The following is a 57,671-nucleotide window of genomic DNA, read 5'->3' on the forward strand; positions in this document are numbered from 1 at the left end:
GTTATTATAATCATCACAGATATCAGTGGGGACTAAAAAAGATGACTCCTGTTCAGTACAGGAATCATCTCTTATGTGTGGCCTAGCACTCTTTTTTTAAAGTGTCCTTGACTAAGGGTCTAGTTTAATCTTCAGCATCCTCTTTTCCGGGAAGCAAAAAAGTTTATGTGGAGGGCTCGCGAGCTGATATAAGGGTCCCTATGCGTGAAATCAAATTGAGTCCTACTACAGGATCTTATGGAGAGCAGGAAAACGCCCCTATTCGTGTGTACGATACGAGTGGCGCTTATACAGACGAAGAGATCCAAACGGATATTCGCGCAGGTATTCTACCTAATCGATTGAATTGGATTTTGGAACGCGGCGATGTAGAAATGTATGAAGGAAGAACGATTAAACCGGAAGACAACGGATATCAAAAGGGAGAGAGCGTAGCAGAAGTTTTTCCCGGCTTACACCGTCATCCTATGAGAGCGAAAAAAGGTCGTAATGTGAGCCAGATGCATTATGCACGCCAGGGTATCATCACTTCCGAAATGGAATATATCGCAATTCGGGAAAATGTGTCTCCGGAATTTGTGAGAGACGAGGTTGCTCGTGGCCGAGCGATTATCCCAGTAAACATTAACCATCCGGAGAGTGAGCCGATGATAATTGGACGAAACTTTCTGGTGAAGATTAATGCGAATATAGGAAATTCCGCTGTATCGTCTTCCATTGAGGAAGAAGTGGAAAAAATGAGATGGGCAACGCGCTGGGGCGCGGATAATATTATGGATCTCTCTACGGGTAAAAACATTCATACAACTCGAGAGTGGATTATTCGTAATTCCCCTGTTCCTATTGGTACGGTACCTATTTATCAAGCTTTAGAGAAGGTGAATGGAAAAGCGGAGGATTTAACGTGGGCAGTGTACCGCGATACGCTTATTGAACAAGCCGAGCAGGGCGTGGATTACTTTACGATTCACGCTGGTGTTCTGCTGCGTTATGTTCCTCTTACGGCCAAACGGATGACAGGCATTGTTTCACGGGGAGGCTCGATTATGGCAGCCTGGTGTCTCGCCCACCATCAAGAAAATTTTCTTTATACGCATTTTGAGGATATCTGTGAGATCATGAAAACATACGACGTATCCTTTTCACTAGGTGACGGTTTGCGTCCGGGATCCATCGCAGATGCGAATGATGAGGCCCAATTTGCAGAACTAGAAACATTAGGTGAACTAACGAAAATCGCTTGGCAGCATGACGTACAAGTGATGGTAGAAGGTCCTGGCCACGTACCTATGCATTTAATCAAAGAAAATATGGATAAACAACTTGAAATCTGTAACGAAGCTCCCTTTTACACATTAGGACCACTTACAACGGATATTGCGCCTGGCTATGACCATATCACTTCAGCTATTGGAGCAGCGATGATTGGCTGGTTCGGTACTGCGATGCTCTGCTATGTAACTCCCAAAGAACATTTGGGCTTGCCGAACAAAAATGACGTTCGTGAAGGGGTGATTACCTACAAAATTGCTGCTCATGCTGCTGATTTAGCGAAAGGTCATAAAGGGGCTCAAGACCGAGACAATGCGTTGTCAAAAGCACGCTTTGAATTCCGATGGCATGACCAATTCAACCTATCCTTGGATCCCGAAAGAGCTATTGAGTACCATGATGAGACCCTACCTGCAGTGGGTGCCAAGATAGCTCATTTTTGTTCGATGTGCGGTCCAAAGTTTTGCAGTATGCGGATTTCCCAAGATATCCGAGACTATGCAAAACAACAAGGGCTTGAAGAGCAGGAAGCCATTCAAGAAGGTTTTAAGGAAAAATCTAATGAATTTAAAGAAGCTGGAAGCGTAATTTATAAATAGTTAAAAACCAGCGGGGGTGCTTTCGCATCCTTGCTGGTTTTTAATGTTCAATTAAGTTTGTTACAGAGACCACTTGCTCATTATCTGGTTTACCGAGTGGGTAGATTCTAGCGGTTTCATTTTTTTCGTCCACGTGTTGAATGTAAACTGGAATTCCATCGCAGGTTACATTAGCCATTACGACTATGCATTGAATATTACCTCCATTATTTGGTTTAACGAATATAATGTTCTCTCAATATGAATTGATTATTCATATTTTGATGAGAAGCAGAGCAGCTCAAGATGTGTATTACCTGACTACGAAAAAATGGATGGTACAACGTAAAAACGTCGTCTATATTACACCGATCCGCGTTTTTTCAGGATGACTCGTGATTAGCAACGCATTACGGTCGAATTAATAACAGTTTTTATACAAATGTAGCTAGAATAAATCCAATTTATGATAATATAAATTCGCGATAAGGTGTATTTCTGACCCATGTTCTTAATAAAAACCGTTAACCGGTTTGAATCCAAGTCGGTTTTTTGATTGCCGAGAATATGTATTCCCGGCAATTCCTTATTTGTTACTATTAAAACAACAAGGAATGAGAAAGCCATGCCTAAAAGCATATATAAAACAACTCGTCATCAATAGTCCCGCGGGTTGTATTTGATTGATTCTGATTTCCCTTTAACTTTAATAACCGCCTGATGTTTTTTTGTCGGGAATGGGATAAAGTTCTGTGGATGAGTAGGAGAGTAAGAAAAACAGGCAGTGTCAAGCGGAAAACACTGAGGTAGAAAAGGCTAGCGTTGTAAATTTAGTGCCCTCAAGTCGTTTAGGCCCATATATGAATCGTAATACGTGTAGCCTTCCTGTATAGTTTCTCTGGTTGTGGTGCAAAGCTCTATTTCATGATAACGTAACTGATAATGAAATCATAGGATGGAGCAACTTATTTTGGAAACGAAAATGGAAATGGAAGCAATATGAATCGCCGATCATTTTACTAAAGGTGAGGTGGTATTTGAAATATAGTTTAAGCTATCGAGGCCATGCATATGATTAGGAAAGGGCAGGTCGAAAATAATTCGTCTGTCCTCTCTGCAGTTGAATGGCTTAATAAAATATTTGGTATTTTAGCATAGTTAATTACAATTTAATGGGAAATTGCTATTTTTCAATTCTTGCACCACAACCTTGCGTTATGTATCAGCTGCTATAAAAGGAAACAACGAAAAGAACAGCTTCAAAAGCAAATCGTGCTGTAATACCACTTTAGATGGAGAGTCGGTTGCATCGAAAGGTGCAAGTCCGGTTCGGAGAAGGGCGTTACCGTCAAACTATTAATCGTTCGATCAATGGGTCGGGTGACGCCTTCTACCGTACATCAAACTCTAAGGTCAATGGAAGTATTTATATAGGGCTGTTGATTCTATGGGAAAAACCATTGATTTTATGTTATTTGAAAATCGAGATATGGCGGCAGCCAAGCGCTTTTTCACAAAGGCTTTGTCCTCTCTCCATAATCAAAACCCGCGTGTAATCACTTTGGATAAAAACCCAGCGTACCCACCAGCCATACAAGAATTAAAGAGTGAGAAATCCATGCCAAAAGAAACCACAATTAGACAGACTAAGTATCTGAACAATATTGTAGAACAAGATCATCGGTTCATAAAGAAAATCACAAAGCCAATGCTTGGTTTCAAAAAGTTGCAAACCGCAGAACAGACGTTAAAGGGAAACGAGGCTATGCATATGATTAGGAAAGGGCAGGTCGAAACTTCGTCTGTCTTTACTGCAGTTGAATGGTTGTAATTGCTTTTTTATATCCGTTGCCAACGGTTGCCCAAGCACCCTTCGGAGGGGAGAAAGAAAGCGGCATGGGCAAAGAAGGTGGAAAGTCTGGATTAAAGGACTATTTGATGAAATTCATATCCCTGAACATAAGCTGACCGAAGACCGAGCAACAACTAGGATAACTGTAGACTCGATTAAATAGGCGTAGGTGATCTTCATGGAACGTTCTATAAAGAAGCAACTCATTATTTTTCTTGTCTTTCTTCGATGTTGTCTTTCATATTCAGCGGTCATATTACTACTTTTGTTGAGAAACTAGAGATCCAAATATGCCAATACGATTAAACGGTAGGGAATACTATAAATATCCATATACCAGCAATCGTGACCACTATTACGGGAAAGTAACTTTACCCAGATATTCACCCCATGGATAAAATAGTGAAATCACAATCGTCTGATTCCCGCGCGTTGATGTTTTGGACTGATTATATTAGAATAGGTCTACATATTAGAGATCATGGACGGAGGGTGTTTCATGTGGAGAATAGTCATTATTGACGACGATCGAAAGGTACTGCGGGGAATGAAAAAAATCATACCATGGGTCGAACTGAAGGCTGAGCTCGCAGGTGAAGCGGAGAACGGCAGTGACGGATTGGAGTTGATTCGCTCAATCCGTCCCGATATTGTGATTACAGACATTTACATGCCTGTGATGAACGGATTGGAAATGCTGCAGCAGCTTCGTAAAGAAGATATAAAAAGTAAAATGATTATCCTAAGCGGGTATACCGATTTTGAATATGCCCGTCAGTCACTCAGCCTCAATGTATCTGACTATTTAGTAAAGCCCGTCAGTGTTCCCACGCTGCTAGAGGTTTTGCGAAAAGTAATTCAGGAGTTGGAGAAGGAAGAAAAAGAACAGCAAGAGCTGCAAGGTCTGCTGCAAACTTCGGATAGCTATCGCCCAACCATGGAAAAGGAATACTTGAAGTCGCTTGTTACAGGTGCATTTGAGCCGCATTTTAGAAGAATGCAGGAAACCAATGCTAATTATTTCGCGGAAAACAAGTTCCAAATACTTGCTGTTGAAATAGAAGATACCAAAAGGTCGTCCGAGGTCTCCTCTTCAGATATTCATTTATTCCGGTATGCTGTAGCCAATATAGTTGAAGAACTGCTGCAAACGAAGTGGCCTGAATCGAGTGTACTTGAGCTATATAGCCGTCACGTAGCGATTTTATTGCGTTATCCTCCCAATAAGGATACCATGGAGCTGTCCGAGCTGTGTCAGCTGCTAATCGATAATGTCCTCCGCTTCTTGGACGTATCGATCCGCATCGGCATAGGTAGCGTCCAGCATGGAATCAAAAATATCGCGAACTCTACCGAAGAAGCATTGTCCGCGCTTGTATCCATGCGATCCTTCATACTGGAGGAAACCGGTGTCAAGGTCTGGGAGAACGCGAAGTACAATTCACAGACTTCCAGTGTGAAATTTCCCCGTGTTAAATATTATCAAGAGGTTGCCGACGCCATCCGACAGCTCCAGGAAGAACGGGCTATTCAACTAGTCAAAGAATTTGCTGTACAATGGATGCATTCCAAAGAAACAGGCTCGGAAGACGTTCAAAGAGTTGCTGCTGAATTATGGGCTATTTTTGCTTTTGCACTTAATGAAGCAGGCTATTCGCTGGATGAGCTTTATTTGGATGCAGCTGTAAAGATGGAAATAGGCACACTCCAGACGCCAAACCATTTTGTGGAATGGATAGACGAGAAAATTCGCGGCATCTGTGAACGGCTCGACAGTAACGGCCAGAATGTGAAGCACAAACAGGCAATCGATTTCATCATCCAGTATATTCATGAGCATTATTTTGAAGAAATCAGGTTAGGCGATATGGCGGATAAAGTTTATTTGTCCCGAAACTACTTAAGCAACCTGTTTCGAACGGCTGTAGGGGAAACCTTTCAGGATTATATAACTAAGGTCCGGATGGACAAAGCAAAGCGGTTGATCATGGAAGGAAAACACCGGATATATGAGGTGGCAGAGAAGGTGGGCTACCGCAATGTTCCTTATTTTACCTCGATGTTCAAGAGGCAAACAGGCCGCAATCCGACTGATCTATTAAAAGAGCCGATTCCAACGAAGAAACAGGAATGATCGGATTTAAATAGTGAAATCGCAGGACTGTAGCAGACAAGTTGGAGGAGAGCAGCATGTGGCATCCCTTTAAGCGTTTACGGATCGACATTTTATTATTCGGATGTTTTGCTTTGGTCATTTCTTTATTACTGGCTGTGGGCGGGTGGGGTGCGTATTATCTCTCTTCCCAGCAGCTAGTAAAAAACACAACGGTGTACCAGCAGCAAATTCTCACAGAATTAAATAACCAGTTGGAGATCCTTTGCCGTTCTATTGAGCAGGCCTCTTTATCGATTTCACGAGACTCGAATTTACAGGATTATTTGACAATCCGCAATGATAACTTCACCAAATACTCCCAGCAAAATATAGTCGTACAAAAATTAAGGGAATTGATCAATAGCTACCCTAACATTTACTCCATCCAAATTTATGAAGCCAATCCGCTCGTAACGAATGAGAGCAATGATGTAGCGATGCTCAAGGAAAGCCAAATGCAGAAGGAACCGTGGTTTGAATCTGTGAAGAATTCAGATTCCGTATGGATATCCGAGCGTCAGGTGGAAACCGTAAGTGGGCGTACACCTGTTATCAGTTTTTTCAGGAGAGTATACTCGACAGACATGTCATCGATAGGAATTGTGGTCTTGAATGTTAGATTGGAAGCATTCGAATCGGTATTGCAAAGGAGTGAATCCAGGGAGCTTTTATTGCTCGATGGTGGCAACCGTCCCATGACGAAAAAAAGCATTGAGCGTTTGACGGCTGAGCTAGAGGATTTGATTCCTTCACTTGAGGGAGACAAAGGGTTTATACCCATTACGCGTGTGAAGAATAAGGATAGGGTGAGTCCTCTTAAGGAAAAATCCCTGATTGTTTGGTCGCGTTCCTTTAAAGATAGCTGGATGCTGGTTGAGGTCACTCCTTGGCAGACGATTACTGCGAATAGCTTAAGGCTTGCCCTTACACTGTTTACGCTTGGTTTGTTTACATTGCTGCCTGCGCTGCTCATTGCGTTATACTTTTCCCGCCATTTCACCAAACCGATTCGTTATGTCGTTAATTCGATGGTTAACTTTAATTTGCAAACACCGAAACATCCGTTGCTGGAATTACCTAGCGGCTATACGAATGAATTTGGGAGCCTGCTTCGCGGATACCATAAATTAGAAGAGCGGATTAACGAACTGTATACGCAGCAGCAGCAGGAGCTTACCAAACAAAAAGAGGTTGAGCTGAAGGCGCTTCAGGCTAATATTAATCCCCACTTTTTGTATAATACATTAGATCAGTTGAACTGGATGGCCATAGATGCTGATCAAGCGAAAATGAGCAGAGTCATTGAATTAATGGGTAAAATGTTCAGAGTGACGCTTTCCAATGGAGAAAGCTGGATCTCCCTTGAGGCAGAACTGGAGCATATGAACAGTTATTTAGAAATTCAACAGCAGGTTCGCTTGGATGAACGATTGAAAGTTGAATGGGCAATCGATCCGGAATGCTTGGCACTTTATGTGCCAAAGCTGACTTTGCAGCCGTTGGTCGAGAATGCGATTATTCATGGATTTCATGGCCGCAACGATGGCTTGTTGCGTTTGTCCGCTGTAAAAGATACAGATACGCTTGTATTATCAGTGACGGATAATGGTGTCGGGCTGTCTAATGATTGGAAGGAAAGGCGCAAGCGTAAAACGGGAGGCTACGGAATTCGCAATATTGAGGAACGGTTGGAAGCCTATTTTGGTAGTGATTACGGGCTACAAGCAGAAAAACTGCTTACTGGCGGCACCCAGGTGACCATAAAACTTCCAGTTCTTCAGGAGAAGCCTGTCTGATTCCGGCTTTTTCGTAAAATAGTGAAACAAATCGGATATTCCTCTGCTACAAAACAACGGTATGACTTGATAGGATAAAGCTGTAACCAATACAAATCATTTATAAGGAAAAAAGGGGATGTACCATGGCTAAAAAAGCACGAAACTCCAGTATTGCAGTCGTTATGATGTTGTCCTTGTTGCTTTCCGCTTGCAGTGGGAATAATGAGGCAGTAAAACCAAGTCCAACTACAGTCCCAAAGACAGAAGCGGTTGGGAAACCGGTTAAGCTGCGTATTATGTGGTGGGGAGGACAAGCCCGGCACGATGCAACCCTAAAGGCGCTTGACTTTTACTCGAAAAAAAATCCAAACGTTACGTTCGAACCGACATATCAAACCTTTGATGGTTATCTGGAAAAACTGAGAACCCAGTCGGCGGGCAACAATGAGCCGGATATTGTCCAAATCCTTACAGCATGGTACAGCGACTATTCGACTCAACTTGCTGATGTATCGTCTGTTAACGTTAGCGACATTGATGCTGCTCTTGTTGGTCCAGCGAAGAAAAATGAAAAGCTGTACGCCGTACCGTTCGGGAAAAATGCGATTGGTATGGTTTTCAACAAACCGGCTTTTGAAAAGGCAGGCATTCCAATTCCATCCGAGAACTGGAAATGGGATGAATTCTTCAAGCTCACTGAGGAAGCTAAACCGAAGCTTGGTAAAAACCAATACCTGATTAAGGATTTAACGGGTGACGTATACTCTTATTACGCTTACCAACTAGGGCAAGGTAAAGGGATTGCGCGCGATGCGGAAGGTAGATTTAAATTCGATAAAGACACATGGATCACATGGATGAAGAAATTTGCCGAGCTGCGTAAAGCAGGCCTCGTGACACCACCCGATGTAACCGTTGGCGACAAGCTGTTGGACGCAAAGGATGATCTTCTGGCTAATAATACAATCCTGATGAAAACCGCCAACGCTTCGGAGGTTTCGGCTTATGATTCCTTGAAGCCCGGGCAAATTGGTGTTATTCCCGAGCCTCAGGGCGTTCAAGGATCAAGCTGGTTATCCACTTCAGCTTATTGGGCGGTAAGTCCGGAAAGCAAAAACCAGGAAGAAGCGAAGAAGTTCATTGACTGGTTCATTAACAGCCCGGAAGCTTCCGATATTTTGACTACAACTCGCGGCATTCCCGCTTCTAAGAAAATGATCGATTATTTGCAGCCTAAATTCACACCTGTGGATAAATTAAGTATCGAATTGATTGATAAGGTTTCCAAAAACCCGCAGCAGTGGATCCTCGACCCGGATGCTGTACCGGGCTGGGCGAAGTTTTTCAAGGAATATATCAATACTTGCCAGATGCTGATGTTCGACAAGCTGACCCCGGAACAAGCATGGGAGCAAATCGTGCAATCATCCAAGGATCTTCCGAAGTAATATTTCAGGAAAATTTCCAACAACCTGTTATGGGATCAATCAACCATAGGAAATGACAAGCGCAAAGACCGGTCGAAGTTTGACCGGTCTTTGCCTGTTATGAACAGAAACGAACGGGGGAATTGATGTGAAACTGCGTAGTTATTCAATAATTGGCTGCCATCATTGGCATATTACTGATTTCATTGAGCAAATGAGCATGCTGGGGTTTGAGTGCGCAGGTATTTATGAGGAGAAGCCTGACGATTTAGCGCGATCAATCGCTGCGAAATATGGCATTCCGATGGTCAGCGACCGACAAGCGCTGCTCGCGGATGATATTGAAATTGTCGGCAGCTCGGCGATCCATAGTGATAAAATCGCACTTATCGAGCTGTGCGAGCAGTACGGAAAGCCGATTATGCTCACCAAGCCGGCCGTAATCAACCGTTCGGGCTACGAACGACTGAAGCAGGTGGTGGATCGCGGGATTATCCAAATCGGGATGATGCTGATGGAACGAATGGGACCAGCCGAGTATACGTTGAAGCGCCGATTGGAGGCAGGCGTCCTCGGGGATATCGTGAGTATAGCAACGAGAAAGCCACACCGGCTTACTCCAAAAACGCGACCACCGTGGTTTTTCGATAAGCAGCAGAATGGTGCGATTATTAATGACCTATCCGTTCACGAATTCGATTTGCTCCGTTGGCTGACGGGTAAGGAAATCGTTGCTTCGCAAGGCTATATGCTGAAGCATATATTGCCGGAGCATCCCACGTTCTATGACTCGGCCAGCCTGCAGGTAAAAATGGAGAGCGGCATTGTCGCCCAGTTGTACTTGGATTGGTATACGCCTGAGCAAAGCTGGACATGGGGAGATTGCCGCATCTTTATAACAGGAACGAAGGGAACAGCGGAGCTGAGATTGTCCGGTGATCCGCTTGTTGCAATCAGCCCGCTTTTCTTGATTACTACGTACCAGGAAGGTCTTGTGTCTGTAGAACTCGATACTGTCCCGTATACGCTATGCTCCGATTTTATCGACCGGATCGAAGGACGAAGCGATTGGGTAATTGGTCATGCCGACATTTTGGCTGCCTCGCTTGCTGCCATACAGGCGGATGAGAGTGTTACGATCATCGACCGTACCAAGTGAAATTACAAAATTGCTGTTTCATCCACTTCAAATCCGAGATAATATTGAAAGTTTTTGGACAATCCCCGCATTTCCATCCGATAGTATGAACCCTATACTTAAGATAACGATGGAAGGGGAGATACTAACGATGAATTCAAGCAAGAAACCTATACGGGCAGCAATCGTCGGTACGGGCTTTATCGCCCATGAACACATTCAAGCAATACTAAAAGCAAATGATCGGATCGAGCTTATTGCCGCTATGGAAATTAATGAAACGGCCTTGCATGCTTTCTGCGAAACGTACGGTATTTCCAACCGATATACGGATCTGGAAACGATGCTGGAGGAAACACGTCCCCAATTGGTTCATATCTGCACACCACCGGCTATTCATTATGAGATAGGTGTCAAATGTATGCGCGCTGGAGCTTGGGTCTGGGGGGAGAAACCGGCGTTAGGATCGTTAAAGGAGGTTGACCAGATTCGCAAAGTTGAAGAAGAGACGGGTACTTATTTCAGCAGTGTGTATCAATGGAGATTTGGATCAGCAGGCGGCCATATAAAACGGCTCATTCAGGAAGAGGCGATGGGTAAACCGTTAACCGGCGTCAGTCAAACCTTCTGGTATCGCGATGCTGATTATTATGCTGTTCCCTGGAGAGGGAAATGGAAAACGGAGCTGGGCGGTGCGTCGGTCAGTCAAGGAATTCATGCCAATGACTTTTTCTTCTGGTTAATGGGCGATTGGAATGAAGTGAGTGCGGCAGTTGAAACACTCGATCGAAAAATCGAGGTCGAGGATGTACTGATGGCGATGGTTAAATTCGAGAATGGCGCTCTAGGACAGATTCTTAACTCGGTTCTCGCGCCTAATAGGAATGAAAGCTATTTGCGTCTTGATCTGCAAAAGTGCACGGTGGAATGTAAACACATGTACCAATACAAAAATGAGGATTGGATATTCAGTCCGAAAAATGATGTATCAGAGGAAGAAGTAAGCCGTTGGAGGGCGATTGACGGTGACCAGGTTGGAGACCATTATGCCCAGCTCTCCTACTTATTGGATTGTATGGAGCAGGGAACTCGACCATCGTCGAGTGGCGACGGCCTACGTTCTTCAATTGAATTTGTTACTAGCCTATACAAGTCCGCTGTAACCAAAAGCTGGGTGAAACGTGGATCTGTCGTAGAGGGTGATCCGTTCTATGAGTCGTTCTCGGGCGCACATTGATTATTAATTTAACAGCCTATATCCAAGAAAGGGTGTCATAACTTTGAACAAACAACTTATCAGTAATCCTACCGTCGCCCGTAAAAATTGGGTAAGCCGCATGAAGGGGCGCTGGGATGCTCCGTTTGCCGGATATCTGTTTATTTTACCGTGGCTGCTTGGTTTCTTGCTACTAACCTTGTGGCCAATGCTGCAATCCTTATATTTTTCATTTACTGATTACTCTCTATTAACCGCCCCGAAATGGGTGGGGCTCAAAAATTTCGAAGCAATATTTAAGGATCGATTTTTTTATAATTCGTTAAAAGTCACCTTTCTATACGTAATTACTTCAGTTCCGCTTCGTCTCATTTTTGCGCTGTTCGTTGCTATGCTGCTGGCCAAAAATATTAAGTTCGTTGCATTTTATCGCACAGCGGTTTACTTGCCCTCCTTACTAGGTGCAAGTATAGCGGTAGCTCTACTCTGGAAACACATATTCAGCAGGGACGGATTCGTCAATGATTTGTTGGCTCTGGTCGGCGTGCTGCCCAAAAACTGGGTCGGGCTTCCGGAAACTGCGCTCGGTACGCTAGTGTTGTTGGGTGTATGGCAGTTCGGCTCAGCGATGATTATTTTTTTGGCCGGACTTAAACAAATCCCCAAGGAAATGTATGAGGCATCTTCGATTGATGGTGCGGGAAAAAGCCGCCAGTTTCTAAGTATCACGCTGCCGATGCTGTCACCCGTTATTTTGTTCAACCTGATCATGGGGATGATCGGCGCCTTTCAAATGTTTACAAAAGCGTATGTAGTTACCGAGGGTGGACCGATGAATACAACGGAGGTTTATGGCTTGTATTTGTATGATAAAGCATTTACGGACATGGAAATGGGCTATGCATCAGCATTAGCTTGGATTTTATTGGGGCTGATCGCGGTGGCAACGATCATTAATTTCGTCGCCTCCAAGTATTGGGTGTTTTACGAAACGGAAGGGGGGGGCTCGCGATGACAATGGCAAGAACACGAAATCCTTTACCCAGACTGATGCTGCATGCCTTTTTAATCGTGTTGTGCTTCATTATGATTTTTCCAGTGCTATGGTGGTTCGGTGCATCGCTGAAGACGATGTCTGAGCTCAGCCTGCCTACCCTCTTTCCGGAAAAAGCGATGTGGAGCAATTACAGCGATGGCTGGAAGGCGCTGTCACAATACACCTTTACCCATTTTTACTTAAATAGCTTTAAGCTTGTCATTACTATGACCGTACTAACGACGATCTCAAGCAGCTTGGTGGCATTCAGCTTCGCCCGGCTCAACTTCCCATTAAAAGGATTTTGGTTTTCGATGATGATGATGACGATTATGCTGCCTGCTCAGGTTACGCTCATACCGCAGTATTCGATGTTCCATCAACTAGACTGGATTAATACGTATTTGCCTTTTATCGTGCCAAGCGCTTTGGGGTCAGGGATCGGAGGAACCTTCTTTGTTTTCCTGCTTGTGCAATTTTTTCGTGGACTGCCTCGGGAGCTGGATGAATCGGCTAAAATAGACGGATGTAGCTGGTGGGGAATTTACTTTCGGATCGTTCTTCCGCTGGCAAGTCCTGCCCTCGTCACGGTGATGATTTTCTCATTCCTGTGGGGCTGGGAGGATTACTTTGGTCCGTTGATTTATATTAACTCGGTCGAATTGTACACCGTACCGCTAGCGCTTGGCATGTTTGTCGATACACAGTCGGCAATGGCGTGGGGACAGCTTCTGGCGATGTCATTAACCTCCATACTACCCGTATTCCTGCTGTTCTTTTTTGCACAGCGCTATTTTGTGGAAGGTATTGCCACTACTGGTTTAAAGGGTTAAAAGTTAATGAGTTACTTCCATACACACAAACTAAAATGCGATAGGATGATGATAAATGCAAACTTTCGAGTTAAGAGGGCTGGAAATCCATAATGCCCGTATGTGGCGGTGGTCTGCTGTGGAGCGGGCGCTTGAGTTCATGGCAGAAACCGATTTGAACGCACTCATCTTTCACCAAAACGATATTATTGACAATCTGGTCTTTCCTAAGGCATATTTCACTCAGGAATTGATGTATACCCGCTGGCCTCTCCGCAGATCGACGATCGTTTCCAGCCAGCTGTATATCCGGCAGGTTATTAAGAAAGCGAAAAGCATGGGCATTGGTTTCTATTTTGAAGTCAAGGAACTATGGTATCCGGATAACCTGCTGGAGATTTTCCCGCATCTGAGGACTCCAGAAGGCAAGGTTTGTCCGACCGACCCGTTCTGGTTTGAATTTCTGGAGGTTAAAATTCGCGAGCTTATCGAGGTGCTGCCCGATTTCGCTGGAATTATTATGAGCCCGGCCACACGGGAAAGCAAAGTCTCGATTGCTGCTAACTCCTGCAGCTGCGAACGCTGCCAGACAACGGATAATGGGGAATGGTACAAGCAGTTGCTTCAGGCCATGCACAAGCCACTTTCCGAAGCCGACAAAACGCTCGTTGTGCGCGACTTCACCTATACCGTTGAGGAACAAGGCTCCGTGGTGGATGCAGCCTCGGCGGTATCCAAGGACATTGTAGTTGCACTGAAAAATGTTCCGCATGATTTCTGGCCTACGTTTCCAAATAATGCGAGAATTGGTCACACCGGTGGACTACGCCAGTGGGTAGAATTTGATGTGTGGGGACAGTACTGCGGACTTGGTGTGTTTCCGTGCAGCCTAGTAGAGGATTTACAGCAGCGAATTCAGTTCTGCCGGGATCAGGGCGTCTCCGGGGTATGGTTCCGTACCGACTGGGAATTAATGAACGAAACGAGTGCTTTCAACAGCCTGAATATGGTGAATTTATATGGGGGGGCGCTGCTTGCCGGCAACCCGCTGATCGATGTAGACCATATCTATGAAGCATGGGCACAGAAGGGGCTTTACACGTCGATGAGTCCGGAATCAAGCTGGCGGGAGGCTGTTATTCCAGCTTCACCCGACGCTGTCGATAAGCTAAAAGCATTTATGAAAGCTTCATGGTCCGTTATAGAGAAGACGTTATACACACGTGGCCATGTTTTCCAATACAGCAGCAAAATATCACCAACGCTGAATGATTTTTTTTATGTCATATACTCGTACCACAGCCGGGATCAATGGGAACCGGGTGCTTCCGAGAATGTTAGACTGACCGATGAAAATCTGCGGGCGATTATCGCCGAGAAGCAGGCGGCAGTCGATGAGGTAGGCCAATTGAGATCCATTTTGCAGCCGGAATCGTTGGGTATACCGCAGTCGTTCATTGAGGAGATCGATACAACGCTGGATCTTTTTCAATTCTATGTGAAGACCTTTTATTTTGCTGTAAAAGCCAGCTTTCTGGCTAGAAAAGCATTGGAAACGAAGCAGTCGGATGATATCCTAGCCGCACACGCTTCCACGGAAGAGCTCACGACTTTCCGCAAAGAGCTCACTATTAGAATGGCCGACACGCTTTATCCTTTTTATATGTATTGGATGCTGGATGAAAATTTGTTGCTCTCATTAGAGACAGACATTTATAAACAGTTGAATGCCGTTGAACAAAAATGTAAGCTTTAATCTCACAATACCCACTTATCAAATCAATTAAGTTGAAGGCGTATTGTTTTTAAAAAGGTGGGTGGGGCTAATCCTCCTTCTACTCGTATACCATATAGGACTCTATATAAAAAATGCAGGAGTTGCCTCGGCAGCTCTTTTTCAATTATTCACAAAATTATAAAATTTAGAACCTATCTGATCTTGTTTATATCATTTTTGGTGCCTTTTATGCTAGATGGGTTAAGCGTACAGACAGTCTTTGGAAAGGATGAGCCCAATGAAAATCGCCAACCGAATAGCTCTTTTTCGATCCTCGATCAGCTTTAAACGAAAAATGATATTTCTGATGATGTTTACTTTGGTAGGAGTTGTCATATTGATCGAAGTCGTCATCTATAACGTCAGCATACCCCTGCAAATGAAATCGGCCATGAATGAAAATACGCAGGATGTGAAGTATATTAGTGATCGATTGGATATGGCTATTTCCAATACTGACTGGTTTATGAACTCGCTTACAATGGATGCGGAGGTACAGCAAATACTGAAAAATCCGTATACTTCCAGCCTGGAAGAGAATCTACTCAACTTCGATTTGGAGCAAGTCTTGAATTCGAAAAGCATTTTGGCGACAGATAAAATTGAAAATATATTTATATATGATACGCAAAAATACCGCAGCAGCATTTTGAATTCGCATGACTTCGATATTGGATATCTCCATTTGAATAAAAACTCGTACAACAGTGAGGGAAATATAGATTGGAAGGTGGAGGCTGGCAAGGTCTACATTAACCGCGCGATACGTGATCGGAAAAGCCTTAAGCTTATAGGTTATATGACGGTCTCACTGAATCTCGGTTATTTTCAGGAGATGATTAATACAGCTACAAAGCGCTACACCTATATCGTAAATGAAAACGGTCAACTGATGATAGGTAACGGGGATGCATCTGTGGTAGATTTTTCTCAAGTGATGGAGAAAGCCAAGGGTTTGACGCCAAACATGTCAGAAATTATCACGATAGCTCCATTAGAGGAGGCAATTATCGTTATGAACACCTCACATTTAACTTTGTGGAGCACGATTTCCATCGTACCCTTAAGTCAGGTGGCTTCAGAAACGCGGTTAATCTCCAAATGGATTATCGGGATCGGTATTGTTGGTGTGTTCATCGGAACTTTGATTACCTGGATCAGCTTCCAGCATCTGATGCGCCCCTTGGAGGAATTAATAAGGGTTATGAAGCAGGTGGACCAGGATAATTTCGATCTTCAGGTCAATATTTCGCAAAACGATGAGTTCGGGCGCCTCGGAAAAAGCTTTAACCGGATGATGAACAGGATTAATTATCTGGTGTCAGAGGTATATATCAAGGAATTAAGCTGGAAAGAAGCGGAGTACAAAGCACTGAAGGCGCAGATTAACCCTCATTTTCTTTATAATACACTTGAAACCATCCGCTATCTAGCTGAATTTGACGAACAGGAAAAAATCATGACGATAACGATCGCACTGGGGAGATTGTTTAAAGCCAGCATTGATAATAAAAACGATTATAGTTCCGTACGAGACGAATTGGTCTATATTGATGCTTATTTAAAAATTCAGAACACGCGATTCCAAGATAAGGTCGATGTGTACATCAATGTGGACGATGTCATCATGGAGTCTATGATTCCCCGGTTTATTTTGCAGCCTTTGGTGGAAAATGCTTTTGTTCACGGACTGGAAAATAAAATCGGAAAGGGCAGCCTGATGATAAAAGGCTGGGCCGCTCAAGAAACGATCCACTTTCAAATAGAAGATGACGGAATAGGGATGACCCTGGTGACTTTGGACGAGCTATTCAGGATGGACCGATCCGCACAAGAGGAGAAGAAAGGAACGGGAACCGGTTTTCTAAACGTTCATAACCGAATCAAAATGCTCTATGGCGATGGCTACGGTTTGACAATACAAAGTTCGCCGAATGTTGGCACCATTGTCGAAGCGCAGATGCCGATGATTCATTCTGAAAAAGGGGGGAGTTCCCATGCACAAGGTAGTAATAATTGATGATGAACCAATGGTTTGTCGCAGCCTAGCGGAAAATTTTGCTTGGAAGGAATGGAACTGCACCGTATCCGGGACAGCTTTGAATGGTTTGGAAGGGAAGGGGCTCATCGACAGGATAAAGCCTGAATTCGTGCTTACGGATGTGAAGATGCCTGGGATGAACGGTTTGGAGGTTGCCGAATATGTAAGTAGGAACTATCCGAATACAATCATCATTGTGCTCAGCGGATTCAATGAGTTCGATTACGTACGGGAGGCCATGCGGCATAATGTATTCGATTATTTACTGAAACCGATTGATAAAGAGGAATTAAAAAAAACGCTGCGCAGAGCTCTTTATCATCTGAATAAAGCGCTGGAAACAAGCCGAGATGCGGAAATCATAGAGAAAAAGCTCAACCAGGCTAATCCGCTGGCCGAATCCGGTATTATCATGAATTTAATGTTGAATAACGCATTGGAGACCGAATCGCTTCAAAATCAAATGCAGGGCCTGGGTATGGCTTTCCAGAAAGGGCAGGTTGTCGCTTTCGATTTGCTCAGAGTGTGGGAAGGGCATCGAAATTATCAATCACTCTCACATTTCGCCCTCTCGAATATTTTATACGAAGTGTATGAACAGCTCAACTGTCTGGTTAGCATCCAGTGGATATTGGGAAAATGCTTCATTGCCGTCCTCTTCGATTTATCCGTTCCGAGCACTATCGCCCAAAAAAGGGTGTTGGAGGCAACCAGGGTAGGGATCGAGCAGGCAGAAATATTTTTCAAAAAACGGATATTTGTCGGAATGGGTGACTTTGTCAATCAGATCGAAAACCTAAACAAATCTTATCAATCGGCTCTGCTCAGGCTGGAGCACCACTTGTTCTGGTCATTGGAATTTTCGGACGGGTTGACCTCTCTTGATGGCTCCTCCGTACGGATCGACAAGTCCTTGTATGAGGCCATGAATGAAGGGAATGAAGCGCAGGCTATGCAGGAGTTTGACAGCTTGGTAAAGCGCTTGCACAACAGTGGGAATATGGAGCTCGTGTATAGCCTATGCCTAGAGGTTCTAGTGAACATTTCCAATATGACAAAGTCATGGGAGCTGGAGCTTACCGTCCCTACCCTCAACGACTTGAAGCAGTACGCTTCCTTTGACGAGTTGGCAGTCAACCTACGAGAAGTTCTCAGTAGCGTGTGCAGGGACATAGGAAAAAGAAGGGAATTTATCAAGTTTCCGCTCATGGATAAAATCTTGTCCTATGTAAAGGATCATTTCAGCAATCCGGATCTGAGCCTGCAGGATGTCGCTGACAATTTTCATTTGAGTTTAAGCCATCTGAGCCGGATGTTCAAGAAAGAAACAGGAACCAATTTCAATGATTACCGCTCGCAGATTCGCATCGAGAAAGCGAAAGAGCTACTCGATACAAAGGATTGGCTGACCAGTCAAGAAACAGCCTTCCTCGTTGGGTTTATGGACGGCAAGTATTTCAGCCAGGTATTCAGAAAATACTGCGGAATGACACCGAGCGAATATCGGGATCTGAAAAATTCAACAAAATAGACTCCAAACGTGATTAACCGCTCTACTTTACGAACAAGATTCCTTATCTTTAGGAAACTAGGCAATCGAGCATGTTTTAAAAAGGAGGTAAAATATGCATAGAACACGTCTGATGGTACCCTTCATGATCATGTTGGTATTCTTTCTTCTTGCTGGATGCTATGAGTCCAAAGGTATGGATAGGCCCGGTTCCACCACCAATGTACCCGGCAGCACCGGTCCTTTATCTAACGATAAATTTACAACTTTGCGCTACATGATTTGGAACAGTAACTTTATCGTGACCTATCAGAAGATGTTTGCCGAGTTTAACAAGGAAAATCCGAACATAAAAGTTGATCTTCAAGTGGTACCATGGGGCAATTATTGGGATAAGCTGATGAATGAAATTGCTGGGGGAAACGCGCCCGATATATTCTGGGGATATATGCCTCGGTTTCCTGGCTTTATTGACAAAGGTGCTGTGCTGGACATTACAGATTATATCAAAAATGACAAGATGGATCTGAGCAAGTATAATTCTTCAACGGTTGAGGCTTATACGGTTAACGGAAAAAATTACTCGGTTCCGCAAAATTTCGGCGTTATGGGAATCATTTATAACCAGGATTTGCTGATAAAAGCTGGCATTGATCAATACCCGAGCAACTTGAAGTGGAATCCGAAAGACGGAGGCACCTTCGTCGAGTTCCTGCAAAAGCTTACTTGGGACAAAAATGGCAAGCATCCGAACGAAGAGGGTTTTGATTCGAAGAACATCGTGCAGTATGGATTTAATCTCATTGATAAAGACCAGGTCGATCCAGGCCAGTTGATAGGGTTGATCGCTTCCAATGGCGGAGCGATGATGAATGACAGTAAGCTCGCCCTCGACGGCAAGCTTACTGAAACTTATCAATTCATTTACGACCTTACCTTTAAATATCACGTAGCTCCAACCTATACGGATATTCATACCGGCGGATCGGAATCGAAATTCTTATCTGGGCAGATCGCTGTTTGGATGAACGGTCAATGGATGATGAAAACGCTTAAAGAAAAAGCCGATTTTAACTGGGGAATCGGGCCGCTTCCAGACGGACCTGCTGGAAACTATGCGCTCGTATCTGGCCTGGGCGACGTGATCTATTCGAAAACCAAAAACCCTGAGGCATCATGGAAGTTGGTTAAATTCATGGTCAGCCAACGTGCGCAGGATATTCTTGCCGAATCGGGGATTGTGTTCCCGGGTAACAAGGATTCTATTCCTAAATTTGTTGATTATTATAATCGTTTGGGCATCAATCCGCAGCCATTCGTGGAAGGCTACAACGGCCAGACCGTCGTTTCTCCCGCACTCAAAAATTATAACGACTGGTACCAAACCTTTGTAAAATATACCAGTATTATGATGTCAGGTGAAATGGATCCGAAAACCACTCTTGATAAACTCAAGCAAGAGGGCGATATGGCAGCAAATCAGTAGGACCTTTAATCCCACCATAATGGTGGAACTAAAGGTCTTTTTTCTAGTGAACATGATCGGTCGGGCAAAAGATTCAACCGTTTAGCAATTTTTTAATCCTCAATTCCAGGATTCATTGCATTACAATGAACTTGTGCCAAGTGAAGGAAAGACTGTATGAAAATGAAACCGGTTGAGGTAGGGGAGGTTAGGAATATGAGTTTGCTAATTAATGGAAAATGGATCGAGACAGATGAACGTATCTCAGTCTTCAATAAATACAATGGAGAGGAAATCGGACAGGTGTCGGTCGCCTCTAAGGAGCATATCCGACAAGCGGTACAGTCGTCGCGGCAAGCGATGAAAGAGCACCCGCTTTCCATGGAAGATAGGTACAGAATCTTGTCACGTACCTCTGAGCTCCTCTTGCAGCATCGGGACCCAATGGCGGAACTCATTGCTAAAGAGGCCGGAAAGCCCCTTGCCGAAGCAAAAATGGAAGTTACCCGTGCTGCACGAACCTTTCTGATATCGGCAGAGGAGGCTAAGCGAATATCGGGGGAGATGGTTCCTCTGGCCTCAGGTGAACTGGTGGCGAAATTAGCTTTTACGCTGCGTAAACCGATCGGTGTCGTATGCGCAATTTCGCCTTTTAACTACCCCATTAATTTGGTAGCCCATAAGGTTGGACCCGCGATTGCCGCAGGCAACGCCTTCGTATTGAAGCCGGCAACCACTACGCCGTTCACGGCAATCCGTTTGCTGCAATTGATGCAAGAAGCAGGTTTACCTGATGGATACGGCCATCTGGTCACAGGTGGAGGATCGACTGTAGGTGAATGGCTTTTGCAGGAAGAGGGCTTTTCTTTTTACACCTTTACGGGAAGCCCACGTGTCGGGAAGCATTTGAAGGAAGCGATCGGGCTGCGCCCATGCACGCTGGAGCTGGGCTCCAATAGTGCTACCGTGGTGCATGGCGATGCTGATATCGATTATGCCGCAGAGCGTTGTGCCCGTACCGCATTCAACAATGCTGGACAGGTGTGCATTTCAGTCCAGCGAATCATGGTGCACAAGGATGTAAAGCAGCGCTTTTTGGCAAAGATGGTGGAAATGACCAAGTCATTGTTGGTGGGTGATCCGATGAATCCGTCAACCGAAGTAGGGCCGATGATCAGTGAATTGGATGCGGCCCGGGCAGAGGAATGGATTCGGGAAGCGGTGGAAGCGGGAGCGCAATTATTGTGCGGGGGTACACGGATAGGAACGATGGTTCAGCCCACTGTATTGTCCGATGTGCCATTTCATGCCAAGCTTTGTGTAGAGGAAGCATTCGCGCCGGTCGTTGTGGTCAACTCGTATAGCTCACTGGATGAGGCGATTGCGATGGTAAACAACTCCAAGTATGGTTTGCAAGGCGGATTGTTTACCCGTTCTTTAGAGGTAATGATCAAATGCGCGCACGAGATTCACGTTGGCGGCTTGATGGTCAATGAAACGTCTGCCTTCCGCAGCGATGAAATGCCATACGGTGGCGTGAAGGAAAGCGGTATTGGCCGTGAGGGTCCCAGATACACGATCCAGGAAATGACGGAAATGAAATTGGTCGTTATCCACAAATAGAAAACTGGAGGAGATTCAGAATGGCTCGAACCATTGTCGATTTAAGTATGACCGTCCATGATGATATGAAAGTGTTTCCAAGAGTCGTTCGGCCGGTAACCGCATTATATGAATCATGGGAAGAATTTGCAACGCGAATCGGAGCCGCCCAATACGGAGCTACATCGCTGACCGCCACTTATGTAATTACGCAGGGAGATCACGTAGGCACCCATATCGATGCCATGAAGCATATCGTTCCTGATGCTCCAGGTCCCGAGGGGATCCCGCTCGAATATTGTTTTGGAGACGGAGTTGTATTGGACTTTCGGGATAAACCGTTCGGACATTTTATTTCCGTCGAAGATGTAAAACAAGCATTGGAGAAAATTCAATACACGATAAAACCGAGAGATATTGTATTGATTCATACCGGAGACGGCGACGGAAATCGTAATGAGACGGAAGCCTATTTCACCGAGCATTGTGGCATGACAGCCGAAGCAACGATCTGGTTGATTGAACAGGGTGTGAAGGTGATGGGTATTGACGCACCGACATTTGAAGTGCCGGTTAAGACGATGTTTGAGGTAAAGCGCTTCTGGGAAGCCCATTTGGTCATGAATGATTATGAATATTACCATATTGAGAATCTGATGAATCTGGATCAACTCGGAATATCACACGGCTTCAAGCTTTCTGTATTTCCGATTAAATGGAAAGGCACAACTGCCGCTCCGATAAGAGCGGTTGCCATTATAGATTAATTGATGAGCCTGCTATACAAAATAAAACAATACCATCCAATAATTCAACCATTCTGAGGAGGATTTTAGCATGATCGTTTTAACGGCCCGATACACCATACAACCTGGACAAATAGAAAAGGTGCTTGAACATCTTCGTGAGATGGCGGAACGAGTAAAAGCTGATGAACCAGCATGCACGATGTACCGTGTACATAAACCGGTAGATACCGAGGATATGCTTTTGCTTTATGAGGTATATGTGGATGACAAGGCTCTAGAAGCACATAAACTTACGCCGCAATTCAAAGAGATTATTGAAGGCAAGGTCGTTCCGCTCTTAGTCAAGCGTGAGCGTGAAGTATTCGATTTGGTACTCGACGCTGCTGAGTAAATTGTGGAACGACATGAGCTTGCATGACTTCATGCGGAAAGGTAGGTTCTTATGCGGTTAGTTACGTTTGAAATACCAGGCATCATGGGTTCGCTTACCCGCGTCGGCGCTTTGGAGTCGAACAACCGGATCGTCGATTTGGCGGCTGCTCACCGGCTAATGCTACTCGATTCTGGTGTGTCGAAATCGGCAGCCGACCGGATTAGCAGCGCCTTGATCCCAATGGATCTGCTTCTGTTTATCGAAGGCGGAAGATTCATACTGGAAGAAGCCCGCAAGGCGCTGGATTGGGTACGAGGAGACCGGATACCCGACCGTGAATTGTGCACCTTCGCAACCGATACGGTAACGCTTCGTTCTCCGATTCCAAGACCGCCGTTGCTGCGTGACTTTATGGCATTCGAAGAGCACTTGCAAAATATTTATCCCAAGCTCGGACGCAGCATTCCCCCGGAATGGTATAACCTGCCTGTATATTATAAAGGGAATCCTGGCAGTACGGGTGGGCACGGCGACGATATACGTATTCCCTCTTACGAACAGGAGCTGGATTATGAGTTCGAGCTTGCGTTCGTCATCGGGAAGGGCGGCTCGAATATCGATCCAAAGGATGCGTTAGAGCATGTTTACGGTTTTATGATTTATAACGATTTTAGTGCACGGAGTATGCAAGAACGTGAAATGTCGGTGGGTCTGGGACCGGCCAAAGGCAAGGATTTCAATCGTGGACATGTCCTGGGTCCTTGTCTGGTGACGGCAGATGAAATCCCCGATATTTACAACCTCACCATGGTCGCAAGTATAAACGGCAAAGAATGCTGCCGGACCAACACAAATACGATTCATTGGAAATTCGAAGATATGATTGCCCATGCATCACGGGATGAATATTTGTACCCAGGCGAAGTGTTCGGATCTGGAACGGTCGGCAACGGATCGGGGAAAGAAAGCGGTCGGATGTTACAGGCCGGCGATGTAATCGAGCTATCGATCGAAGGATTGGGTACATTGCGAAATCAGGTAATAGCAAATCGACAAACGATGGAGGGGTAACATGAGTGAATTAAATATATATAAGCTGAATATCAGGACAACGGACGATCCTCTGTTTTCAACCGTGGCACGCATGGCGAAGCCAGCAAAGATGGTGTCGGAAAAAAGTTGTTTTGAGCCCGCATTCAGCAACTTTGACATCGCTGACGGCACGCTGGTGGATCTCTCGTACTTGTACGAGCCGCCATCTGAAACCCCATGGAGCAAGACACGAAGTAGATTTGACCGCCATCTACAAACAGAGGAGCTTTGGGTAGTCATGGAAGGTGACTTCTATGTTCCATTCGGATTATGTGCAAACCCGGATGACCCGGAGTCTTTGCCTAAGCCTGAGGAGATGCTGTGCTTTGAAATCCGAAAGGGTGACGTCTTCGTTTTGAAACCGAATGTTTGGCATACGGGGCCATGGCCTAAGGAAAAAGGAATGGCAGTCAGCTTTTATATGGCGCTAAGCGGACACCGTCAAAAGGCTAACGGTGACAATGTCGATTTTTTCATGAGGGATTTCGCTGGAAACGTGGCGATTCTGCCAGATCTCGACGAAGCGGGGCGTCCCCGTTCATAGAACAGCGGGATTCACAGGGACGAACTAGCCAAGTTCAATGGAGGGGATAACATGGGAAAGCTAGATGGAAAAGTGGCTGTGATCACGGGTGCTGGTTCAGGTATCGGTCGTGCGTCAGCCGAGCTTCTAGCTCGTGAAGGTGCACGCGTTGCCATTGTAGATAGAGATTTCGCAAGGGCGCAGGAGACGGCACAATTGATCGGAGGCACTGATCGGGCTATAGTGATTAAAGCTAACGTCACCAATGAGTCGGAGGTGGCCGAAATGGTCGCCCAGGTGTTACGCGAATGGGGACAAATCGATCTTCTTCACAACCACGCGGGAATTTTGCATCCAAAGGATGCCTCTATCTTGGAGATTGAAGAGAAGACAATTGATGAAACGCTTGGCGTCAACGTAAAGGGGCAGATGCTGGTTGCCAAGCATGTGGCTCGTGCGATGAGCAAAACCGGAGGGGGGGCTATCGTAAGCACGGCGTCCGATTTATCCTTTGTGGCATTGCCCGGCGTATGCGGATATGTAACGAGCAAAGCCGCCATCGCCGGTTTGACGCGCTCTATGGCCGTCGACCTTGCACCTCACGATATTCGAGTAAACGCGGTTTGCCCGGGGTTCATATATACAGGAATGACAGCCGGCTTGTCCGCGAATACCGAGGCTTTGGATTCGATGCGGGACAGCTATTTGATCAAACGTCTGGGCCAACCCTCAGACGTTGCCAGCGCTGTAATGTATCTGCTATCACGGGATGCAGGCTTTGTCACCGGATCGCTGCTCGTAGTGGACGGCGGACATATCGTCCAATAAAATTCAAACAAGATGGAGAGATTTCAATGCGTATAGGACTAGATGAATGGACGATCCATCACCTGGACATTTCGGCGTACGACAAGTTGGATCTGGTTGAAAGCTTCGGCCTAGAAGGCATCCAGTTTGCCGACGCTAGGGCTTTGAGCCGGAACTTCGATCTCGGTGAAATCCGCGAAGTCGCCGCCGAGGCGAAACGCCGCAATCTATACCTAGAGATGGGAATCCCCGGTCTGAACTTCCTGCGGCCTTCAGCGAAGGCGCTTGAAGCAGGGCAAGGCGACTATATGAACGGGCTTCGCAGGATGCTAGAGGCGGCTGCCGCCACCGGCACTTCGGTCATCCGTACCTTTGTGGGAGGTCCGGGCGATCGGCTGCGGCGAGATGCTGAATGGCAGCTGCAGCAGCGAGGAGCCATACAGATCGCGCAAAGCCTAGCACCGCTTGCCCGTGAGCTGGGCGTTTACCTGGCATTTGAAACGCATGCTGATGTTACGTCGTTCGAGCTTTTGCGCCTGATCGAAGAGGTGGGTGACGATGTGGCTAAGGTGATCCTCGATACCGGAAACTTCCCGATCGTGCTGGAGGACCCGCTTGCAGCTACCCGCCGCCTGGCTCCGCACATCATCGCTACACATATGAAAGACTGTATCACCATCCTTACAGAGCAGGGGATATCCTCCCAATGCCGACCGCTTGGGACAGGCATTGTGCCGTTAGCTGATATTCTGGCTATACTCTATCCGCTGCACCCAGATCTGAATCTATCCATCGAAGATCATGAGGGTATTTATAGGATGGACATTTTCAAAGCCGGCTGGGAACGCGATTATTTAGACATTCATGCAAACGATTTGGCATGGTTAATCGAACAAGCACGCTTAAGCGAGGTGCGAATCGAGTCCGGTGAAATTTCCGGTATGGACACTTTAGAGGGAATTCCATGGGCAGATCAAGCCGATGCAAGGATTCGAACGGGAGCGGCCAATTTGAAACGTATATTAGGGGAGGTAACAACATTATGAAGAAATCATTAGGGGTAGGTTTAATCGGCTGCGGTGGTATTTCCCGTGGACATGTTAATGATTATTACAAAAAAAATCCGGAGGCTGCACGTCTAGTTGCAGCTGCGGAAATCAGTCCCGAGCTGAGGCAACGGTATATCAACGATTTCAATATCGGGACCATGTATGCCAGCGTGCAAGAACTGCTGGCCGATCCGAACGTGGATGTTGTGGACATCTGCACACCGCCGGATTCGCACTCAGAGCTCATTCAGATGGCGGCACGCGCCGGCAAGCACGTTCTGTGTGAAAAACCGATCGCATCCGACATGGAATCGGCTGTCAGAGCCGTTGAAGTGGCGGAGGAGTGCGGTGTGGTTCTGGGTGTCATGCAGAACTACCGTTTCCGTCCTGAATATCTCGAAGCGCACAACTATCTAATCAACAATAAGCTAGGGCGTCCGTTTTTCGGTACGATGGAAGGGTTTTTCAACTGGAACGGCGGAAGCTACCGCACCCAGAGCTCCAGAATGCTGATCATTGAACAGGCTTATCACTATATCGATCTGCTTCGTTACCTGTTTAACGATGATGTGGTGAGAGTGTATGCCGCTGCGGGTAAGTCGGAAGCCGCTCAGGTTGCAGGGGAAAGCTGGGGATCACTTACGCTGCATTTCTCTCGTGGGGCGGTCGGCACGATTGTCGCTTCCGGCGAGTGCCACGGGTTCCAGGCCAATTGGGGCGGGTCGGCGGTTATCCAGTGTACAGCAGGTACGATGGAAATCAATCGCAAGCAGCTATTCAGCCTCAATGTTTATGTAGTTGGAGGAGGAGGGCATTATCCGCTTCAGACATTTCCGAAAGAGGAATATTCGGCAAACACGAATGCTCCGTTTACACGTCCTTTGGACGCTTTTTACCAAACGGTTCTAGACGGACGCAAGCCTCCCGTCAGCGGAAGGGATAATCTCAATACGCTGGCGACTGCTCTGGCTTGCTATGATTCCATTGCTTCGGCTCAGGCTATAAACGTTAACTAATGGTGGAATCGGCTCTGGTGCAACACGGCGATATAGCATTTGCACCAGAGCCAACTTGAATCTAGCTCGATAACGGGTACGAACATGACTAAAAAGATTGGAGGGTTCCTAAGGAAATGGAAACACTCATTACAGAAAATAATAAACCGCTGGAAAAGGTAGGATTCAAAAAAAAAAGAAAAGTTAAAGAGGAAACCGTCTTCGGCTATCTCTTTCTTCTGCCGACCATTGGAGCATTTATCGTATTTTCGTTAGTTCCTACTCTTGCGGTATTTGTACTCAGCTTATTTCAATGGGATTTAATTCGTCCCCCTGTATTTCTGGGGCTCGAGAATTATGTGCAAATTTTTTCCAGCCAGGATTTCTGGCATTCACTCTGGGTGACCATTAAATATGTGTTTTACAGCCAAACACCTAAGCTTCTAATAGCACTACTATTAGCTCTTTGCTTGAATAAATCGCTGCCGGGAATTAGAGCTTTTCGGATTCCCATTATTTTGCCTTGGATCGCCATGCCAATTGCCGTAGCTACGGTTTGGCGTTGGATCTTGGATCCGATGACCGGTTTGCTAAATTATTATTTGTCGAAAATAGGAATCCCGGGAATCACCTGGTTCTCACCTAGCAATACGCTTCAATCTATAGCGTTGGTTGATGTGTGGCAGCATTTTGGTTTTACGACCATTTTGTTTTTAGTTGGCTTGCAAAGTATCCCAACCATGTATTATGAAGCCGCAGAAATTGATGGTGCCAGGCGCTTCAAGGCATTTTGGCACATTACGCTTCCCTTGTTAAAACCGACGATATTGTTTATTCTCATAACCTCGCTTATCGGTTCCTTTCAAGTGTTTGATATTGTGTATGCAACCACACATGGCGGACCGGGTGACTTATCACGTGTGTATTACTATATGATTTATGAAAAAGCCTTCAACTCCTTGCAGATGGGTTATGCATCTGGTTTAAGCGTGATTTTGTTTACCATTCTTATGATACTTACACTTATTCAGCTTCGTGTTTTCCGGGATAATGACACTAACTAAGCAGGTGATAGCCTTGAAAAAAATAGATGCGGTTATTATTTACACCGTACTTAGCATTATGACAATTATAGTTATTATTCCATTCCTATGGATGACTAGTACAGCGTTTAAACCACAGAAACAGACTTTTAAATTTCCACCGGAGTGGATACCTGCTCCTTTTACATGGGATAACTTTGCAAGAGTATGGAATGAGATGCCATTTGGCCATTACATTTTGAACACGATCTTTATCACGTTAGTCATTTTGATTGGGCAATTGTTGTTTTCTTCGATGGCGGCTTATAGCTTCTCCCGTTTGGAATTTCCTGGGCGAAATTTGATCTTTGTCATTTTTATCGGAAGCTTAATGATCCCAGAAATCGTGACGATGATTCCACAGTACTTGATCATGAGGGAGCTTGGCTGGTTAAACACCTTTAAAGCGATTACCACACCCCAGATGTTCGGCAATGCGTTTGGCGTATTTCTGCTCAGACAATATTTGATTGGAATACCCAAGGAATTGGATGAAGCTGCGAAAATAGATGGATCAGGAATCATTCGCACGTTCACGACGATTATTTTGCCATTAACCAAACCAGCCTTGAGTACGCTTGCTGTATTTACCTTGGTAAAATCGTGGAACAGCTTCCTGTGGCCCCTGGTAGTCACTACTTCCCAACAAAAGTTTGTGCTAACTATTGGTTTGGCCAATTTAAATGGACAATACAGCGCAGATTGGGCAGCGATTATGGCCGCTTCTTTTATCGCCCTCTTGCCAATCATCGTGCTTTTTGCTTTCTTCCAAAGATTTTTTATTCAGTCCATTCAAATGAGTGGCTTGAAATAAAATAATTAAAAGTTGGGGAGGTGACCATCTCTTCAAATGGTGGACTAATCATTTTTTTCAAGGTTGGGGTCAAAACAATGCAGGAATGAAATCGCTTTCGCTTCAAACTAAATAAAAGGAGGCATATGAATGAAAAAAACTAATTTTGTGATTGTGAGCATGCTCATTTTCGCCATTTTTTTAGCGGGCTGCAGTTCATCTAACCCAAATGTGGGATCAAGTACATCGCCAGCTCCTGAGGCTTCAAAAGCACCAACAGCCGACAAACAGATCACCCTGCGCTATGCCGTTTGGGGAGCACAGCCGACTTACCAAAAGGTCGTTGATGCTTTTATGAAAGAAAACCCAAATATCAAAGTAGAGCTTCAAGTGACTCCATGGGCCAATTTCTGGGATAAATTATTTACTGAGCTTGCAGGAGGTACAGCTCCCGATGTGTTCTGGGGACATTTAACCCGCCTACCCAGCTTAATGGAAAAGGGCGCACTGATGGATATATCAGCCAATATCAAAAAAGATAATATTGATATGAGTAAATATAGCGATGCTATTATAAAAGCATACACGAAGGATGGCAAAACCTATGCCATTCCGCAGCAATGGTCAACCATTGGCATTATTTACAATAAGGATTTGCTGAAAAAAGCAGGCTTCAACGAATACCCGAAAGATCTGTCCTGGAATCCGAAGGATGGCGGGACGCTGATTCCATTCCTGCAAAAGCTGACTGTGGATAAAAATGGGAAACATCCGAATGAGCCGGGATTTGATCCCAAAAATATCGTCCAGTACGGCTACAACTTTGTAGATAAGGATCAAATCGATCCGGGCCAATTTATTGGGTATGCAGCACAAAACGGCGGTACGATCTTAAACGCTGAGGGTAAGCTGGCTTATGATGACAAATTGCTGGAAACGTATCAATTTATGTATGACCTCACCTTTAAATACTTCGTCGCTCCTTCCTACACAACGATCCGTACAGGTGGGTCTGAAGCCAAGTTTGTTGGACAGCAAATTGCAGTTTGGAATGACGGCAACTGGATGATGACGCCGCTTAAGCAAAAAGCAGATTTTGAGTGGGGCATCACATCCATCCCTGCTGGTCCACAAGGAAAGGTGGCTACGACGCTTGGTTTGGGTGATGTTATTAACTCCAAGACGAAGTATCCTGAAGAATCCTGGAAGTTCATTAAATTCATTACAGGAAAAACAGGCCAGGATATTATTGGCGGAACAGGGGCTTACTTCCCCGGCTTAAGTGACTCCAATGCTTCGTTCCTTGACTTCTATAAAAGTCAAGGCATCGATGCAATGCCATTCGCTGAAAATTCAAAATTACCTGCCGTAGCAGCACCAGTAACGAAAAATTACAACGAATGGCTTCAGGTTTGGACTAAGTATACCAGCTTGATGCTTTCAGGTGAAATGGATCCCAAAACCACCCTGGATAAGATCAAAGCTGAAGGCGACCCTGTAGCAGTGAAATAGCCTTTAATTTGTAGTCTTCAGATTTCACAAGCCTCTAGTGATTACAATCAAAAATAAGCTCTCAGGATCAGTGGATCTTGGGAGCTTATTTCTGCATAAACCCAAACTTTTAGGAAAAGCTAAGGTTATTGACAAATTGGAGGTGAGAATTTTTGATGAACCAACAAGGATTAGCACCTCACGAATCGATGGAGCTTCATGAAGCTCTGAACTTTAAAACGCTTTGCCTGGCCAAATCGAAATTGATGCAAGGTCTCGTTTTTGACCAAGATCTCAAAGCGCTCATGCAGAAGGACGTAGAGCAATCTATTCAAGCCATTGGTGAGCTGCAAGCCATCTATGCGAGAGCCCCTTTTCAAACAGATGTTCCACAAAGCCGCCCTACATCTATCTTAAATTGAGGTGAAATAACATGAATAACGATTATTTAGACCCTATTAACGCGTTAAATATGCCGGAAATGGCAGATATGACCTTTGCCATGGACTTCCTCATGCGAGCAAAGGAGGGAGTAAGAAATACGGCAATCGCCTTAACGGAAACCGTTTCACCGGATGCAAGAGAGCTGCTGAAGAACCAGCTTCACCAAGGCCTTGCGCTGCATCAGGAAATTTCTGACTTCATGATGAGCAAGAAATGGTTCCATCCTTATGAGTTGACCGAACAGTACCAATTGGATCAGCTTTCGGCGAAAAATACGGTCATGATCGGGCAAATGAATCTGTTCCCGGGCGATACGTCACGTAAAGGCATGTTCGATCGGGCACCAGATGAACATATTGGGGGAAGAACACAATGAAGGCCGTAACGTACCAAGGTATTAAAAATGTCGTTGTCAAAGAGGTACCGGATTCGAAAATAGAGAAGCCCGACGATATGATCGTGAGGATGACAAGTACCGCGATATGTGGATCAGACCTGCACCTTATTCACGGAATGATTCCGAATATGCAGGAGAATTATGTCATCGGGCATGAGCCTATGGGCATCGTCGAAGAGGTGGGGCCGGGCGTCACCAAGCTAAAGAAAGGTGACCGGGTTATCATCCCGTTCAACATTGCTTGCGGCGATTGCTTTTATTGTAAGAATCAATTGGAAAGCCAATGTGATAACTCCAATGAAAACGGCGAGATAGGCGCTTATTTTGGGTACTCAGGAACGACCGGAGGCTACCCGGGCGGGCAGGCCGAATATTTACGTGTACCCTTCGCCAATTTCACACACTTCAAAATTCCAGATAACTGTGAAGAGCCTGATGAGAAGCTGTGCTTAATCGCCGATGCTATGACAACTGCATTCTGGAGCGTGGATAACTCAGGTGTGAAGGATGGGGATACGGTGATTGTGCTGGGCTGTGGCCCGGTGGGGCTGCTTGCGCAGAAATTTTGCTGGCTGAAGGGTGCAAAGCGAGTTATTGCTGTTGACTACATCGATTATCGTCTACAGCACGCGAAACGTACGAATAACGTGGAAATTGTCAATTTCGAGTCAGAACCAAATATTGGCAGCCATCTGAAGGAAATGACTAAGGGAGGCGCTGATGTCGTCATTGATGCTGTAGGAATGGACGGCAAAATGAGCGATCTGGAGTTTCTAGCAAGTGGCTTGAAGCTGCAAGGTGGTGCGATGGGCCCGATCGTGATTGCTTCGCAGGCTGTTCGTAAAGGCGGTACCATTCAAATTACCGGAGTATATGGCGGACGCTACAATGGCTTCCCACTGGGCGATATCATGCAACGCAATGTCAATATTCGCTCCGGACAAGCTCCTGTTATTCATTATATGCCTTATATGTATGAGTTAATTACAACAGGCAAAGTCGATCCGGGTGACGTGGTAACACACGTAATTCCACTTAGTGAGGCGAAGCATGGATATGAAGTATTCGATACGAAGACGGATAATTGCATCAAGGTTATTCTGAAACCATAAGCTTTACTCTTACTAGGAGGGAAATCAAAATGAATTCGACTTACGCCTTACATGAGACGATGGAGATTCATGAAATCGCCGCCTTCAAAACCGTCTGCATGACAAAATCCAAAATGATGCAAGCTCTGATTACCGATCCAAAGCTAAAAGAAATTTTGCAAGAGGATATTCAGTTATCAACGAGACAGCTGCAGGAGCTTGGCAACGTGCTGTCCAAAACCATGGGATAGGAGATGAGAGCATGAACACGATTTTAGAACACTTGGCGGGCTTGAATTCGCTGACAGATGAAGTTATTGCCATGGATTTCCTGATCAACGCTAAGAACGGCATCCGCAATTACGCTATGGCTGTAACCGAATGTGCCACACCGGAAATCAAGACCATTTTAATGAACCATCTTGATGAAGCAATCGCAACCCACGAGAAGATCGTGAGCTATATGATGTCACGGGAACTCTATAGGCCTTTCCATATTAAAGAACAAATTCAATTAGATTTGCTAAACATCCAGACAGCTATGGATATTCCCAGCTAACCTGCGGTAGATGAAAGCCTTATTATTCGTATTGATTATCAAGACAGCATTTCGGACCAAAGGAAACGGATACTGCCAGTAAAGGAATGACGGTTATTCCTTTATTGAAGGTGGGCCAGTCGACAAAGAGTGTGCATTTATGAGGAGGATGGAGGCATAATATTTGAACAAGCAGCCTCTTGTGGTACATGAAACTACCAATGGGACTTCAGCCTCGGCTTGGAACTCAGAACCTAAAAGATAGGAATGGATATGCTCGGCAACAATCATCCAGCTTAGGCTGGATGATTGTTGCCGAAATGTAAGCGTGATAGAAAAGAGCTTATTTGCGCCCATTTTCGTAGCTTTTACGCATACCCATAAGATCGTTGACAGGTTCTGCGCCATGTTCTGTAATTATGCAGGTTGGCTCTACGCGAACCCCTCCGAAAGGGAATCCATGCAAATCAAATTTAATTCCAAATACCATTCCCGGCTCAAACACGAATTCGCTGGATGGACCCAAGTCCGGATATTCTACGACCTCTAACCCGACACCGTGGCCGATAGCGCGCATGCCTTTGGTATAAGGAACGAAGTATTGGGATAAATTAGCTTCGTCCGTAAGTCTCAGTGTTTCTTTAAATAATTCACTGCCCTTCATACCGGGCTTAATAAAATTGACCATCCGCTGATTGGTCTCATAGGCAAAATCCATAATCTTGATTTGTTCCTCGCTGGCTCCTTCCATGGCGATGGTTATTCCGGTATCGGAACAGTAACCAAGCACAGAAGGATTGAAATCAAACCAAACATAATCGCCACGCTCTATCTTACGCTCCATTGGGCGCCAAGTAGGAAGATCCGTATGCATGCCGGATACAACAAGATATGCCGAACCAATATCACCGCCACGCGACCTTGTAATATATTCACCGATAGCAGAAAGCTCGATCTCTGTTTTTCCGACTTCCGTTTGCTCTAATGCGGCAAGGATGCTATCATCCGCCAATTTACCAGCCGCCCGGATCAGATCAAGCTCATTTTTGCTTTTATATAATCTTTCTTGGATGACAATATCCGAGGATTCTACGATCGTAATACCCTTAAATCCCTTCTCCATTTCACGATACAGGGAAATCGGGAATAACTCTTCTCCAACGACGCCGATCTTTTTGACCGGGTAACCAAGGGCTTCGACAAGCTTTGGTAATTCTGTTCTCATTTCATAAATATTGTGGGCACTCTTAACCCAGGAAAAGCGTTTGGCTGCAAACCGGTTTAAATTGCCCATAAAAGCGTGAATCTCGCCTTCTAATGGAAGAAAAAGAGCATGAGCAGATTCTTCGATACAGTTGATGGTTCTATGATTGGTATAGTACATCGAGTAACCGGGATGATATTCATCACTATAAATAAAAAGAGCATCTAACCCTGCCTCTTTCATCTTTGCTCTCGTACGATCCACGCGTCTTTGAAATTCAGTTGAGAGTACTTCTAGTGCCATTTGTTATTCCTCCAGTTATATAATTAGATTAGTTTTGCATGTGTGATAATTCACCGTGAACGTTCACGGAAATAATATACGACAATGACAAAGGGAAAGTCAATACCTTTTTTGAAAACGCTTATAAATTGCACTATTATCTAAAATAAGTTGACATTAGCTATAAAAGAGTGTTAATTTAGTTTATGAACTTACCGTGAACGTTCACATTTTAGGAGTGATATTTAATGGATCGCAAGATCACAATAAATGATGTAGCTGAGAAAGCAGGAGTTTCCCGCCAAACCATTTCAAGAGTACTAAATAATAAAGGGGACGTTAATGAGACCACAAGAAAACGAGTTCTACGTATTATAGAAGAGCTTGATTTTCAGCCGAGTATGCAGGCGCGCAGTATGGTAACCCGCAAAACGAACACGATTGCACTGCTGATTCCTGACATCACCAATCCTTTCTTCTCCGAAATTGTGCGCGGGATAGATCGGACTGTTCGGGCTACGAATATCAATGTGCTTTTATTTTCAACTGATGAAGAAGTTTCCCGGGAGGTCTCCTGCATTCAACTGGCTCAAAATTATAATGTAGACGGCATCATTTTGTGCAGCCCCCGGCTTGATGAAATCAATCTGCGAAAACTTATTTCGAGCAAACTTCCTGTCGTATTGTTGAATCGTGAAATCGCAGAAATGAATAAGGTCTACAGTATTATAGTTGACGCACAAACTGGTGGTTATACAGCGGCGAAGTATTTGCTTGATCTGGGGCATAGAAGTATTGGCATCCTTGTCGGACCGGCTTATGCAGACAGCAGTGTAAAAAGATTGATTGGTTATAAAAAGGCACTCTCTGATTATGCGGTACCTTTAGACGAAAGCTTAATCCTGCACATCGATCACCAACATGATAAGATTCACGAAAATACACAACTGCTAGTTAAACGCAATGCAACCGCGATCTTGGCTTACAATGACATGACCGCCGCCAAAATCATTCAATCGTGTACGGAAATGGGCCTTGAGGTACCGAAGGATATATCTGTTATTGGTTTTGACGGCATTCCTATATCCAGGCTCGTCAATCCCCGGTTAACAACCATGGATCTGCCGCTGTATGAGATGGGAGAAATGATAGCCAACACACTTATGAAAATGATCAACGGAGAAGAAACACATACGAAGCTTACGGTAGTGCTTCCGCTATTGAAAGTTGGGCAATCCACAAGGGCTATAACTTAAGGGCTATAACTTAACTTGTTTCTTCTTCTTGTGAAAATGAAAGCGCAAACTACGTTCAAAGCTTACTTTATGTACATGATCAACCCTATGAGGAGTGGACAACTTGAAGAGAATATCTCGAGTATTCCTTGCTATCGATAGTGCTTTGGAAGCCTTTTCCTTAATGGCCTTACTCACTATGATTATCATTGTCACCATTCAGGTTATAACGAGGAAGCTATTTAATTTTGTGTTTTTTTGGTCGGAGGAAATTACGTTATTGTTGTTAATTTGGTTTTCCTTTATGGGGATTGCCATTGGGTTTAGGGAAAAGCTGCATATGGGAATGGATTCATTTACAAACCTGTTTCCGGCGTCGTTCAATCGGGTGCTGGATAAGGTGATCTATGCAAGTATCTTTTTGTTCGGGCTCTACTTGATTTATTACGGCTGGGATTTTACCTTAATGATGAATGAGTCGGAGCTCGCTGCAACAGGGCTGCCGAACAGTATCACGTATGTAATTATGCCGATTACCGGAGTTATGACGAGCATATATTCGCTTCTTCAATTTTTCGGGATTGAAACCAAACGGCATCAAGGGATAGATGAAGGGGAAGGGGGTCACTAATTATGGATACGACAACAGCAATCATTATTTTATGTGCCAGTTTTACACTGTTTGTTTTGCTGCGGTTTCCGATTTCATTGACGCTCGCAGGCTCCTCGATTATTACTTTGTTATACTTGAAAGTACCGCTTGCCGCGATAGGCCAAACGATGATCCAGGGCATGAATTCCTTCACGCTGCTTACGATCCCATTCTTTATTCTGGCCGGACAGATTATGGGCCAAGGAAAGATGGCGCTTCGCATGGTGAATTTGGCGCAGCTTCTCGTAGGCGGCGTTCGCGGCGGACTGGCAATGGTAAACAGCGTGGCCTGCATGTTTTTCGGCAATATCTCGGGCTCAGCCGTAGCGGATGTTTCATCCATTGGCTCCGTCATGATTCCTATGATGAAGAAAAAGGGCTACGATACCGACTATGCGGTTGGCGTTACCGTCTCCTCCTCCATACAGGGAGTAGTTGTTCCACCCAGTCACAATTTAGTGCTTTATTCCCTAGCGGCGGGTGGAGGCATTTCGATCACCAGCTTGTTTCTAGCGGGGATTGTACCAGGGTTACTGCTGTGCGTCACTCTAATGACTGTAAGTTATATCATTGCAGTGAAGCGAGGTTATCAGAAAGGGGAGCCTGTACTGAAAAAGGATATCCCCGGAATCCTTAGGGATGGCTTGCTTTCGATGATGTCGGCCGTTATTATCCTTGGTGGAATTTTTACGGGTTGGTTCACGGCTACAGAATCCGGTGCGATCGCGTGCCTGTACGCTTTTATTTTAACATTTTTTGTTTACAAGGATATTCCTCTTTCAAGAATGTGGCTGATATTGCAGAGAACCTTCCGTACCGTTGCGATGGTCCTGTTTCTAATAGCCGCCTCCGCATCGTTTGGCTGGGTGCTTGCTTTTCTTAAAGTTCCCGGTATGATGACCGATTGGATGCTTAGTGTTTCAGATAACCCCATTATCATTCTATTGATTATTAACGTACTTCTATTGGTCCTTGGCGCGCCGATGGACATGGCTCCTTTAATTATGATAATGACTCCGATCCTGCTGCCGGTTGTCACGGCGATTGGAATGGATCCTGTACATTTTGGAATCATAATGATGCTTAACACCGGCATAGGGCTGTTGACGCCACCGGTAGGCACGGTTTTATTTGTTGGCTGCTCATTAGGAAACATCTCTATCGATCAAGGCACGAAGGCTATGATGCCTTTCTTTTATGCAATGTGCGTCATATTGATGGTTCTTACTTATGTTCCTGGGCTTGTGATGTGGTTGCCCAATTTATTTGCTAAATAAGCGTAACAAAGCAACAATACAAAATTCGAACAAGGAGTGATTGAATTGGAAAAAAGGACGAAAATTGTTAAAACTATGCTTGCTAGTTTTCTTATGGTCAGTGTAGCGTTGACTGGCTGCTCTGCAAACAAAGCATCGGATAATACGCCAGAAACAGATGCTGGGATGAAAGCGGAAGGCCCTAAGCTCACATTGCGCTTGGCGGATACGCTTGCCGTGGATCATCCGATTGTAGCTGCCGACAAAAAATTTGCCGAGATGGTAAGTGAGCGTACGAATGGACGGATTAAAATCGAAGTGTTCGCAAACTCCCAATTGGGAGAAGAGAAAACTACGATTGAACAAGTTCAGCTTGGAGCCCTCGATTTTGTTCGTACGGGAGCCGGGGCATTGGCTGGCTTCAGCAAGAAATTTGAAGTGTTTAGTTTGCCCTATATTTTCGAATCTGAGGAGCATCAATTTAAATTTCTCGAGAGCGCAATCGGAACCAAGATGTTAGACGGTTTGGAGTCATCCCGAATGAAAGGCCTTGCCTATTACTCTGCAGGCGCCAGAAGCTTTTATTCACGTAAGCCGCTCACGGGCATTGCTGATTTAAAAGGGCAAAAAATTCGTGTCATCCAGAACAAGGTGAATGTGGATTTAATTGATGCTCTGGGAGCTAATGCAACACCAATGGCATTTGGGGAAGTGTTCAGCGCTTTGCAAACGGGTGTTATTGATGCCGCTGAAAATAGCTTTGCTAACCTATATACGTCGAACCATCAGCAGCAAGCAAAGAATCTAATTATAGATCAACATCAACGCGTGCCTGAAGTGCTGATCATCAGTAAAACCACTTGGGATAAACTGCCTGAAGAGGATCGCAAAATAGTAAAGCAAGCCGCTCTTGATTCTGTGAAGATAGAAAGAGAACTATTTGATAAGTTCGAAAAAGATGCGGAAGCGAAAATTAGAGCAGCCGGCGTAACCGTGACGGAAGTGAAGGACCTTAAACCATGGCAGGATGCTGTAAAGCCTGTTATTGACAAATACCGTAAAGAGTTCCAGGAAGAGCTTGATGCGATCGAAAAAGCGAAGAAATAACGAAATTAAATAAAAAAAGTAATCCATCAACTGAACGGGATGGATTACTTTTTTTAAGATAGGAGTTAAAAGCATGATGAAATATAGACGATTAGGCACAAGCGGATTGAAAGTAAGCGAGATCGGATTAGGAAGCTGGTTTTATGGAACCGGGTCCGAAAGCCAGAGTGCGGTCGAATGTATCCGCAAGGCCTATGAGCTCGGAATCAACTTTTTCGATAACGCGAATTTATATAAAGGCGGAGCCGCTGAAGTGGTACTTGGGCAAACCTTGAAGGATTTTCCGAGAGCCAGTTATGTACTGGCAACAAAAGTGTATTTTCCGATGGGGAGCGGGCCGAATGACAGAGGGCTTTCCAGAAAACATATTATCGAGCAGTGCGAAGCAAGTCTTCAGAGACTGAATGTGGACTATATCGACTTGTACCAGTGCCATAAATATGATTCCGAAACACCTTTGGAAGAAACGTTACGAGCTATGGACGACCTCATTTCCCAAGGGAAGGTGCTGTACGCCGGTGTCAGTGAATGGAGCGCGGCACAAATCATCGATGCGGTTCACCTGGCGAAGCAACTGAACCTCCGCCCGCTCATTTCCAACCAGCCGATCTATAATATGCTCGTACGTTATATCGAGAAAGAAGTGCTCCCCGTCTGCGAACGTCAAGGGCTGGGCCAGGTCGTGTTTTCCCCGCTGGCGCAAGGCATCCTCACAGGCAAATACCGGGCGGGTCAGGTGATCCCGGCCGATAGCCGCGCAGCCAATGATAGCACAAACAAATTTATTGCAAGCTACTTGAAAGATGGAGTGCTTTACTGTGTCGAAAGACTCGAGAAGGTGGCTCAGGGGATGGGTGTTCAGCTCCCGGAGATGGCGCTTGCCTGGGTCTTGAGGCAGCCGGGCGTCAGTTCAGCGATTATCGGAGCCAGCCGTCCATCGCAAATTGAGAACAACGTAAAAGCGTTGGAGATCGAATTGACCCCTGATTTGCTGCGGGAAATTGAGGACATTTTAATAGAAATCGACGGATTTGCTCCTGCTTGGTAGGTAGGAAGAATGGCGCTGCTTTGCGCTAGGAGGTGACAGGGTGGCAGAGGTATACCAAGGTTTATTTCATGGCGAAAAGGCTTTTTGGTTGGAAACTGACCAATATCAAGCTGCCGTATTACCTGAAATAGGAGCCAATCTAATTGCGTTTCGCGATCGACGTAAAGGTTACAAGTTTTTGCGTGAGCCGTCGCTTGAAGACATGGAAGCGTTCAAGGAAAAGCCGAGAAACCACGGCATTCCTGTATTGTTTCCACCTAATCGTTTCGAAGACGGCAGATTTTCCTTCAACGGCAAGAAATATTCTTTTCCCATTAACGAAGAAAAGACAGGCAATCACATACACGGCTTCTTTTATAATCGGGCTTGGGAAGTGCTTGAATACGGTAAGAATGAGGATGAAAGCTTTATTGTTTTGCATCAAGATGTGAATGAAAAGCACGGGGTGTTTTCTTATTTCCCACATACCTTCAAATTCAAAATTAAATATACACTCTCGGCACAAGGACTATCCCAGAAGGTGGAGATTCAGAACTGCGGGGACGATCCTATGCCTTGTATGCTGGCTTTTCATACTGCACTCAATGCGCCGTTTTCGCCGAATTCCACTATTGAGGACTGCCTTTGTAAAATTACCATCGGGGAGAGGTGGGAGTTGGACGCGCGCATGCTGCCGACCGGTCGTAAACAGCCGTTGGGAGAGCGTGAGCTGTCGATGAAACACGGGTTCGTCTCCCCCTTTTCCGAACCCATGGACAATCATTATACCGCCTTGCCGCAAAACGGGAAAAACTATATCGAGCTTATCGACACGCGTGAGAAAGTACGCTTGATCTATGATGTGGGAACCCGGTATAAGCAGTGGATGATATGGAACAATAAGGCGGCGGGCGGCTATTTCTGCCCAGAACCCCAAATCAATTTGGTCAATGCCCCTAATGTCAACCTGCCCGATGAAAGCAAAGGCTTGATTGCATTGGAGCCCGGACATATGTGGACGGAAACAAGCCGTTTCTACGTTGAGGATTATAATGAATGATAGATACTAGCCAAAGAGGAGGTTCATATAATCATGGACGTACACACATACAAGCGATGGCAACGGGTATGGACTTGGTGGAAAGAGACGGCAGCGTTCAAGCTGGAGCCCAACTGGTACACGAGTATGGCGGATGCGCCTAAGGATGCGGCGGACGGTACGAGAATCAGTGTAGTGGATGAAGTACGGACGGATTATGAAAGGCGTCGAGGCGAATGGGACAAGGTACAGGAGATTACAGAGGAGGATTGCAAGCGAATATATGGGGAGTGCTGATCATGGGTTAGGTCACATGGGATAAGCTTCTTGAAGCTGAATCGCTGCATCATACAGCAGGTAGCGCTTAATACTGTTAGTAATGATGGATTGTTATACAAGCGCCGCTTCCGAAGAGTCTGTCGATCTTCAAAGCTACAGCGGAATAAAGTGGACGTATCAGGCCAAGCGTTTGCCGATAGATAACACGATTTGAATGCCCAGACCTAAATAAGGACCCGAAACAGCGACAGCGGCGGATTTATAACGATATTAGAATTTGTAAATGTTTGGAGCCACAGGAGTGGCTCCATTTCTGCTATTCAGAGGAGGTTAAGCCATTGTTAGTGCTCCGCTGGTGGATAGCCCAAATCGACCTTGAAGTCCAACCTTCCCCATACTTCTATTTTAATAGATTTGGGAGTTTACACAATGTATTTTACAGAATCCCGCTTTCTTTGGCTATAAAACACATCTTGCGATGAATGAAAAACGTATCATTACAGCAGTTATCATTACAACAGGTGAAAAAAGTGATGGGAAGAAGCAACTTCAAACCTTGATACAAAAAAGCCGTGAAAGCGGCAAGGCCTTAGAGTGATATTCTATGACTTGCCATAGCTTGTACCGCTAGGACCCTTGAACGACTAGCAAATGTTGGCCGAAGACACTACTCTTAAGCGCGTGATCTATGCTTTGCTTTTACAACTGATTAGCTCAGTCCTGCTTTAGTCAATCCAAACGCCGCGTCAGCTGAACCCGGTACAGTCTTGAAGGCGACGTTTATGCGGTTCCAAGCATTGATCGCCATGATCGAGAAGGTCAGGTCCGAAATTTCTTTTTCAGACAACTGCCCGCGAACACGGTCATAAAGTTCGTCAGGTACGCCTTGCTCAGGCAGTTTGGTCAGGACCTCGGTCCATGCCAGTGCGGCCCGTTCGCGTGGAATAAACAGAGTGGATTCCCGCCAAATCGAGATGTGGTAGAGGCGAAGCTCGCTCTCACCATGGATTTTGGCCTCCTTAACGTGCATGTCCAAGCAGAATCCGCACCCATTGATTTGTGAATCCCTGATGTGAACGAGATCGCGGATCTTCTGTTCAATTGTGTTATCCTTTTCGGCGTTGCTCAAATCCATTAACTTCTTGAAAAATTCTGGTGATTGTTGCATGTAATTTACACACGTTTCATTTTCAAATTTAATGTTATCAACTTACTATCAGGGATCATCTTCGTCATAAGGATATACATGATATGAACTAATGATGGCATCGCGGTCGAATACGTCCGCATCGTCACGAAGATGTTATTGTCGAGTCGTTTGTGGACGATTCGTGAGCACGAAATTGTGTTATTGCTTTTACCGTTTTCTTTTCCAGCGATAGAATCAGATCCCTCAATATACGCTTGGCCACAGTAGGGGATTCCGGAACAGCCCCCATACCTACATACTGACAGGGTCCCCGACTACACATCCCGATGATGATAGTCGCTTTTTTTGTCAGTGGCAATCGACCATATTGGAATTCCAACGGTCCTTCCTTTAATTCGACGTAACCCAGAGTCTCAACAACACCTACCAGGCAAACCGGACAATTGCTAAAGCCCATGGTGTCTTCATCCCTTTCTGTTCTGTTTGTGCCAGCCCCGAAAATGAGAGTCTTTGATCAGAGAAAAAAACTCTATGTTTTTGTTTTGACTCTAATAAGACAATTGGCGATCTCATTGTGTGACATATTTTGTCTCCAACTCGATGCCGTAAAACTTATGAAGAGATTAGATCATATATTTCAAACTATGGCTTTGAAGGAGAAATCGTTAATCAAAAGATAGAATCTTTATCTGGTGGAGAAAAAAATATGCTTCAATTGGCTAAAGTTTCTGCCAGTAAAGCAAACGTATTGCTTCTTGATGAACCGACAAGTCATTTAGACACCTATACACAAATAGCACTGGAGAAAGCCATTGAAGACTACAAAGGTGCGATTCTCATGATTTCTCATGATTTCTATTCTGTGGTAAATGGTATGGATTATGTTTTAATCATTGACGATAAGACGATTAGAAAAATGACTATACAAAAATTTAGAAAGATGATTTATGCTAGTCATTTTGATAGAGACTATTTGGAAACTGAACAAAAGAAAAAATCAGTTGAAACGAAAATAGAATTGGCTTTAAAAGATACTAATTTTGAACTTGCAAAAGTATTGCTTGATGAGCTAGAAGAACTGATTAAGTTGCTTTAAATCATAACCCTCTGATTGAAATGATTACAAGAATCAATTTATTATACTGGGAATTACGGCTACGACGGATCGGCGACGGGAAAGATGTGTATGCGTTATGTGATGGTAATGTTGCGTATCAGATTCATTTCATTGAAGCGATCCGCAGACAGTGGTTGGCTCCATTCACATAAGATCTTTTGGTGGAGTTAATCATACAGAACTATGATAATTTTGACTCTGAGACAAGATCGCTAGTACCTTTGAGAAAATTATATTGGCCTATTTGATGTTTATTTTTAGGATATGAGTGTTAATTCCTATATGATGGCCATGATCTTTACGAAGGTTTATATAGAAAGATTGCAGTAACGGGACGAGATATTCACTAATAAAAAATCATGGATTTGTTGATGGAAATAAGCGGATAGGTCAAAAAAAAAATTATATTAGTGTCGGAAGTTAAAATCATTGTTACATTAAAAGTCGCATAAGTCGCGGCTTTTTTTAGTTATGTAATAAGGTTCTTGTCATCAGTCGCTGTCAAGAACCTTATTACATTTCCGATAAGTGACAAGAACCTTATTACATTCCCGACGAGTTAACATAATATTTTTACGTAAACAATTGGCGCTGAGAATGCTAATGTTAAGCCTAAACTGAGGGCGTGAGAGTTGTCGACAACAAACATCAGATACAAATGCGCGTTCGCGATGCTATTGTCCGGTTGCTTGGAGCGAAACCCTATCAACAGAAGAGAGGGGATTGATCCGCCTGTGACTCCCAGAGAAAGTGAAGCCCTTATCTAAAGAGGATTTGGAAAAGTATGGGGGTAAATTTTCATCTCTGGAGACCGTGTTCAAAAGCCGACCTGTCAATTTCCAGTTCTCATATAGTAACGAAAAGGAAGGTTTCCTGGTAATCCGCCGAATAGGCGATCAATCTATGACGTTGTCGGACGAAGAGAAAGCCGCCCTTAAACAATCGATTTATGAGGCGGTCGGAGGTGGATTTACTACTATCCTTAACTTTAAATACAAGCTTTTGCGTTGCAGCGAACATAAGCGTTCCACCAAGTGCCAATCCCAGCAACATTAAAAGCAATGCTACTCCTGGACCTAGGACGTACTGATCGATTTGCCGATTAAAAATTTTGACTAATTCGAACGAGATATCAAAAATAACTAAAGAGCCGATGTAGAACACGAGAATACCGGGAACAAATCGGCTAATAGCGATGTTCTGCTTGGTGAATTTTAATAAACCGAAAATAAGCGTAGCAGTAGCGATTGCATAGAAAATAAATAGTAAAAAATATCGCGATATCCTTGCTGCCTGAAGTGTAAAAGCTCTATCAAACTATATGTAAGTCATCCTCCTTCAAACTAATCGTAGAAGTTTTTTAAACATTTTCAAATGGTAAAAGAACTCTATCGTGGTCGTCCTTTCTTCTTTAATTAATGAATATTATGACAAACCAACTTAGCATTGATGATCTGATCGATTCTTTCACAATTTATCTTGAAATAAACAAAAATTATTCTAAGGCACTGTTGAAGTAAATCATTTGAAACAGCAGAGAAAACGATTCAAGGCATTTAAACGATGCATATGATCAGGAAGGGGCAGGTCATATTGAAAAATTTGTCTGTCCCTAATACCGTGAATTCTTCCAAAAGTTATTCGGTTTGTTGGCATAAAAGTTTATTCCAAAATACAACTGGATTATGTTTATTCTTTTCTTGCACCACAACCTCTATTTCTGATCCAAAGGAAAAAAGCAGGATGCTATGGCAACCTGCTTTTCCATCAAGCATTATGATCATTATAATGGAATTCTGAAAGGAACTATATATTATTGAAAAAAACTTCTGGTTCTCTGATGAGAGTTGCTGATATGGATCCTCATGGCCTTCTCTGCCATTTGGTTATTGCGTTCCTTAAGATAATTCAAAATTTCCTGATGTTCGTGCCATTCCTTTTTTACCGTTTCAATATCCAAATCCCGACGGGCAAAAATCAAATATCTTTCTATCCTTTGCAAATAAAGCTTAATTAGTTTGCTTAAGTTTTCATTGTGGGAATACCTTAAAATCGTTCCGTGAAGCTGCTCATTCATCTTCATTACCGTTTCCAAATTTCCTTCGCAATGATCTATGGATATAAAGGATTGCTTCATCTCTTGATCCAACCAATTGATTTCAGCCTCCGTGATAAGCTGCGTCGCCTTTCGCGTCGCATAACCTTCCAACTCAATCCGCAGTTCGTATAATTCATCCAGATCCTGCAGGCTCATTTCAGCCACGGAAACCCCTTTATAGGGGATAACATGCACTAACCCTTCGGTAGCCAATCGTGATAGAGCCTCACGAATAGGATTGTTGCTGACATTCAAATCGCGCGCCATTTGGTCAATGTTAATTTTTTCCCCGGGTGAGAGGGTGTAAGAGAGAATTTGATCTCTGATGGAAGTGTAAATGTCCTCTGTAATTAATTTTCGCTTATTTCGAGATTCATTGTTTTTCAATTGTTATCCATCCTAAGATCATTAGTATATTTATTTATCATCATAAATCAAAAACTTAGGTAATAGCAAGGTTTCATGTGAATAAATACACTCTTATTTTACAAAAGCCATTTGTGGTCGGGATCATCATACGGTCTTAAAGTTCTGCCGGTTTCTCCAGCCATGAACCACAAGTAATATACTTGGTATCCACCCGCCGCACTAACAGGATGATATCCTTTTTCAATCGCAAAGCTGTCTCCGTTTCTTATGATGTAAGCTTGGTCGATACTATGGTCCTTCGTGTAATGAAGTTGAATACCAAAACCTTGTTGGGGGTTAATTTGATAGTGATAAATCTCCTCAAGATTCGGCTCTTCCGGAGCAAATTCACCGTCATGCTTGTGGGGTGGATAGCTTGACCAATGTCCAGATTGATTGTATGTCTCGCCTAAGATAATCCGATGTACTTTACCATTTCCGTTATCAGCAATGATATCGTGCACTTCCCGCTGCCATGTCTCTTTCCCGCGTTGATTAACAACGACCTCGCCAGGTCTCACAACGAAAGGCTTATATTTCTTCTCTGCTTTCACTTTGCACACAGCGATTTGCACATCATTCGTTTGAGCTGTTATTTGATATGCTGATTGGCAAGGTATATAGACGGCAGTAGCTCTTCCTTCAAATACATGATTCCTCTCACCGAGATCACTCCACGTTTCGTCTTCACAGACAATAGCCACAGTCCCTGTTAAAATAACTAAGGCCGTTTCACAATTGCTCGTTTCAGCGGTATATCGTTCATCTTTATTTAAAGTAATTTTTCCGAGCGCTAGATATTTTAACAGACTCCGATCTTCTTTGAAAATATCTTGATAGCCATGAATCTGCTGTTCTTTGAAGAAACGAGACAAATCTACCACTCCTTTATGATTTGCTTAATGACAAAAGCGGCCATAGACATGACCGCTTCCTTTAGTCTAATGTGCGGTTTTAAATTACCAATGGTTACGATACGGGAAGTTTGTCATTGATTCCGCGCCATCCTTACGGATTACAACGCTATCTTCAATCCTCAATCCGCCGACTCCGGGAATCAGCAGTGTAATGACGTAAGCAAGTGTCTGATTTTCATGAAGAATCCCTTTCATTCCGGGAGCCAAGATAGGCATCTCTTCTTCCGGATCCATGCCTAATCCATGTCCAACGCCTCGGCCTTCTCCCGGTGAGTGAATGTAACCGTATTTGGCCAATACTTCGTTGGCAGGATAGCTGGCTTCTTCTCCGGTTAAACCGGGACGCAGATATTTAAATCCAGTTTCGTAAGCTTCAAGCGCCGCGTCGAACATAGCTTGCGCTTCTTTGGACACATTACCGAATGTGGCACCACGCGCCATATCGGAGGCATAACCGTTGTATCTGCAGCCCATATCGATGAGAAGCGTATCCCCGTCTTTAAGCTTACGGTCTGTCGGCCGTGCGAGATAATAATCGGATGAGTTCTCTCCGGTTTGTACCATAATATCGAATGCGACAGTATCTGCACCATGATCGAACATGGCGAGATAGGCTTGCTTGGTCAGTTCCTTTTCAGTAGCGCCTTCCCGAGCCGCTACTCTAATAGCTTCAATCCCCAAATCCGCCAAATATCCGGCAACTTTCATATTGCGGATTTCCGTTTCGCTTTTAATCGACTTTAAAAAATCAATGATAATGGTTGGTTCAACTTGGATATTCGGTAATGATTTTTGAATGACGCTCCAGAACTCCAAAGCCAGATATTTATACCCGGCAATGCCAACTTTTTTTACATTACCCGATGCGGCATATTCTTCAAGCACCGGACCTAGGTCTTGTCTGATGCCGCGGACGTCCTTGACCACAGAAGCTGCACCGATGGAAGTCAAACTGCTTTCAACAAAAAGAATCGGATCTCCTTTTAATGGTACGATTACGATAGCGGGATACGGGAATATTCCGTCAAATGCCCTATAATTGGATAACCAACGAACATTGCTCATCCGATAGCTGTCGGACCAGGCGATAATAAGGTCATATCCTTCTTTGGCCATTTCAGCTTGTGTTCTGCGGACGCGATCCATATATTCTTCTACCGGAATGTCATGAAGAGTACTGTGTAATGCAGGTTTCATATTCAATTACCATCCTTATTCATTTTAGTTTTTGAGTCATATCTTAGGCTTTTTCGGGAGGAACATCGGTCAGGTCTTTTTGATAGGTTTCAGTAGCCATATAGACCGACACAAAACTGATAACTCCTAATATCACCACATACAAGGCGATCGGCCAGTAATGTCCCGCCCACGCCAGTAGAGCGGTTGCTAGGAATGGGGCCGGCCCTCCAACTAAAATACCTGACAATTGATAGCTGATGGAAGAACCGGTATACCGGGTTTGCGTATCAAATCGTTCCGCAATAAAGGAAGACATCGGTGCGAATGTTGCTCCATGTCCGACTGCGATCCATAATATGAGAGCAATCCAGATCAATGCGGTAATCTTGGTTTCAACCAGCCAAAAGAAAGGGAATGCAAATATCACAAAAAATAAACATCCTGCCATAAAAACAGGCCTGCGGCCAATTTTGTCCGTGAGAGCTCCAAAAAGCGGAATAGTAAACAATTCGACAACAGCTGCAACAGAGACGCCGGTTAAAAACATAGTCTTATCCAACGACAAATATTTAGTCGCGTACAGAAGGACGAATACATTCGAAATGTAGTAACTGGCATCATTGGCGAAGCGGGAACCTAAGGCTATCAGAACCTCTTTCTTAGAAGTGCGCAAAACTTCCTTTAAAGGATTCTTAATTTGATTTCCTGCCTCTTTAGCCTGTATGAAGGCGGGCGTTTCCATAACCTTTAAACGAATAAACAGCCCTGTGACCACTAAGAGAATGCTTACCAGAAACGGAATTCTCCAGCCCCAGGTCAGAAACTGCTCTTGCGGCATAGAGGAGAAAGCTGAAAAAACAACTGTCGAGAGAAGAAGTCCTATAGGAACACCCATCTGAGGCCAACTACCGTAAAATCCGCGTTTTCCTTTAGGGGCATGCTCTATGGCTAACAGGACGGCTCCGCCCCACTCTCCGCCGACTGCAATACCTTGCAATACTCTAAGGGATACGAGTAAAATAGGAGCCCAAACTCCGATTTTGTCATAAGTCGGCAACAGTCCGATGCAGAAGGTGCCGATTCCCATAAGCAGTAAACAGATAATCAACGTCGTTTTGCGCCCCAACTTGTCCCCGTAGTACCCGAAGATAATACCGCCCAATGGCCTGGCCATAAAGCCGGCCCCAAACGTTGCGAAAGCTAATAAAGTTCCTATCAGCGGATCAAACGACGGAAAAAATAACTGATTAAACACCAAAGCCGCTGCCGTTCCGTAAAGGAACCAATCGTACCATTCTATAGCTGATCCGATTAAGCTGGCCATAGCCACTTGTCGCATCTCTTTTTTTGAAAGGGCCAATTTTTTCATCTCCAATACTGTTTATTAATAAATATCAAGGCCGCTTTGCTGATAATGATCAAATGGTTAGAGAGTAAATGCTTTCATAAAGTCAACCTCCTTCGAATAATACATTAAACAATATTATCGTGCACGATATTTAGTAATCATACATTATAAACGCTTACATTTCAATATGTTTTTAAGGAATAAAATAATAGAGACCGTTTTTTAAATCTATATATGTCTAGATTGGCTTCGCTCGGTTTGTACTTCAAAGCGGACCTATAGATGAATCCGAATGAAAGATATTGTTTCTCAATCTTTTGAGATTTCATACTTGCGTTGCATTAACGACTCTGTTCGTATTAATTATGTCTAAGGATAGAGCCATCAATAGTAAATATTAGATATCGAATCCGGCCAGGTGTTGATACACCTTTTGGAGAACCACATCGGAGTACGGATTGGTTGCTTCCATCACGGCTGGAACCGAAGACGATTACAACAGTTCAGGCCTATCGTATTTTAAATGATGCAGCTGCGACGATTGGGCTTGGCGAGGTCTTAGCCCTCATTTTTTCAACCTAAATTTTTGTCTAATATGGACGATAACAAAGAGGAGAGGGATATATACATATACAAAACAAAAACCTATATTTGAATATAAATTTTCGTATTGCTGGATTTGTCTGTGCTCCTCTAATACATTACATAAAATAAACAAAGCAATGAGAAAGAATAACAAAATAAAATGTTGTTTGATTTTTAAGAATCTCTTAGTTCCGCGACAGGCTCCCCATAGACTTAAACAAACTCTGGGTAAAACGGCGAGGCACCATAAGGAAACTACAATATATTCGAATCTTTCTATAAAAGGCAACTCAACAATTTTTAGAAATGTTATTACTGGCCAAATGAGATGCTTCAGATGCTCCTGATTAAAATAAACAAATGTGATTAATGTTAATATAAGATAGAGCACACTAGTGAACAAAATTCCACATTGTGCCCATATTTGTGAACGTTCAGGATTTTTTATTAAAGGGTAGAACAGTAGTAAGCATTCGAAACCAAGAAACGGTGGAAGCGCCAATTTAGATGATAATACTACATCCTTAACAGGATGATTAAAAAATGGAAGCAAATTATCTAAATAAACATACGATAAGGGAGATAATAAAACGGGGAACAAGCAAGTGAAAGCAATAATCAGGCCCCAGAAGCACATTCCGGTAATAACACGAAAACCACCAGTTACAATATAATAAATAAGAATTAGCAACACAAAGCTTATTTGCCAAGTCTTCATTAGCGGAAACATCCAAACCTGGATGGTTTCAATGTAGGAACGCAGAGAAATCAACGCAGTCAGCAGAAAGTAGACGATAACAAAAATGTTGATTACCCCACCGCACCATTTCCCAAAGCAAAAAGGATTGATATAAAACAGATCATCATTCGCTATATGAAGAATGCGATACATCATCCAAACTATAAAATGAATACTTAAACCACACAAAATGATGGACATCCACGCATCATAGCCGGCCCGCTCAGCAATATTTCTTTGAAATTTTGCCATCTCGATGCCAACTTGTGCAGAGGTTATCAGAAAAAAGCAAAAAAAAGGAGAGACTTGAAATCGTTCATTTATTAAAGCTTTCACCTCAGTACTCCTCCTAAAAAGTTTGAATTATTCGATAATACCGGTTTGTAAAATATCCACATTTATATGAACTGTTGTTTTTAAGTCTGGATATACTTTTTGAAATTGATCATTGTCCCAATTTCTTGATTTTGCCCGAACCCGGTCTCCCAGTCTGAGAGGATCAACTTTATTCTTTTTTAATAACGAAATGAGGTTCTCCATGGCTTGCGTAATATGTTCATTAATTATTTTTTCCGCTTTCAGGACACCTTGAATATTGGTAAAATCAAGTTCAGGCATGGCTTCTTGAATTTGGCATTTTAACGTTACATCTATAGATATATCCGGGATTGGAGCTATTTTATTAACTGTATACTTAGTTTTTGAATCGAGATTTTTGAGTAATATAAAACCTTCCAGGTTGTTTTCGTTGATTTTAATTTTGTAATTACCATTTTGGTTTCCCTCAAGCAGCATTTTTAATAGTAATGAGTCTCGCATATTTATGTTAGTCACATACTTGCCTTCTTTTAATAAAGCTAAGCCGTCGATCTTGACCTCATCCTCCTCCGTGATGAAGTAAGGTAAAAAGGGATCCCTACCTAAACTGTAAAATCTTTCCAAAAATAAGTGCAAGTTCATTCTTGGCAAATTTCCAACCTCTATATTATGTTCGATTTTATTACTTAGGTGGAATGGAACATTCACATTCTTGCTTAATTCTAATAAGGCTCCGGCTTTATCCATCGCAATGCCTAGTTGTATGCGACTTGCTGTATGGGGCTCCCGGCTCAGATTTTCTATATATTCATTAATCCCTTGATTAGCCAATTCTTTACCGAACAATACCAAACTTAGTTTCCCTGTTTCGATTGGATATGGAGATTTTGTGCTTAATCTCGGGAAAATATCATGGTAGGAATCCGATTCTGTCCTATAGATATTTAGCTTAACTTTCCCTTTTTCTTCGAATCGGGGATAGATAACCGTTCCTTTAATTTTCCCTTCTTGCAAATCCAAAGCAAGATCTTGAATGATTTGGATTTTATCGATGATCTTAGTGTGAAGGGTACACCCGGTTAGAAAGACAATTAGACTGAAGGCAAATAGTGAAAATGGTTTCATACCTCACCTCATATCATTCATTGAAATCATTTTTGTTCTTTTTCTGACTGTTTGGATTATATCTCCAAAGCGATTTCGGACGTAGATAGCCTGGCCGTTTTGCAAGTTCTTGATAAGAGGAGCGTATTATAGTGTCTTTAAAATCTTTAGGCCGAAATGGATACAACGGAACTGTATAAGGTGAGCCTAATGATTCTAATCGTGTGAGATGAGCGAATAAAAAGCAGATTCCGAGCACCACACCGAAACCTCCCCATATAGCTGCTAAAATGATTAACGGAAAACGTAAGAAACGGATCGTGTTTGAGAATTTATAACTAGGTGTCGTAGAAGAGGCTAAGGCGGACAAGGCAACGATAATGAGCAACACATTGCTTGTCAGCGCAGCCTCAACTGCAGCTTGACCTATAACAATACCGCCTACAATGCCCAACGTTTGTCCGACCTTAGCAGGCAGACGTGCTCCGGCTTCACGCAGAAGCTCAATTGTGAACTCCAAAAAAAGCACTTCTAATACCGGAGGGAAAGGAACGTTATGACGGGAGTACACAAGGGGACCGAGTAAAACTTTAGGAATTAACTCATAATGGTAAGTTAAAACGGCGATGTATATAGAAGTCGCAAATATAGAGAAAAGAACGCCAAGGATACGTATCATACGAAAAAAGGAAGCAATTACCCATTGTAAATAATAATCTTCAGGGGATACAAAAAAATCAAACAGTGTGGCAGGTGCCGTGATTGCATAGGGGGATCCTTCGCATAATACTGCTACTTGTCCATTAATTAATGCCCAAACCATTCTGTCTACACGTTCGGTAGACAAAGATAATGGAAAAGGAGTTAAAGAATCATCGGATATAATTTGATGCAGCTGGGAGGAATCAAATACTACATCGAAATCGATATCTTGCAGTCGCTGGTTCATTGTATGAATATGCTGTGGATTCGTAATCCCTTCAAGATAAATAATTACAACCCGGGTATGCGACAGGGTACCAACATTAATTTCTTGAAAGATTAAATTAGGAGTTTTAAGATGTCCCCTCAGCAAATGAAGATTAATATCTATGTTCTCGACGAACCCAGTTTTGGGTCCTACCACACTGAACTCGTTTTCAGCCTCATTCTGGTCCCGGAGTCCGATCTCTTTATCAGAAATATTGATTAATGCACATGTATTTTCATTTTCTTTAATTTGCAGTATGGCATATCCTCTAAGTAATTTTGATTCAATAACCTCCAAACTGTCTGTTAGAATAATATCTTCGATGGGAATCATATTTTTTATATCCTTAATTTCGATGTTCGAGACATCAGTATAATGTTCCTGAAATACATGTAGTATTTTGCACTGAAGCTGCTGCTGGTCGATAAGGGTATTATAGAAAGAAATAATTAAATTCCCTTCTTCGTTCGTAACTGAAAATTGTTTGAAATCATTCGATTTTTTTGCCTTTTTAAATAATTCAACCAAGAGTTGTGGATGTGGATTTATAGGTTGGGTTTTAGATGTATTCTTTCCAAGCCATTTCTTAAACATTATATTGTTCATTCCTTCCTTGCTTATAAATTGTCCAAAAGTGTTAAAAAATAGTCTGTATATTTCTGAAATGTAGTGCCATGGAATCTTCGACAAGTTGCATATGCTAATGAATTCTGAAAAATCAATTGTTGATTTTGAGCAATTTAGGATATAAACTTCGATATTATGATACTTTAAGAAAGAGGTGGTTATTTTGAAGCTGATCCTCATTGAGGATGAACCGGAATCATTAATGGGCATGAAAAAAGCAGTAGAATCCATAAACATGGATTTTATTCTATTTACCTCGAATCATCCGGAAGACGCATTACATATCATAGAGGAGCAAAGACCGGAACTTGTTGTTACCGATATCATGCTCCCTTATATGACCGGACTGGATTTAATCGAAGAGGTTACAAGTCCGGATTATCAACCCACCGTTATTGTCGTAAGCGGGTACAATGATTTTGAATATGCCAGAAAAAGTATCCAGGTCGGTGCTGTTGATTATTTGTTAAAGCCGTTCAGCACCGAGGAATTTACGGAGAAAATTCGAAAGGCTCTTACCGCGATACAAACAGAAAACATGCATCTTCTGGAAACCAAGCAGCAAAGAAGCTTTGCGGAAATCGGGAACCGTTCTATGCGTGACGACTATCTTGTTGATTTTTGTTTAAAGCCTACCGCTTTAGTTGAACATTTATATCAAAAAATGCGGTTGTGGGGAATCGAGTGGCTTGCCAATCAAACGTTTTCCCTCCTTGTTTTGGATACCAAAGGATATCCTGACGGTAAGCCTTTGGGCCGGGAATTCTCGCTTCAAACGTTTGCCATCGGCAATATTGTTCAGGAATTAATTATTGATTATTCCCCATCCGTTACCTTTAAAGATTCTCAGAACCGTTGGATTGTACTTTCCGGCCAAGAAGATATCGAAGGCTTGTCGGCAACCGTTATCGCCCAAATCAAGCAATATCAGAAGCTGCCTCTTGCAGTTGGCGCCAGCTCAAGAATGAGTGCTTTTGAAGATATACATAACGCATATACTGAGGCCTTGAAAACCTTTCGAATAAGTTCTTTATCGGCCGGTTCGGACTATGTTTACCATAAAGCTGACGAGATTTCACCTCAGGAGGATATTTCATCTCCGAGGGTCATGTCATTGCTGATCAGTGACAGAGAGGAAGCAGTAATTGAGCAAAGTGTGAGCTATTTTATCCGTCATACCTTTTTGTCCGAGGGTACGGTAAGCAAGGAGGATATGGTTCGTAAAATTTTGAATTACCTTTCACAAATTCATGTTTGTCTTAGTGAAAAAACGTCAAGAGAGCTGGATGAAATTCCAATGAAGGTGTGGGAGCAGTTTGACGAATGTAAAACGCTGGAAGAAAGCGAGGGTGTCTTGATCCAGTACCTGATTAACCTCAGCCGAGAGATATCCCCAGTTAAATCGAATGCAATGGTGGAGCGGGCTCTGAAGTTAATCTCAGCTAGATACATGGAAGATATGACTCTGCAAATTATTGCCGATGAGTTATCCCTGCACCCTGTGTGGCTAAGCCAGCTAATTAAAAAAGAAACCGGACAAACGTATATGGCTCATCTTACAGAAACCCGTATCGAGCGCGCAAAAGCTTTACTAAGAGAAACCAGTCTCAAAATCTATGAAATTGCTGAGTCGGTCGGCTATCAAAATTTACAGCACTTCGGAACTATATTCAAAAAAAGAACAGGAGAAACTCCCAAAGAGTACCGGTACGGGAAATGAAAACAAAGCGATTTTCCTTTTTAAACAAGTTGTTTAACCGGATGTTTCTGCTCATGTCCATATGTATTTTCGTGCCTGTAGCTCTCCTTGGCTATCTTTCCTATGAAAAATCCAGAAATCAGCTGGAATCCGTGACTTCTCAATTACTTGAGGACAACCTTCGGCTAAATGCTTATCAATTGAATAATTTCTTTAAAAGCGTGGAAAAAGAATCGGAGAAAATGATTGCGTCCAAAGAGCTGCAGAACCTGCTGCGCGTAGAGCCGCCCAAGACCTACGAACAGCAGTTAGGTTTTATTAACGGGATGGTTGATGTTATTATCCAACTTAAGGGCTCATATGAACTGTATGTCATCCCGAGAAGCATAGATCAATACCCTAATTACAGGAAGCTGTTAACCTTAAATAAGCTCGGGCCCGAATCGGATGTGTTCGACAGAGCCTATAAGCTGCAAAGAAAAGGCATTTGGGTTCATGTGTGGGATGAGAATTCACAGAAACCTATTTTTATTTATGTTAGGGCGATCCTAGCCAACAATCTTGAGCCGCTCGGTATACTGGCCATTCAGATTCCTGATTATATTTTTTTGAGGGAGATGAAGTCCCCTTCTTCATTCGAAAATTATACGTTTCTGATGGCAGACCATGAGAACAACATTATTTCCCATACATCCTCCGGCCGCTACAATGAAAAATATGTGCCACGGACCGATAGGTTTGAAACCGAAATCGAACTAGAGGAGGGAGGATGGAAGCTCATTGCGGCTGTACCCCAGAAGGATATATCGGGTACTATCGAGCAGATTAAAAAGTTTACGGTTTGGATTGTTGTGGGCGGCTTGTTTCTTATTGCCATTCTTCTCACGCTGATTGTGAGGAGTGTAACATTACCGATCCATAAAATGGTGATACACATGAATAAGGTGCGTCAGGGCGAACTCACTCCTTTTCGTTTCAGCCAAACAAGTGAGGATGAGGTCGGACAGCTCGCTCAAGGCTATAATCAAATGATCTCGGGGATGACGGAGCTGCTTAAAACAACGAAGCAGATGGAGGCTGACAAGAGACAATTGGAACTTCAAACCTTAAATCATCAGATCAACCCACATTTTTTTTATAACACACTGGACGCGATCAAGTGGAGAGCGGAATTTGCCCATGAGAATAAAATCGCAACTATGGTAATGAAATTGGCTAATTTGCTTCGCTTCAGCTTAAATAATGGGGAAGAATGGACTACTGTCGAAAGAGAGATCGAGCACGCCAACAATTATTTGGACATTGAGCTGCTAAAGAGCAACCGCACTTTCCAAGTATTTATTCAGGTGGATCCGGATATTCTGAAGCTAAAGGTGATTAAGCTCATTTTGCAGCCGATCGTTGAGAACGCGGTCAAGCATGGGGTGAATGAAGTCCCCGAAGGCAAAGGGAAGATTCGTTTAACCGCAAAGCGAAGCGAGCGAGATATTGTGTTTATCATTGAGGATAACGGTCCCGGAATGAGGCATGAGCATGCATTGGAAACGAAGGGACTGCCGGAGGGCGAGCCTCATCACGGCATAGGACTGAGTAATGTCCATAAACGTTTGCAGCTCCATTTCAGCAGCGATTACGGCGTGCAGGTCGATACGAAAGCAACTCAGGGCTTTAGGGTAATCATCCGCCATCCGACCTCAACGGACACGATATAGCTTTAGGATAAATCATACATAGCCCTCGTTCGGGATTTTTTTCGAATGAAGGCTTTTTTATAATATCAAGTTGTTTTCCGGGCTCCATACTAATAATGCATGGGGAAACATTGGTTTATCCATGTTCAATCTTTTTTTATGCGTGTGTATGATAAGAGAGTAAATAATTTATCTGTCTCGAGGAGGTCGCGACGATCGTGAACATTAAATATGCCTACAATACATTGGTTTATGCAGGAGAAGATATAGAGCAAGGAATTAAGCGGATTGCCGGTTTCGGCTATGATGCAGCAGAATTTGTAGGTGACCCAGATAACGTAGATCCCCGTCATATTCGGAATTTGCTTGAGAAATATAATCTGGGGGCATCGTCGATTTGCGCCATTTACACACCGCAACGGGACTTGGTATCAAGCAATGACAAGATTAGAAAAAACGCGGTTGCCTATATTAAGCAGTGTGTTGACTTTGCTGCTTCCATAGGTGCCAAAGGCATATCCGTTACACCGACTGCCAATATGAAAATACACGCAGAA

Annotated in this window: 51 protein-coding genes and 5 pseudogenes (1 of these 56 running past the window's edge); 44 read left to right on the forward strand and 12 right to left on the reverse strand. The window is 43.8% G+C overall.

The genetic code is table 11. The features are described 5' to 3' along the window. Together G9U52_RS34740 and thiC are read left to right on the forward strand one after the other, a co-directional pair. Positions 1–86 (forward strand): IS3 family transposase (locus G9U52_RS34740; protein ID WP_166146575.1); only part of this gene is annotated, 86 nt, incomplete at its 5' end. A gap of 42 nt (positions 87–128) precedes the next feature. After that, positions 129–1,871: pseudogene (thiC, locus tag G9U52_RS34745) on the forward strand (phosphomethylpyrimidine synthase ThiC); the annotation flags it as partial. Between the two features lie 40 nt (positions 1,872–1,911). Here thiC and G9U52_RS34750 read toward each other — a convergent pair. Continuing rightward, the gene (locus G9U52_RS34750) at positions 1,912–2,049 is read right to left on the reverse strand and encodes an H-type small acid-soluble spore protein (protein ID WP_166156732.1); all 138 of its coding nucleotides are present in this window, start codon (positions 2,047–2,049) and stop codon (positions 1,912–1,914) included. A 1,212-nt stretch (positions 2,050–3,261) separates the two neighbouring features. Between G9U52_RS34750 and G9U52_RS34755 the strand changes: the two are divergent. The 29 genes and pseudogenes from G9U52_RS34755 to G9U52_RS34895 all read left to right on the forward strand — a co-directional run. Then, positions 3,262–3,681, forward strand: a pseudogene (locus tag G9U52_RS34755) (IS6 family transposase); the annotation flags it as partial. A 17-nt stretch (positions 3,682–3,698) separates the two neighbouring features. Further along, a pseudogene (locus tag G9U52_RS34760) lies at positions 3,699–3,818 on the forward strand (aldehyde dehydrogenase family protein); the annotation flags it as partial. 383 nt (positions 3,819–4,201) lie between these two features. Then, complete coding sequence (locus G9U52_RS34765) at positions 4,202–5,836, forward strand: response regulator (RefSeq protein ID WP_166156741.1); 1,635 nt, start codon at positions 4,202–4,204, stop codon at positions 5,834–5,836. A 56-nt stretch (positions 5,837–5,892) separates the two neighbouring features. Next, positions 5,893–7,653 carry a cache domain-containing sensor histidine kinase gene (locus G9U52_RS34770; protein WP_166156744.1) on the forward strand — a complete coding sequence of 587 codons (1,761 nt, stop codon included), beginning with the start codon at positions 5,893–5,895 and terminating at the stop codon, positions 7,651–7,653. A 125-nt stretch (positions 7,654–7,778) separates the two neighbouring features. Continuing rightward, entirely contained in the window at positions 7,779–9,083 is a 1,305-nt protein-coding gene (locus tag G9U52_RS34775; protein WP_166156747.1) for an ABC transporter substrate-binding protein, read from the forward strand. A 127-nt stretch (positions 9,084–9,210) separates the two neighbouring features. Then, positions 9,211–10,221, forward strand: a complete 1,011-nt coding sequence (locus G9U52_RS34780; protein ID WP_311764977.1) for a Gfo/Idh/MocA family protein — start codon at positions 9,211–9,213, stop codon at positions 10,219–10,221. Between the two features lie 130 nt (positions 10,222–10,351). Next, positions 10,352–11,437, forward strand: coding sequence for a Gfo/Idh/MocA family protein (locus tag G9U52_RS34785; RefSeq protein ID WP_166156750.1), 1,086 nt, complete (start codon positions 10,352–10,354; stop codon positions 11,435–11,437). Positions 11,438–11,537: 100 nt separating this feature from the next. Then, the gene (locus tag G9U52_RS34790; protein WP_166156959.1) at positions 11,538–12,431 is read left to right on the forward strand and encodes a carbohydrate ABC transporter permease; all 894 of its coding nucleotides are present in this window, start codon (positions 11,538–11,540) and stop codon (positions 12,429–12,431) included. Beyond that, entirely contained in the window at positions 12,428–13,285 is an 858-nt protein-coding gene (locus G9U52_RS34795; protein WP_375790316.1) for a carbohydrate ABC transporter permease, read from the forward strand. The genes G9U52_RS34790 and G9U52_RS34795 overlap by 4 nt, the downstream gene beginning before the upstream one ends. A 55-nt stretch (positions 13,286–13,340) precedes the next feature. After that, entirely contained in the window at positions 13,341–15,020 is a 1,680-nt protein-coding gene (locus G9U52_RS34800; RefSeq protein ID WP_166156753.1) for a hypothetical protein, read from the forward strand. Between the two features lie 259 nt (positions 15,021–15,279). Beyond that, positions 15,280–17,061 (forward strand): sensor histidine kinase, encoded by a 1,782-nt coding sequence (locus G9U52_RS34805; RefSeq protein WP_166156756.1) that lies wholly within the window; start codon positions 15,280–15,282, stop codon positions 17,059–17,061. Continuing rightward, entirely contained in the window at positions 17,039–18,613 is a 1,575-nt protein-coding gene (locus tag G9U52_RS34810; protein ID WP_166156759.1) for a response regulator transcription factor, read from the forward strand. Before G9U52_RS34805 ends, G9U52_RS34810 begins: the two co-directional genes overlap by 23 nt. A 94-nt stretch (positions 18,614–18,707) precedes the next feature. Further along, positions 18,708–20,078 carry an ABC transporter substrate-binding protein gene (locus G9U52_RS34815; protein WP_166156762.1) on the forward strand — a complete coding sequence of 457 codons (1,371 nt, stop codon included), beginning with the start codon at positions 18,708–18,710 and terminating at the stop codon, positions 20,076–20,078. 195 nt (positions 20,079–20,273) lie between these two features. Next, positions 20,274–21,680, forward strand: a complete 1,407-nt coding sequence (locus G9U52_RS34820) for an aldehyde dehydrogenase family protein (protein ID WP_166156764.1) — start codon at positions 20,274–20,276, stop codon at positions 21,678–21,680. Positions 21,681–21,700: 20 nt separating this feature from the next. Continuing rightward, positions 21,701–22,426, forward strand: a complete 726-nt coding sequence (locus G9U52_RS34825) for a cyclase family protein (protein ID WP_166156767.1) — start codon at positions 21,701–21,703, stop codon at positions 22,424–22,426. A gap of 70 nt (positions 22,427–22,496) precedes the next feature. After that, positions 22,497–22,799, forward strand: a complete 303-nt coding sequence (locus G9U52_RS34830; RefSeq protein ID WP_166156769.1) for a putative quinol monooxygenase — start codon at positions 22,497–22,499, stop codon at positions 22,797–22,799. Between the two features lie 51 nt (positions 22,800–22,850). Beyond that, positions 22,851–23,852, forward strand: coding sequence for a fumarylacetoacetate hydrolase family protein (locus G9U52_RS34835; RefSeq protein WP_166156772.1), 1,002 nt, complete (start codon positions 22,851–22,853; stop codon positions 23,850–23,852). 1 nt (position 23,853) lies between these two features. After that, on the forward strand, positions 23,854–24,417 hold the full coding sequence (locus G9U52_RS34840; protein WP_166156775.1) for a hypothetical protein: 564 nt from the start codon (positions 23,854–23,856) through the stop codon (positions 24,415–24,417). A gap of 51 nt (positions 24,418–24,468) precedes the next feature. After that, positions 24,469–25,224: an SDR family NAD(P)-dependent oxidoreductase gene (locus tag G9U52_RS34845; protein WP_166156778.1), complete on the forward strand. Its 756-nt coding sequence runs from the start codon at positions 24,469–24,471 to the stop codon at positions 25,222–25,224. A gap of 26 nt (positions 25,225–25,250) precedes the next feature. Then, entirely contained in the window at positions 25,251–26,249 is a 999-nt protein-coding gene (locus G9U52_RS34850; protein ID WP_166156781.1) for a sugar phosphate isomerase/epimerase family protein, read from the forward strand. After that, a complete protein-coding gene (locus G9U52_RS34855; protein WP_166156784.1) occupies positions 26,246–27,268 on the forward strand; it encodes a Gfo/Idh/MocA family protein in 1,023 nt (340 codons plus the stop codon). Before G9U52_RS34850 ends, G9U52_RS34855 begins: the two co-directional genes overlap by 4 nt. A 116-nt stretch (positions 27,269–27,384) precedes the next feature. Then, complete coding sequence (locus G9U52_RS34860; protein WP_166156787.1) at positions 27,385–28,311, forward strand: carbohydrate ABC transporter permease; 927 nt, start codon at positions 27,385–27,387, stop codon at positions 28,309–28,311. Next, a complete protein-coding gene (locus tag G9U52_RS34865; RefSeq protein ID WP_207953395.1) occupies positions 28,298–29,143 on the forward strand; it encodes a carbohydrate ABC transporter permease in 846 nt (281 codons plus the stop codon). Before G9U52_RS34860 ends, G9U52_RS34865 begins: the two co-directional genes overlap by 14 nt. Before the next feature lie 129 nt (positions 29,144–29,272). Next, positions 29,273–30,634, forward strand: a complete 1,362-nt coding sequence (locus tag G9U52_RS34870) for an ABC transporter substrate-binding protein (RefSeq protein ID WP_166156793.1) — start codon at positions 29,273–29,275, stop codon at positions 30,632–30,634. 155 nt (positions 30,635–30,789) lie between these two features. Next, positions 30,790–31,035 (forward strand): spore gernimation protein GerQ, encoded by a 246-nt coding sequence (locus G9U52_RS34875; RefSeq protein WP_166156965.1) that lies wholly within the window; start codon positions 30,790–30,792, stop codon positions 31,033–31,035. Positions 31,036–31,046: 11 nt separating this feature from the next. Then, entirely contained in the window at positions 31,047–31,433 is a 387-nt protein-coding gene (locus G9U52_RS34880; protein ID WP_166156796.1) for a spore coat protein, read from the forward strand. After that, a complete protein-coding gene (locus G9U52_RS34885) occupies positions 31,430–32,566 on the forward strand; it encodes a zinc-dependent alcohol dehydrogenase (RefSeq protein WP_166156799.1) in 1,137 nt (378 codons plus the stop codon). The genes G9U52_RS34880 and G9U52_RS34885 overlap by 4 nt, the downstream gene beginning before the upstream one ends. Positions 32,567–32,595: 29 nt before the next feature. Further along, a complete protein-coding gene (locus tag G9U52_RS34890) occupies positions 32,596–32,796 on the forward strand; it encodes a hypothetical protein (RefSeq protein WP_166156802.1) in 201 nt (66 codons plus the stop codon). Positions 32,797–32,807: 11 nt separating this feature from the next. Continuing rightward, positions 32,808–33,104 (forward strand): spore coat protein, encoded by a 297-nt coding sequence (locus G9U52_RS34895; RefSeq protein ID WP_166156805.1) that lies wholly within the window; start codon positions 32,808–32,810, stop codon positions 33,102–33,104. A gap of 322 nt (positions 33,105–33,426) precedes the next feature. Here G9U52_RS34895 and G9U52_RS34900 read toward each other — a convergent pair whose 3' ends face one another. Next, a complete protein-coding gene (locus G9U52_RS34900; protein ID WP_166156808.1) occupies positions 33,427–34,590 on the reverse strand; it encodes a M24 family metallopeptidase in 1,164 nt (387 codons plus the stop codon). A 227-nt stretch (positions 34,591–34,817) separates the two neighbouring features. On the opposite strand from G9U52_RS34900, the gene G9U52_RS34905 reads away from it, so the two are divergent. The 8 genes and pseudogenes from G9U52_RS34905 to G9U52_RS34940 form a co-directional block, all read left to right on the forward strand. Then, a complete protein-coding gene (locus G9U52_RS34905) occupies positions 34,818–35,825 on the forward strand; it encodes a LacI family DNA-binding transcriptional regulator (RefSeq protein WP_166156811.1) in 1,008 nt (335 codons plus the stop codon). Between the two features lie 103 nt (positions 35,826–35,928). Next, entirely contained in the window at positions 35,929–36,435 is a 507-nt protein-coding gene (locus G9U52_RS34910; protein ID WP_166156814.1) for a TRAP transporter small permease, read from the forward strand. A gap of 2 nt (positions 36,436–36,437) precedes the next feature. Then, positions 36,438–37,733 (forward strand): TRAP transporter large permease, encoded by a 1,296-nt coding sequence (locus G9U52_RS34915; protein WP_207953396.1) that lies wholly within the window; start codon positions 36,438–36,440, stop codon positions 37,731–37,733. A gap of 45 nt (positions 37,734–37,778) precedes the next feature. After that, positions 37,779–38,819: a TRAP transporter substrate-binding protein gene (locus tag G9U52_RS34920; protein ID WP_243767740.1), complete on the forward strand. Its 1,041-nt coding sequence runs from the start codon at positions 37,779–37,781 to the stop codon at positions 38,817–38,819. 76 nt (positions 38,820–38,895) lie between these two features. Beyond that, positions 38,896–39,867 carry an aldo/keto reductase family protein gene (locus G9U52_RS34925; RefSeq protein ID WP_166156975.1) on the forward strand — a complete coding sequence of 324 codons (972 nt, stop codon included), beginning with the start codon at positions 38,896–38,898 and terminating at the stop codon, positions 39,865–39,867. 40 nt (positions 39,868–39,907) lie between these two features. Then, positions 39,908–40,906: an aldose 1-epimerase gene (locus G9U52_RS34930; RefSeq protein WP_166156817.1), complete on the forward strand. Its 999-nt coding sequence runs from the start codon at positions 39,908–39,910 to the stop codon at positions 40,904–40,906. 33 nt (positions 40,907–40,939) lie between these two features. Next, positions 40,940–41,182 (forward strand): hypothetical protein, encoded by a 243-nt coding sequence (locus tag G9U52_RS34935; RefSeq protein WP_166156820.1) that lies wholly within the window; start codon positions 40,940–40,942, stop codon positions 41,180–41,182. Between the two features lie 430 nt (positions 41,183–41,612). Continuing rightward, positions 41,613–41,759, forward strand: a pseudogene (locus G9U52_RS34940) (IS5/IS1182 family transposase); the annotation flags it as partial. 114 nt (positions 41,760–41,873) lie between these two features. Here the strand turns inward: G9U52_RS34940 and G9U52_RS34945 are convergent. Next, positions 41,874–42,332, reverse strand: a complete 459-nt coding sequence (locus G9U52_RS34945; protein ID WP_166156823.1) for a carboxymuconolactone decarboxylase family protein — start codon at positions 42,330–42,332, stop codon at positions 41,874–41,876. A gap of 124 nt (positions 42,333–42,456) precedes the next feature. Next, on the reverse strand, positions 42,457–42,771 hold the full coding sequence (locus G9U52_RS34950; protein WP_166156826.1) for a hypothetical protein: 315 nt from the start codon (positions 42,769–42,771) through the stop codon (positions 42,457–42,459). A 150-nt stretch (positions 42,772–42,921) separates the two neighbouring features. On the opposite strand from G9U52_RS34950, the pseudogene G9U52_RS34955 reads away from it, so the two are divergent. Together G9U52_RS34955 and G9U52_RS39545 are read left to right on the forward strand one after the other, a co-directional pair. Beyond that, positions 42,922–43,410, forward strand: a pseudogene (locus G9U52_RS34955) (ATP-binding cassette domain-containing protein); the annotation flags it as partial. Positions 43,411–43,430: 20 nt separating this feature from the next. Continuing rightward, positions 43,431–43,583, forward strand: coding sequence for a hypothetical protein (locus G9U52_RS39545; RefSeq protein WP_207953405.1), 153 nt, complete (start codon positions 43,431–43,433; stop codon positions 43,581–43,583). A gap of 694 nt (positions 43,584–44,277) precedes the next feature. Here the strand turns inward: G9U52_RS39545 and G9U52_RS34960 are convergent. The 8 genes from G9U52_RS34960 to G9U52_RS34995 all read right to left on the reverse strand — a co-directional run bounded on the left by G9U52_RS34960 (position 44,278) and on the right by G9U52_RS34995 (position 53,691). Further along, a complete protein-coding gene (locus G9U52_RS34960; protein WP_166156829.1) occupies positions 44,278–44,484 on the reverse strand; it encodes a hypothetical protein in 207 nt (68 codons plus the stop codon). Positions 44,485–45,244: 760 nt separating this feature from the next. Next, complete coding sequence (locus tag G9U52_RS34965; RefSeq protein WP_166156832.1) at positions 45,245–45,916, reverse strand: GntR family transcriptional regulator; 672 nt, start codon at positions 45,914–45,916, stop codon at positions 45,245–45,247. Positions 45,917–46,014: 98 nt separating this feature from the next. Then, positions 46,015–46,812 (reverse strand): 5-deoxy-glucuronate isomerase, encoded by a 798-nt coding sequence (gene iolB, locus G9U52_RS34970; protein ID WP_166156835.1) that lies wholly within the window; start codon positions 46,810–46,812, stop codon positions 46,015–46,017. Between the two features lie 84 nt (positions 46,813–46,896). Then, positions 46,897–48,051: a M24 family metallopeptidase gene (locus tag G9U52_RS34975; protein ID WP_166156838.1), complete on the reverse strand. Its 1,155-nt coding sequence runs from the start codon at positions 48,049–48,051 to the stop codon at positions 46,897–46,899. Positions 48,052–48,094: 43 nt separating this feature from the next. Continuing rightward, complete coding sequence (locus G9U52_RS34980; RefSeq protein ID WP_166156841.1) at positions 48,095–49,402, reverse strand: MFS transporter; 1,308 nt, start codon at positions 49,400–49,402, stop codon at positions 48,095–48,097. 544 nt (positions 49,403–49,946) lie between these two features. Beyond that, the gene (locus tag G9U52_RS34985) at positions 49,947–51,041 is read right to left on the reverse strand and encodes a GerAB/ArcD/ProY family transporter (protein ID WP_166156844.1); all 1,095 of its coding nucleotides are present in this window, start codon (positions 51,039–51,041) and stop codon (positions 49,947–49,949) included. 27 nt (positions 51,042–51,068) lie between these two features. After that, complete coding sequence (locus tag G9U52_RS34990) at positions 51,069–52,148, reverse strand: Ger(x)C family spore germination protein (RefSeq protein ID WP_166156847.1); 1,080 nt, start codon at positions 52,146–52,148, stop codon at positions 51,069–51,071. A gap of 13 nt (positions 52,149–52,161) precedes the next feature. Next, positions 52,162–53,691 carry a spore germination protein gene (locus G9U52_RS34995; protein ID WP_243767741.1) on the reverse strand — a complete coding sequence of 510 codons (1,530 nt, stop codon included), beginning with the start codon at positions 53,689–53,691 and terminating at the stop codon, positions 52,162–52,164. A gap of 196 nt (positions 53,692–53,887) precedes the next feature. Between G9U52_RS34995 and G9U52_RS35000 the strand changes: the two genes are divergently transcribed. The 3 genes from G9U52_RS35000 to G9U52_RS35010 form a co-directional block, all read left to right on the forward strand. Next, positions 53,888–55,444: a response regulator transcription factor gene (locus G9U52_RS35000; RefSeq protein WP_166156853.1), complete on the forward strand. Its 1,557-nt coding sequence runs from the start codon at positions 53,888–53,890 to the stop codon at positions 55,442–55,444. Further along, positions 55,441–57,135, forward strand: a complete 1,695-nt coding sequence (locus G9U52_RS35005) for a cache domain-containing sensor histidine kinase (protein ID WP_166156856.1) — start codon at positions 55,441–55,443, stop codon at positions 57,133–57,135. Before G9U52_RS35000 ends, G9U52_RS35005 begins: the two co-directional genes overlap by 4 nt. Positions 57,136–57,332: 197 nt before the next feature. After that, on the forward strand, positions 57,333–57,671 hold the start of the coding sequence (locus tag G9U52_RS35010; protein WP_207953397.1) for a sugar phosphate isomerase/epimerase family protein. The gene runs 489 nt beyond the window's last position; the window shows 339 of its 828 coding nt (coding positions 1–339); the start codon lies at positions 57,333–57,335; the stop codon falls past the right edge of the window.

It is taken from the genome of Paenibacillus agricola (genome assembly GCF_011440305.1).
Lineage (GTDB): Bacteria > Bacillota > Bacilli > Paenibacillales > NBRC-103111 > Paenibacillus_S > Paenibacillus_S agricola.

Excerpts from the sequence above, each read along its gene's own strand:
- G9U52_RS34750 (WP_166156732.1), bottom strand. The coding sequence starts at position 2,049 with ATGGCTAATGTAACCTGCGATGGAATTCCAGTTTACATTCAACACGTG.
- G9U52_RS34765 (WP_166156741.1), top strand. The coding sequence starts at position 4,202 with ATGTGGAGAATAGTCATTATTGACGACGATCGAAAGGTACTGCGGGGA.
- G9U52_RS34770 (WP_166156744.1), top strand. The coding sequence starts at position 5,893 with ATGTGGCATCCCTTTAAGCGTTTACGGATCGACATTTTATTATTCGGA.
- G9U52_RS34775 (WP_166156747.1), top strand. The coding sequence starts at position 7,779 with ATGGCTAAAAAAGCACGAAACTCCAGTATTGCAGTCGTTATGATGTTG.
- G9U52_RS34785 (WP_166156750.1), top strand. The coding sequence starts at position 10,352 with ATGAATTCAAGCAAGAAACCTATACGGGCAGCAATCGTCGGTACGGGC.
- G9U52_RS34790 (WP_166156959.1), top strand. The coding sequence starts at position 11,538 with ATGAAGGGGCGCTGGGATGCTCCGTTTGCCGGATATCTGTTTATTTTA.
- G9U52_RS34795 (WP_375790316.1), top strand. The coding sequence starts at position 12,428 with ATGACAATGGCAAGAACACGAAATCCTTTACCCAGACTGATGCTGCAT.
- G9U52_RS34800 (WP_166156753.1), top strand. The coding sequence starts at position 13,341 with ATGCAAACTTTCGAGTTAAGAGGGCTGGAAATCCATAATGCCCGTATG.
- G9U52_RS34805 (WP_166156756.1), top strand. The coding sequence starts at position 15,280 with ATGAAAATCGCCAACCGAATAGCTCTTTTTCGATCCTCGATCAGCTTT.
- G9U52_RS34810 (WP_166156759.1), top strand. The coding sequence starts at position 17,039 with ATGCACAAGGTAGTAATAATTGATGATGAACCAATGGTTTGTCGCAGC.
- G9U52_RS34815 (WP_166156762.1), top strand. The coding sequence starts at position 18,708 with ATGCATAGAACACGTCTGATGGTACCCTTCATGATCATGTTGGTATTC.
- G9U52_RS34820 (WP_166156764.1), top strand. The coding sequence starts at position 20,274 with ATGAGTTTGCTAATTAATGGAAAATGGATCGAGACAGATGAACGTATC.
- G9U52_RS34825 (WP_166156767.1), top strand. The coding sequence starts at position 21,701 with ATGGCTCGAACCATTGTCGATTTAAGTATGACCGTCCATGATGATATG.
- G9U52_RS34830 (WP_166156769.1), top strand. The coding sequence starts at position 22,497 with ATGATCGTTTTAACGGCCCGATACACCATACAACCTGGACAAATAGAA.
- G9U52_RS34835 (WP_166156772.1), top strand. The coding sequence starts at position 22,851 with ATGCGGTTAGTTACGTTTGAAATACCAGGCATCATGGGTTCGCTTACC.
- G9U52_RS34840 (WP_166156775.1), top strand. The coding sequence starts at position 23,854 with ATGAGTGAATTAAATATATATAAGCTGAATATCAGGACAACGGACGAT.
- G9U52_RS34845 (WP_166156778.1), top strand. The coding sequence starts at position 24,469 with ATGGGAAAGCTAGATGGAAAAGTGGCTGTGATCACGGGTGCTGGTTCA.
- G9U52_RS34850 (WP_166156781.1), top strand. The coding sequence starts at position 25,251 with ATGCGTATAGGACTAGATGAATGGACGATCCATCACCTGGACATTTCG.
- G9U52_RS34855 (WP_166156784.1), top strand. The coding sequence starts at position 26,246 with ATGAAGAAATCATTAGGGGTAGGTTTAATCGGCTGCGGTGGTATTTCC.
- G9U52_RS34860 (WP_166156787.1), top strand. The coding sequence starts at position 27,385 with ATGGAAACACTCATTACAGAAAATAATAAACCGCTGGAAAAGGTAGGA.
- G9U52_RS34865 (WP_207953395.1), top strand. The coding sequence starts at position 28,298 with ATGACACTAACTAAGCAGGTGATAGCCTTGAAAAAAATAGATGCGGTT.
- G9U52_RS34870 (WP_166156793.1), top strand. The coding sequence starts at position 29,273 with ATGAAAAAAACTAATTTTGTGATTGTGAGCATGCTCATTTTCGCCATT.
- G9U52_RS34875 (WP_166156965.1), top strand. The coding sequence starts at position 30,790 with ATGAACCAACAAGGATTAGCACCTCACGAATCGATGGAGCTTCATGAA.
- G9U52_RS34880 (WP_166156796.1), top strand. The coding sequence starts at position 31,047 with ATGAATAACGATTATTTAGACCCTATTAACGCGTTAAATATGCCGGAA.
- G9U52_RS34885 (WP_166156799.1), top strand. The coding sequence starts at position 31,430 with ATGAAGGCCGTAACGTACCAAGGTATTAAAAATGTCGTTGTCAAAGAG.
- G9U52_RS34890 (WP_166156802.1), top strand. The coding sequence starts at position 32,596 with ATGAATTCGACTTACGCCTTACATGAGACGATGGAGATTCATGAAATC.
- G9U52_RS34895 (WP_166156805.1), top strand. The coding sequence starts at position 32,808 with ATGAACACGATTTTAGAACACTTGGCGGGCTTGAATTCGCTGACAGAT.
- G9U52_RS34900 (WP_166156808.1), bottom strand. The coding sequence starts at position 34,590 with ATGGCACTAGAAGTACTCTCAACTGAATTTCAAAGACGCGTGGATCGT.
- G9U52_RS34905 (WP_166156811.1), top strand. The coding sequence starts at position 34,818 with ATGGATCGCAAGATCACAATAAATGATGTAGCTGAGAAAGCAGGAGTT.
- G9U52_RS34915 (WP_207953396.1), top strand. The coding sequence starts at position 36,438 with ATGGATACGACAACAGCAATCATTATTTTATGTGCCAGTTTTACACTG.
- G9U52_RS34925 (WP_166156975.1), top strand. The coding sequence starts at position 38,896 with ATGAAATATAGACGATTAGGCACAAGCGGATTGAAAGTAAGCGAGATC.
- G9U52_RS34935 (WP_166156820.1), top strand. The coding sequence starts at position 40,940 with ATGGACGTACACACATACAAGCGATGGCAACGGGTATGGACTTGGTGG.
- G9U52_RS34945 (WP_166156823.1), bottom strand. The coding sequence starts at position 42,332 with ATGCAACAATCACCAGAATTTTTCAAGAAGTTAATGGATTTGAGCAAC.
- G9U52_RS34950 (WP_166156826.1), bottom strand. The coding sequence starts at position 42,771 with ATGGGCTTTAGCAATTGTCCGGTTTGCCTGGTAGGTGTTGTTGAGACT.
- G9U52_RS39545 (WP_207953405.1), top strand. The coding sequence starts at position 43,431 with ATGATTACAAGAATCAATTTATTATACTGGGAATTACGGCTACGACGG.
- G9U52_RS34960 (WP_166156829.1), bottom strand. The coding sequence starts at position 44,484 with ATGTTGCTGGGATTGGCACTTGGTGGAACGCTTATGTTCGCTGCAACG.
- G9U52_RS34975 (WP_166156838.1), bottom strand. The coding sequence starts at position 48,051 with ATGAAACCTGCATTACACAGTACTCTTCATGACATTCCGGTAGAAGAA.
- G9U52_RS34980 (WP_166156841.1), bottom strand. The coding sequence starts at position 49,402 with ATGAAAAAATTGGCCCTTTCAAAAAAAGAGATGCGACAAGTGGCTATG.
- G9U52_RS34990 (WP_166156847.1), bottom strand. The coding sequence starts at position 52,148 with ATGAAACCATTTTCACTATTTGCCTTCAGTCTAATTGTCTTTCTAACC.
- G9U52_RS34995 (WP_243767741.1), bottom strand. The coding sequence starts at position 53,691 with ATGTTTAAGAAATGGCTTGGAAAGAATACATCTAAAACCCAACCTATA.
- G9U52_RS35005 (WP_166156856.1), top strand. The coding sequence starts at position 55,441 with ATGAAAACAAAGCGATTTTCCTTTTTAAACAAGTTGTTTAACCGGATG.